Annotated in this window: 66 protein-coding genes (3 of these 66 running past the window's edge); 26 read left to right on the top strand and 40 right to left on the bottom strand. The window is 49.5% G+C overall.

From position 1 onward, the window contains the following. A protein-coding gene (locus tag ASF99_RS07065) for an alpha/beta fold hydrolase (RefSeq protein ID WP_055968118.1) crosses the window boundary here: on the top strand, positions 1-6 show its 3' portion. Its footprint begins 846 nt before the window's first position; 6 of the gene's 852 nt are visible here — the last part of the coding sequence; the start codon falls outside the window, past its left edge; the stop codon is at positions 4-6. Here the strand turns inward: ASF99_RS07065 and ASF99_RS07060 are convergent. Continuing rightward, positions 1-662, bottom strand: partial view of a hypothetical protein gene (locus ASF99_RS07060; RefSeq protein ID WP_023468317.1) — the 5' portion only. It extends 7 nt beyond the left edge of the window; only the first 662 of its 669 coding nucleotides appear in the window; it begins with the start codon at positions 660-662; its stop codon lies off the left edge, out of view. The two genes, ASF99_RS07065 and ASF99_RS07060, sit on opposite strands and share 13 nt — an antisense overlap. Positions 663-807: 145 nt before the next feature. Between ASF99_RS07060 and ASF99_RS07055 the strand changes: the two genes are divergently transcribed. Continuing rightward, the gene (locus ASF99_RS07055; protein ID WP_035397365.1) at positions 808-1,344 is read left to right on the top strand and encodes a flavodoxin family protein; all 537 of its coding nucleotides are present in this window, start codon (positions 808-810) and stop codon (positions 1,342-1,344) included. A 79-nt stretch (positions 1,345-1,423) separates the two neighbouring features. Next, on the top strand, positions 1,424-1,741 hold the full coding sequence (locus tag ASF99_RS07050; protein WP_023468315.1) for a hypothetical protein: 318 nt from the start codon (positions 1,424-1,426) through the stop codon (positions 1,739-1,741). Between the two features lie 41 nt (positions 1,742-1,782). Here the strand turns inward: ASF99_RS07050 and ASF99_RS07045 are convergent, their stop codons facing one another. The 11 genes from ASF99_RS07045 to ASF99_RS06995 form a co-directional block, all read right to left on the bottom strand. Then, positions 1,783-2,082 (bottom strand): putative quinol monooxygenase, encoded by a 300-nt coding sequence (locus ASF99_RS07045; protein WP_235515880.1) that lies wholly within the window; start codon positions 2,080-2,082, stop codon positions 1,783-1,785. Next, positions 2,082-2,447 carry a YciI family protein gene (locus ASF99_RS07040; RefSeq protein ID WP_023468313.1) on the bottom strand — a complete coding sequence of 122 codons (366 nt, stop codon included), beginning with the start codon at positions 2,445-2,447 and terminating at the stop codon, positions 2,082-2,084. Before ASF99_RS07040 ends, ASF99_RS07045 begins: the two co-directional genes overlap by 1 nt. A 93-nt stretch (positions 2,448-2,540) precedes the next feature. Then, the gene (locus ASF99_RS07035; RefSeq protein WP_023468312.1) at positions 2,541-3,002 is read right to left on the bottom strand and encodes a general stress protein; all 462 of its coding nucleotides are present in this window, start codon (positions 3,000-3,002) and stop codon (positions 2,541-2,543) included. Between the two features lie 86 nt (positions 3,003-3,088). Next, positions 3,089-4,762: an FTR1 family protein gene (locus ASF99_RS07030; protein WP_055968112.1), complete on the bottom strand. Its 1,674-nt coding sequence runs from the start codon at positions 4,760-4,762 to the stop codon at positions 3,089-3,091. Next, a complete protein-coding gene (gene efeB / locus ASF99_RS07025; RefSeq protein WP_023468310.1) occupies positions 4,746-5,978 on the bottom strand; it encodes an iron uptake transporter deferrochelatase/peroxidase subunit in 1,233 nt (410 codons plus the stop codon). The genes ASF99_RS07030 and efeB overlap by 17 nt, the downstream gene beginning before the upstream one ends. 2 nt (positions 5,979-5,980) lie before the next feature. After that, entirely contained in the window at positions 5,981-6,799 is an 819-nt protein-coding gene (efeO, locus tag ASF99_RS07020; RefSeq protein ID WP_023468309.1) for an iron uptake system protein EfeO, read from the bottom strand. Positions 6,800-6,933: 134 nt separating this feature from the next. Then, a complete protein-coding gene (locus tag ASF99_RS07015; RefSeq protein ID WP_055968110.1) occupies positions 6,934-8,637 on the bottom strand; it encodes a DUF2339 domain-containing protein in 1,704 nt (567 codons plus the stop codon). Between the two features lie 139 nt (positions 8,638-8,776). After that, entirely contained in the window at positions 8,777-9,853 is a 1,077-nt protein-coding gene (locus tag ASF99_RS07010; RefSeq protein WP_035397379.1) for a C39 family peptidase, read from the bottom strand. A 183-nt stretch (positions 9,854-10,036) separates the two neighbouring features. Continuing rightward, a complete protein-coding gene (locus ASF99_RS07005) occupies positions 10,037-11,086 on the bottom strand; it encodes an oxidoreductase (protein WP_055968107.1) in 1,050 nt (349 codons plus the stop codon). Positions 11,087-11,159: 73 nt separating this feature from the next. Then, the gene (locus ASF99_RS07000; RefSeq protein ID WP_023468305.1) at positions 11,160-11,645 is read right to left on the bottom strand and encodes a GNAT family N-acetyltransferase; all 486 of its coding nucleotides are present in this window, start codon (positions 11,643-11,645) and stop codon (positions 11,160-11,162) included. A gap of 221 nt (positions 11,646-11,866) precedes the next feature. Continuing rightward, a complete protein-coding gene (locus tag ASF99_RS06995) occupies positions 11,867-12,739 on the bottom strand; it encodes an SDR family NAD(P)-dependent oxidoreductase (RefSeq protein ID WP_023468304.1) in 873 nt (290 codons plus the stop codon). 160 nt (positions 12,740-12,899) lie between these two features. On the opposite strand from ASF99_RS06995, the gene ASF99_RS06990 reads away from it, so the two are divergent. After that, a complete protein-coding gene (locus tag ASF99_RS06990; protein WP_055968104.1) occupies positions 12,900-14,363 on the top strand; it encodes a potassium/proton antiporter in 1,464 nt (487 codons plus the stop codon). A gap of 84 nt (positions 14,364-14,447) precedes the next feature. Next, positions 14,448-14,858 (top strand): hypothetical protein, encoded by a 411-nt coding sequence (locus ASF99_RS06985; protein ID WP_023468302.1) that lies wholly within the window; start codon positions 14,448-14,450, stop codon positions 14,856-14,858. A 47-nt stretch (positions 14,859-14,905) separates the two neighbouring features. On the opposite strand, the gene ASF99_RS06980 is transcribed toward ASF99_RS06985, so the two are convergent. Together ASF99_RS06980 and ASF99_RS06975 are read right to left on the bottom strand one after the other, a co-directional pair. Further along, complete coding sequence (locus tag ASF99_RS06980) at positions 14,906-16,090, bottom strand: hypothetical protein (RefSeq protein WP_023468301.1); 1,185 nt, start codon at positions 16,088-16,090, stop codon at positions 14,906-14,908. 21 nt (positions 16,091-16,111) lie between these two features. Continuing rightward, complete coding sequence (locus ASF99_RS06975) at positions 16,112-16,708, bottom strand: hypothetical protein (protein WP_023468300.1); 597 nt, start codon at positions 16,706-16,708, stop codon at positions 16,112-16,114. A gap of 148 nt (positions 16,709-16,856) precedes the next feature. Here ASF99_RS06975 and ASF99_RS17225 point away from each other — a divergent pair, with 148 nt between their 5' ends. Next, complete coding sequence (locus ASF99_RS17225) at positions 16,857-17,003, top strand: hypothetical protein (RefSeq protein ID WP_156357194.1); 147 nt, start codon at positions 16,857-16,859, stop codon at positions 17,001-17,003. Positions 17,004-17,038: 35 nt separating this feature from the next. Here the strand turns inward: ASF99_RS17225 and ASF99_RS06970 are convergent, their stop codons facing one another. The 4 genes from ASF99_RS06970 to ASF99_RS06955 are packed head-to-tail and all read right to left on the bottom strand — an operon-like array spanning position 17,039 to position 20,740. Then, entirely contained in the window at positions 17,039-17,830 is a 792-nt protein-coding gene (locus ASF99_RS06970; RefSeq protein WP_055968101.1) for a protein phosphatase 2C domain-containing protein, read from the bottom strand. 18 nt (positions 17,831-17,848) lie between these two features. After that, a complete protein-coding gene (locus ASF99_RS06965) occupies positions 17,849-18,769 on the bottom strand; it encodes an alpha/beta hydrolase (RefSeq protein ID WP_055968098.1) in 921 nt (306 codons plus the stop codon). Between the two features lie 34 nt (positions 18,770-18,803). Next, the gene (locus ASF99_RS06960) at positions 18,804-20,252 is read right to left on the bottom strand and encodes a PH domain-containing protein (RefSeq protein ID WP_055968096.1); all 1,449 of its coding nucleotides are present in this window, start codon (positions 20,250-20,252) and stop codon (positions 18,804-18,806) included. Continuing rightward, positions 20,249-20,740 carry a PH domain-containing protein gene (locus ASF99_RS06955; RefSeq protein ID WP_023468295.1) on the bottom strand — a complete coding sequence of 164 codons (492 nt, stop codon included), beginning with the start codon at positions 20,738-20,740 and terminating at the stop codon, positions 20,249-20,251. The genes ASF99_RS06960 and ASF99_RS06955 overlap by 4 nt, the downstream gene beginning before the upstream one ends. 127 nt (positions 20,741-20,867) lie before the next feature. On the opposite strand from ASF99_RS06955, the gene ASF99_RS06950 reads away from it, so the two are divergent. Then, positions 20,868-21,323: a hypothetical protein gene (locus ASF99_RS06950; protein ID WP_023468294.1), complete on the top strand. Its 456-nt coding sequence runs from the start codon at positions 20,868-20,870 to the stop codon at positions 21,321-21,323. A 17-nt stretch (positions 21,324-21,340) separates the two neighbouring features. Here the strand turns inward: ASF99_RS06950 and ASF99_RS06945 are convergent, their stop codons facing one another. After that, the gene (locus ASF99_RS06945; protein WP_023468293.1) at positions 21,341-21,772 is read right to left on the bottom strand and encodes a MarR family winged helix-turn-helix transcriptional regulator; all 432 of its coding nucleotides are present in this window, start codon (positions 21,770-21,772) and stop codon (positions 21,341-21,343) included. 108 nt (positions 21,773-21,880) lie between these two features. Between ASF99_RS06945 and ASF99_RS06940 the strand changes: the two genes are divergently transcribed. Then, positions 21,881-22,303, top strand: coding sequence for an organic hydroperoxide resistance protein (locus ASF99_RS06940; protein WP_023468292.1), 423 nt, complete (start codon positions 21,881-21,883; stop codon positions 22,301-22,303). 132 nt (positions 22,304-22,435) lie between these two features. On the opposite strand, the gene ASF99_RS06935 is transcribed toward ASF99_RS06940, so the two are convergent. Beyond that, positions 22,436-23,572, bottom strand: coding sequence for a hypothetical protein (locus ASF99_RS06935; protein WP_055968087.1), 1,137 nt, complete (start codon positions 23,570-23,572; stop codon positions 22,436-22,438). 140 nt (positions 23,573-23,712) lie between these two features. Between ASF99_RS06935 and ASF99_RS06930 the strand changes: the two genes are divergently transcribed. From ASF99_RS06930 to ASF99_RS06915, 4 genes are all read left to right on the top strand, one after another. Next, on the top strand, positions 23,713-24,789 hold the full coding sequence (locus tag ASF99_RS06930) for a GTP pyrophosphokinase (protein ID WP_231681756.1): 1,077 nt from the start codon (positions 23,713-23,715) through the stop codon (positions 24,787-24,789). A 71-nt stretch (positions 24,790-24,860) separates the two neighbouring features. After that, positions 24,861-25,304, top strand: a complete 444-nt coding sequence (locus ASF99_RS06925) for a MarR family winged helix-turn-helix transcriptional regulator (RefSeq protein ID WP_023468290.1) — start codon at positions 24,861-24,863, stop codon at positions 25,302-25,304. Between the two features lie 72 nt (positions 25,305-25,376). Next, positions 25,377-25,862: a tetratricopeptide repeat protein gene (locus ASF99_RS06920; protein ID WP_055968084.1), complete on the top strand. Its 486-nt coding sequence runs from the start codon at positions 25,377-25,379 to the stop codon at positions 25,860-25,862. An 85-nt stretch (positions 25,863-25,947) separates the two neighbouring features. After that, positions 25,948-26,193, top strand: a complete 246-nt coding sequence (locus ASF99_RS06915) for a hypothetical protein (RefSeq protein ID WP_023468288.1) — start codon at positions 25,948-25,950, stop codon at positions 26,191-26,193. Positions 26,194-26,287: 94 nt separating this feature from the next. On the opposite strand, the gene ASF99_RS06910 is transcribed toward ASF99_RS06915, so the two are convergent. The 5 genes from ASF99_RS06910 to ASF99_RS06890 are packed head-to-tail and all read right to left on the bottom strand — an operon-like array spanning position 26,288 to position 30,445. Next, the gene (locus ASF99_RS06910; RefSeq protein WP_055968080.1) at positions 26,288-27,163 is read right to left on the bottom strand and encodes a phosphotransferase family protein; all 876 of its coding nucleotides are present in this window, start codon (positions 27,161-27,163) and stop codon (positions 26,288-26,290) included. A gap of 50 nt (positions 27,164-27,213) precedes the next feature. Continuing rightward, a complete protein-coding gene (locus tag ASF99_RS06905) occupies positions 27,214-27,771 on the bottom strand; it encodes a guanylate kinase (protein ID WP_023468286.1) in 558 nt (185 codons plus the stop codon). Further along, entirely contained in the window at positions 27,761-28,231 is a 471-nt protein-coding gene (locus tag ASF99_RS06900; RefSeq protein WP_023468285.1) for a hypothetical protein, read from the bottom strand. Before ASF99_RS06900 ends, ASF99_RS06905 begins: the two co-directional genes overlap by 11 nt. Positions 28,232-28,244: 13 nt before the next feature. Further along, positions 28,245-28,967, bottom strand: a complete 723-nt coding sequence (locus ASF99_RS06895) for a glycerophosphodiester phosphodiesterase (protein WP_235515879.1) — start codon at positions 28,965-28,967, stop codon at positions 28,245-28,247. After that, positions 28,967-30,445, bottom strand: a complete 1,479-nt coding sequence (locus tag ASF99_RS06890; protein WP_055968073.1) for a carboxypeptidase M32 — start codon at positions 30,443-30,445, stop codon at positions 28,967-28,969. Before ASF99_RS06890 ends, ASF99_RS06895 begins: the two co-directional genes overlap by 1 nt. Positions 30,446-30,590: 145 nt before the next feature. On the opposite strand from ASF99_RS06890, the gene ASF99_RS06885 reads away from it, so the two are divergent. After that, a complete protein-coding gene (locus ASF99_RS06885) occupies positions 30,591-31,220 on the top strand; it encodes a Lipopolysaccharide core heptose (II) kinase (RefSeq protein ID WP_023468282.1) in 630 nt (209 codons plus the stop codon). A gap of 141 nt (positions 31,221-31,361) precedes the next feature. Here ASF99_RS06885 and ASF99_RS06880 read toward each other — a convergent pair whose 3' ends face one another. Together ASF99_RS06880 and ASF99_RS06875 are read right to left on the bottom strand one after the other, a co-directional pair. After that, the gene (locus tag ASF99_RS06880; protein ID WP_055968070.1) at positions 31,362-32,057 is read right to left on the bottom strand and encodes a hypothetical protein; all 696 of its coding nucleotides are present in this window, start codon (positions 32,055-32,057) and stop codon (positions 31,362-31,364) included. A 77-nt stretch (positions 32,058-32,134) separates the two neighbouring features. After that, on the bottom strand, positions 32,135-33,427 hold the full coding sequence (locus ASF99_RS06875) for a globin-coupled sensor protein (protein WP_055968065.1): 1,293 nt from the start codon (positions 33,425-33,427) through the stop codon (positions 32,135-32,137). Positions 33,428-33,677: 250 nt separating this feature from the next. Here ASF99_RS06875 and ASF99_RS06870 point away from each other — a divergent pair, with 250 nt between their 5' ends. After that, the gene (locus ASF99_RS06870) at positions 33,678-35,936 is read left to right on the top strand and encodes a putative bifunctional diguanylate cyclase/phosphodiesterase (RefSeq protein WP_055968062.1); all 2,259 of its coding nucleotides are present in this window, start codon (positions 33,678-33,680) and stop codon (positions 35,934-35,936) included. A gap of 53 nt (positions 35,937-35,989) precedes the next feature. Here the strand turns inward: ASF99_RS06870 and ASF99_RS06865 are convergent, their stop codons facing one another. Beyond that, the gene (locus ASF99_RS06865) at positions 35,990-37,291 is read right to left on the bottom strand and encodes a hemolysin family protein (protein ID WP_055968059.1); all 1,302 of its coding nucleotides are present in this window, start codon (positions 37,289-37,291) and stop codon (positions 35,990-35,992) included. Positions 37,292-37,573: 282 nt separating this feature from the next. Between ASF99_RS06865 and ASF99_RS06860 the strand changes: the two genes are divergently transcribed. From ASF99_RS06860 to ASF99_RS06850, 3 genes are all read left to right on the top strand, one after another. Then, positions 37,574-38,626 (top strand): hypothetical protein, encoded by a 1,053-nt coding sequence (locus tag ASF99_RS06860; RefSeq protein ID WP_074668472.1) that lies wholly within the window; start codon positions 37,574-37,576, stop codon positions 38,624-38,626. A 117-nt stretch (positions 38,627-38,743) separates the two neighbouring features. Then, a complete protein-coding gene (locus ASF99_RS06855; RefSeq protein ID WP_235515878.1) occupies positions 38,744-39,337 on the top strand; it encodes a TetR/AcrR family transcriptional regulator in 594 nt (197 codons plus the stop codon). Between the two features lie 17 nt (positions 39,338-39,354). Next, the gene (locus ASF99_RS06850) at positions 39,355-40,536 is read left to right on the top strand and encodes an MFS transporter (protein WP_055968056.1); all 1,182 of its coding nucleotides are present in this window, start codon (positions 39,355-39,357) and stop codon (positions 40,534-40,536) included. A 39-nt stretch (positions 40,537-40,575) separates the two neighbouring features. Here ASF99_RS06850 and ASF99_RS06845 read toward each other — a convergent pair whose 3' ends face one another. The 4 genes from ASF99_RS06845 to ASF99_RS17425 form a co-directional block, all read right to left on the bottom strand. Then, entirely contained in the window at positions 40,576-41,181 is a 606-nt protein-coding gene (locus ASF99_RS06845) for an HAD-IA family hydrolase (protein ID WP_055968053.1), read from the bottom strand. Continuing rightward, entirely contained in the window at positions 41,153-42,064 is a 912-nt protein-coding gene (locus ASF99_RS06840; RefSeq protein WP_055968050.1) for a PhzF family phenazine biosynthesis protein, read from the bottom strand. Before ASF99_RS06840 ends, ASF99_RS06845 begins: the two co-directional genes overlap by 29 nt. Beyond that, positions 42,061-43,113, bottom strand: coding sequence for a flavin monoamine oxidase family protein (locus ASF99_RS06835; protein ID WP_055968047.1), 1,053 nt, complete (start codon positions 43,111-43,113; stop codon positions 42,061-42,063). Before ASF99_RS06835 ends, ASF99_RS06840 begins: the two co-directional genes overlap by 4 nt. Positions 43,114-43,193: 80 nt before the next feature. Continuing rightward, positions 43,194-43,370: a hypothetical protein gene (locus ASF99_RS17425; RefSeq protein WP_174316304.1), complete on the bottom strand. Its 177-nt coding sequence runs from the start codon at positions 43,368-43,370 to the stop codon at positions 43,194-43,196. Between the two features lie 214 nt (positions 43,371-43,584). On the opposite strand from ASF99_RS17425, the gene ASF99_RS06830 reads away from it, so the two are divergent. The 3 genes from ASF99_RS06830 to ASF99_RS06820 all read left to right on the top strand — a co-directional run bounded on the left by ASF99_RS06830 (position 43,585) and on the right by ASF99_RS06820 (position 45,013). Beyond that, entirely contained in the window at positions 43,585-43,866 is a 282-nt protein-coding gene (locus ASF99_RS06830) for a hypothetical protein (RefSeq protein ID WP_055968043.1), read from the top strand. A 479-nt stretch (positions 43,867-44,345) separates the two neighbouring features. After that, positions 44,346-44,552, top strand: a complete 207-nt coding sequence (locus tag ASF99_RS06825; RefSeq protein WP_023468270.1) for a helix-turn-helix transcriptional regulator — start codon at positions 44,346-44,348, stop codon at positions 44,550-44,552. Then, positions 44,552-45,013, top strand: coding sequence for a hypothetical protein (locus ASF99_RS06820; protein WP_055968040.1), 462 nt, complete (start codon positions 44,552-44,554; stop codon positions 45,011-45,013). Before ASF99_RS06825 ends, ASF99_RS06820 begins: the two co-directional genes overlap by 1 nt. Here the strand turns inward: ASF99_RS06820 and ASF99_RS06815 are convergent. Continuing rightward, positions 45,010-45,426 carry a GNAT family N-acetyltransferase gene (locus ASF99_RS06815; RefSeq protein WP_055968037.1) on the bottom strand — a complete coding sequence of 139 codons (417 nt, stop codon included), beginning with the start codon at positions 45,424-45,426 and terminating at the stop codon, positions 45,010-45,012. The genes ASF99_RS06820 and ASF99_RS06815 overlap by 4 nt on opposite strands. A gap of 79 nt (positions 45,427-45,505) precedes the next feature. Between ASF99_RS06815 and ASF99_RS06810 the strand changes: the two genes are divergently transcribed. Both ASF99_RS06810 and ASF99_RS06805 read left to right on the top strand, forming a co-directional pair. After that, positions 45,506-46,036 (top strand): GNAT family N-acetyltransferase, encoded by a 531-nt coding sequence (locus ASF99_RS06810; RefSeq protein ID WP_055968034.1) that lies wholly within the window; start codon positions 45,506-45,508, stop codon positions 46,034-46,036. Beyond that, the gene (locus ASF99_RS06805) at positions 46,033-46,818 is read left to right on the top strand and encodes an endonuclease/exonuclease/phosphatase family protein (RefSeq protein ID WP_055968031.1); all 786 of its coding nucleotides are present in this window, start codon (positions 46,033-46,035) and stop codon (positions 46,816-46,818) included. Before ASF99_RS06810 ends, ASF99_RS06805 begins: the two co-directional genes overlap by 4 nt. Before the next feature lie 40 nt (positions 46,819-46,858). Here ASF99_RS06805 and ASF99_RS06800 read toward each other — a convergent pair whose 3' ends face one another. The 3 genes from ASF99_RS06800 to ASF99_RS06790 all read right to left on the bottom strand — a co-directional run bounded on the left by ASF99_RS06800 (position 46,859) and on the right by ASF99_RS06790 (position 48,592). Next, positions 46,859-47,344, bottom strand: a complete 486-nt coding sequence (locus tag ASF99_RS06800; protein ID WP_055968028.1) for a YusW family protein — start codon at positions 47,342-47,344, stop codon at positions 46,859-46,861. Continuing rightward, positions 47,341-47,958 (bottom strand): flavodoxin family protein, encoded by a 618-nt coding sequence (locus ASF99_RS06795; protein WP_055968026.1) that lies wholly within the window; start codon positions 47,956-47,958, stop codon positions 47,341-47,343. Before ASF99_RS06795 ends, ASF99_RS06800 begins: the two co-directional genes overlap by 4 nt. A 154-nt stretch (positions 47,959-48,112) precedes the next feature. Beyond that, on the bottom strand, positions 48,113-48,592 hold the full coding sequence (locus tag ASF99_RS06790) for a GNAT family N-acetyltransferase (protein WP_055968023.1): 480 nt from the start codon (positions 48,590-48,592) through the stop codon (positions 48,113-48,115). A 120-nt stretch (positions 48,593-48,712) separates the two neighbouring features. Between ASF99_RS06790 and ASF99_RS06785 the strand changes: the two genes are divergently transcribed. After that, positions 48,713-49,159, top strand: a complete 447-nt coding sequence (locus tag ASF99_RS06785; RefSeq protein WP_055968020.1) for a MarR family winged helix-turn-helix transcriptional regulator — start codon at positions 48,713-48,715, stop codon at positions 49,157-49,159. Between the two features lie 36 nt (positions 49,160-49,195). Beyond that, positions 49,196-50,464: an NAD(P)-binding domain-containing protein gene (locus ASF99_RS06780; protein WP_082487059.1), complete on the top strand. Its 1,269-nt coding sequence runs from the start codon at positions 49,196-49,198 to the stop codon at positions 50,462-50,464. Between the two features lie 20 nt (positions 50,465-50,484). Here ASF99_RS06780 and ASF99_RS06775 read toward each other — a convergent pair whose 3' ends face one another. Next, positions 50,485-50,925, bottom strand: coding sequence for a VOC family protein (locus ASF99_RS06775; protein WP_055968014.1), 441 nt, complete (start codon positions 50,923-50,925; stop codon positions 50,485-50,487). A gap of 150 nt (positions 50,926-51,075) precedes the next feature. Here ASF99_RS06775 and ASF99_RS06770 point away from each other — a divergent pair, with 150 nt between their 5' ends. Beyond that, positions 51,076-51,822 (top strand): bacteriorhodopsin, encoded by a 747-nt coding sequence (locus ASF99_RS06770; protein ID WP_055968011.1) that lies wholly within the window; start codon positions 51,076-51,078, stop codon positions 51,820-51,822. Positions 51,823-51,854: 32 nt separating this feature from the next. Here ASF99_RS06770 and ASF99_RS06765 read toward each other — a convergent pair whose 3' ends face one another. Then, positions 51,855-52,277: a hypothetical protein gene (locus ASF99_RS06765; RefSeq protein WP_055968008.1), complete on the bottom strand. Its 423-nt coding sequence runs from the start codon at positions 52,275-52,277 to the stop codon at positions 51,855-51,857. Between the two features lie 81 nt (positions 52,278-52,358). Between ASF99_RS06765 and ASF99_RS06760 the strand changes: the two genes are divergently transcribed. Continuing rightward, the gene (locus ASF99_RS06760; RefSeq protein WP_055968005.1) at positions 52,359-52,868 is read left to right on the top strand and encodes a DNA topology modulation protein; all 510 of its coding nucleotides are present in this window, start codon (positions 52,359-52,361) and stop codon (positions 52,866-52,868) included. Here ASF99_RS06760 and ASF99_RS06755 read toward each other — a convergent pair. Both ASF99_RS06755 and ASF99_RS06750 read right to left on the bottom strand, forming a co-directional pair. Beyond that, complete coding sequence (locus ASF99_RS06755) at positions 52,834-53,403, bottom strand: GNAT family N-acetyltransferase (RefSeq protein WP_055968003.1); 570 nt, start codon at positions 53,401-53,403, stop codon at positions 52,834-52,836. The two genes, ASF99_RS06760 and ASF99_RS06755, sit on opposite strands and share 35 nt — an antisense overlap. A gap of 125 nt (positions 53,404-53,528) precedes the next feature. Continuing rightward, positions 53,529-53,871: the 3' end of a methyl-accepting chemotaxis protein gene (locus tag ASF99_RS06750; protein ID WP_055968000.1), read on the bottom strand. It continues 1,364 nt past the right edge of the window; only the last 343 of its 1,707 coding nucleotides appear in the window; its start codon lies beyond the right edge, outside the window — the gene reads right to left on this strand; the stop codon is at positions 53,529-53,531.

Here is a 53,871-nt window from a genome sequence, read left to right as displayed (position 1 = left end):
ACTTGAAGGCGGAGCCGCATTTTTAGCTTCTCATCATCTTCCTCGATCGCAATCAGACCACGACGCGTCAGTTCACCAATCGCACGACGCGTCCGGTCTTGATTAAGTCGGGCACAGCGGGCAATCTCAGCGATGCCCATCCGACATGACAGTTGGTTCGCCTTAATCTTTGATGAAGGCTTCGCGACGGAGCGTTGTAAGAGGCGCCAAAAGACATGGCGGGCATCCTCTGATAAAGCATAGGCATTTTTCTCGATCACCGGTGGCATGTAACGAACGTCTTCTCGAATCCGGCGAATCAGATAGAGACTGAGCCATTCTTCAAGCTCCGCTTGAATTCGTGAGAATTCGAACCACCAAAGCTGCTCGAGTGCCTCTTCTTCTTTCGTTGCCAGCTGCCAGCTAGCAGGAATCTCATCAAACTCTTCCTCGAGCCAGTCTTCGTAGTCGAGTGCCGTCTCATACAAGACTTGTGACGGAATCTGCTCGAGTGACGTCCGATTTTTATAGATATCAAAGCTCATCCGTCGAAAATGTTCGACGGATGCAGCCACTTGGCTCAAATGAATTAATTGTTTCGTAATGAGGCGCGCCAGTCCATCCATCTCGAGGTGGATGGCATATAAGTGTTTTTCTAGCGCAATGAGCGTGCTTCTCTCCATTCGACTGTTCCTCCCCTATTTGTTTTTCGTCTTCTTGTCTTTTTCCGCAAAACCCTTATTCAAAACCAATTGTGAGCATATCGGTGTATTGACAGTGCAGTTTGGAATAGAATAGAACAATCGAATTCAAAAGGAGATGCACGATATGTATACGATTTTTGGTAGCTCACGTAAAGGAAACAGTGAATGGCTCGGGGAACAAGCATTGAAAGGAATCCCTCATGTTGCTGTCGATTTGGCGAACGTCTCGATTCAGCCGATTGAAGACCGCCGTCATCACGGAGGCTTTTTGCCGATTGGCGATGACTATCGCCGGATCGTCGAAGAGATGCTTGAACACGATGACATCCTGTTCATCACTCCGATTTACTGGTACTCGATGTCGACGAAGATGAAATTATTCATTGACCGATTCAGCGAGTCACTGCGCGATGAAGAACTTGAATTCAAACGTCGGATGGCAGGGAAACGATTCCACTTGATTGCGGTCGGAGGAGATAATCCACGCGTCAAAGGACAAGCACTCGTCACGCAGTTCGAGCATATCGCATCGTTCCTTGGCGCAACGCTTGAGACAGCGATTCTTGCCGAAGGGAATGCACCAGGTGAGGTCGAGCACGATCAAGAGGCGATTGCCGCAATCGAGGCGTTTCGTGAAAAAATGTCAGGAGCACGTGTTTAAGCACTGTTCGTGAAGGGAAATAACTGAAGCAGAGCGCACGACTATCTAGCGTACGACTCAATTCAGGAGGTGGTCAGCCATGTTCGCATCTAAAAAACGATCGAATCGCAAGTGGAAACAACTGACTTCACGCCAGCATATCCTTCATCTTGAACATCTGTATCAATCACGCGAAGAGACGATCGTTCGTGATCGCCTCTCCTTACAACACATCATGGAACGTGCAGTCCGGACCGGACAGACGGTCCACGTCCGATTAAAACAACTCGATACGGTATCCGGTTCGATCCAAGCGATTTTTCATGACCGTGGAACGATTGAACTCGTCACATCGACAGGTATGCGCCGGATGGTGCGATCGTCGGACGTCATCGATATCCAGTGGACGACAACCTAACAGCATGTAACCCCTTCTCGACTAGAGGAGGGGTTTTTGGTTTACATGAGTCCTTTGCCACCGAGCGGGTGGTCTTCGAGCACGCGTTCAACATGCTCGAGCAATGGACGCGCTTGCGTAATCAAACGCCGCGTCACCGGTAACTCTAAAGACGCGAGGTGTGCAGCGGCATCCGTCCAGATTTCACGGACATGTAGCACATCCGGTTCGTCAGAAATACTGATGATGTAGTGCAGACAACTCGGATGAGTCTCTAAAGAAGCCGCAGCTTCAAGTAACAGGGCGATGACGTGTTCGCGTTGTCCGGTTTGAGTCGTAAATGTCGTCCATAATCCATACATCAAGAGGTACCTGATAATGGACGGACTTCTGCGCGCCAACCGTAAGATTCCCCTTCTGCGACTTGAGTCGTCGGATGAAGGGAAGCCAGTTCCATCGCATGATCCAAATCACGTGCTTCAAAGACAATCAAACTGCCAATCTGCTCTCCATGCGCTCGATCCGGCTCTACTTTCTTCTGTACGACCCCATCTTGCCAGTAAAATGCTTGTGTCGTAAGACCCGGGTGCCAGTCTGATAGGACATCGACTTGTTCATTGAAGGTGTTCATCAACGCATCACAACGCGACATCAAAGCATCGATCTCTTCCTTCGATAAAACATCCATTCGGTCTGCATCATAATAACCAACATATAAGAATTGCATTGTCTTTCCTCCTCTCAATTTTCCCATTCCCTTCCATGAGAAGGCTAAACAAAAGCCTCCTGTCTCTACGCTGAGAAACAGGAGGCTTTTGTATCATTCATCTTTTAACTTGACGTTTTGATCGGCTGGTAACGTCGTCGTCGTTTCCTCGTCTTCAAGTTTCGGAACTCCAGCACCATAATCGGTTGCTTCATCCGTCACGTAAGACGCCGCGAACGCTGGATTCAGTAAATCGGACTTCGAACCGACGATGACGATCCGCCCGTGTCGGACTTCATCTTCTAGATCCTCAGCGACATCCTTCGTCATGCCAAGCTCGGACAACTGAGCAATCCGGTCATTTCGGTTACTCCGGACGGCTGATAATAATGTCTCAAAGAACGACTTCTTCGTCACGCGGTATGGTAACGTCTGTGTGTCATTCGCGATCCGTTCCGCGAGTTCTTCGTCTTTGGCAAAGATGTAAATCTGTTTATTCGAATAGCCACTTGATTTGAGGCTCGTCACTTCTGCGTCGACAGCGGTCATGTTTCGTACGATGCGTGTTTCAAGCATAAAAATCCCTCTCCTTCATGCAGCAAGCTGCTGATAAGAAGTTATACCCGGAACATAATAGTTGAAACCTGAAATTGAAAAATGGATCAAGCAGCAGTCTGGATTGAAGACGCACGCCGCTTTTGCCAGATCGTAAACAAGGCAATCAGAATCATCAGGACGACTTGTGGGATAAGCGTCTCGAGCGTTGGGTAGAAACCAATCCACCCGGCAGTTCCGAGTCCATTGATCGGATGAATCGGTAAGACGTTCGTCAGCTGCAACGCGTGCAGACTCGTACCAAGAATCTTGAACGCCATTAGATAGATTAACCACGACGCGACTTGGAACAGACGATGGATCGGTAAACGGACACCAATCTGGATGACCGCATACGAGACGAGACCGATGATGATGATCGCGAGACCGATTCCGGATAATAAGGCAGTTTTCGTCATCGCTGGTGCCATTCCGATATAAAATAACAACGTCTCGGCGCCTTCTCGGAAGATCGTCAAGAAGCTGACGAAGAACAAGGACGTCGTCGAAAGCGTTGATAAAAAGTGTTTTCGTTTCGCAACGGCGCTTTTCGAGTGCAACCAATAGCCGACGAACAACATGACAACGACCGCGACGATTCCTGTATAGCCTTCGATTTGTTCCCGACCCGTCGCCGCGAACGAGGCCTGAAAGACCGTCTGGAGGATGAGCGCTAACAGACCGCTTGCGATCAGACCAAGCCCAGCGCCTGCCCAGACCTTCCCTTCTTGTTTTGAACGACTTTTCCGTGCGAAAGCAACGAGCGCACTGACGATCAGTAACGCTTCGAGACCTTCCCGCAGCATGACGAGCATTGCATCAACAAACGTATAATGCGTCTTCGTTTGTAATTGTGCGATAGCATTCTCAAACGACTGGAGTTCTTGTGCCGTCTTTTCCCGCGTTTCCGGCGTCAGGCGGGCAAGTAACAGTGGTACATCTGATTCAAGCTGGGAATAGAGACCTTCATTACGTGTCCGGACCTCGCCTTCCGCACGTGGCCAAGTCTTCAGAAACGATTCGAGTGCTTGTTTCGCTTTCGGTAAATCATTTGCAGCTAGTGCGGTTTGCGCCTCCTCGAGTGGCGTCAGCAGCGACTGCAGTCCCGTTTTCTTCGCCTGGACTTTCTCTCCGTCGAGGAAAGACTGAACGGCCGTATCGAACTGATCAAGTGCGGCTTGCCATTCCTTCGTATCCGCGGAATCACGCGCCGCCGCGATCCGGATCGACGCGAGCGCCATCTCGATGTTGCCATAGTGACCGACATTGTCATTGCGAACAAGACTCTCGTGCGTCGCCCATGCGGTCAACAATCGTTGCTCCGCTGCCGGACGGTCGCTCGCCTTGACCTGCCGCATCTCTTTCGTCAACAAAAGTAATTGTTTTACTTTTGACTTCGCAACTGGGTCTGTCTTCGGTTTCGTTGCTTCTTCCTGCTTCCGGACGGCAGCAGAAAGTGCTGTCAGTTGCTCGCGGACTTCCGGAAACGCTGCCGATCGTTTCGCATCGACCTGTTTGACGGCTTTCGTGATTGCCGCTTGTTGATCAGGTAAGTCTTTGGATGCTTGATTCAGTTCATCAATCGCTTGATTCAGTGCCGCGCGATCTTCACTTGCGACGGCAGACAGGGCTTGTCCGATTGCGACATAGAGATCATCCGTCGATGCAGCATGGACGGGCACCGCGTGTTGACCGGCAATAAGGAGTACAAATACAAGGACGAGATTACGCAAATAACGCATCACCGATGTAGCCTCCTTTCGAGATTCCACCGAAGCAAGCGAAGATGGCACTTCCACGGTGCGTGATGTATTCATTCAATCGGTCCTGTGCGGCAAGACGACGCTGAATCTCGATGAATTGTTTCGGTGAACGCTGATACGATAAAAACAGCAGTCCGGCATCAAGGGCACCCGTCTTTTCATCGATGCCGTCTTGATACGAGTAGGAACGGCGTAAGATCGCTGTCTTCCCGTCCCCGTGTGCGACAGCGGTATGCGAGTCAACCGGTAAGGCGGCTTCGCCACGAGCTTGTCGTTTCGCTGGTGTGACGGAAGCGAACTCGTCTGTTGAGCCAAGCGGAGCCCCGGAAGCACGTTCGCGTCCGAAGGTCCGTTCTTGCTCTTTTAGAATCGTCCGGTCCCAGACTTCAAGATGCATCTGGATGCGACGGACGACAAGGAACGAGCCGTTCGTCAACCATGGTGTCCCGTCTTGCCACTGACAAAAGAGAGAGTCTTTCCGGACCTGCTTCTTCGAGACGTCAGGATTCCCCGTGCCGTCCTTGAAGCCGAACAGATTACGCGGCGTCCCACCAGAGGCATCTGCTGCTTTACTGCGCTGGAAACCAGCTTGCGACCAACGCATCGCGACCGTCCCACGCCCGACACGGACGAGGTTACGGATCGCATGGAAGACGACTTGGGCATCATCACCACACACTTGGACGACGAGGTCGCCACCGCTCCATTTTTCGTCCAGACGATCGAGATCGAACGTCGGCAACGGTTTAAGGGCATCCGGTCGTTTATGACGGATGCCGAAGCGACCGTCAAACAGACTTGGACCGCACCCGAACGTAAACGTCAAGTGTCCGGCAGATAATCCATCCGCTTCCCCCGTATCTTCCGGTGGAACATAACGGGACTCAGAGTCGCCATATGGTAACCCGGCCGCAAGTCTGGCGCATAATCGCGTCCAACGCTTTAGTAAATCAACGAGTTCGTCGCGTCGGTCCGTCTTGATATCAAACGCTACGACTTGGACGTGATTTTGTGGTGGAGTCAGAATTCCCGCTTGATACGTACCGTAGAACGGCTCTTGATCACTGGCTTCAACAGTCAATGTCCGCGGAAGAAACTTTTCAAGACCACTGGCATACAGGGCAGCACCGAGACTCGTCAAGCCCGCGACCTTAAGAACGTCACGCCGCGTGACACCTTCTTGGATTGGTTTCATGCTTATCCCTCCAGTACGATGCCCATCTTCGAGAGCGGTTCCGCGAGTTCATTGATGGCGACACTCATCTGTTTGACATCTTGTTTCGAGAGACTCGTATAAAGGACATAGCCATCGCCCTTTTTCTTCGCGTCGAGTAACGCATGGACATCCTTGAAGCGAGCCGCAATCTCTTTTGATAACGCCGCATCTTGTTTTTTCAGCGCCGGGTTCAATAGTTCGTAAATTTTTTCAGCCCCTTCGACGTTTGCCGCGAAGTCATATAAATCAGTATGCGAATAACGGTCTTCTTCCCCTGTCACTTTTGACGTCGAGACCTCGTTTAACAGATCGGTCGCCCCCGTGACGAGTAATTCTGGTGTCACCTCGACCGTCTCGACCTTTGCCCGAAGTAAGTGGACGTCCTTCATCAATTGTTTCGCGTACGCTTCATAACCTTTTGTCGTTCCCTTTTCAAATAACCCTTGCTCGATCCGGTGGTAACCACCCCATTCCGACGCTTTCACGTCGCCTGCTCGCGCATCGATCTTCGGATCAAGGTCACCGAACACTTCCGCGATTGGTTCTGCGCGTTCGTAATACATCCGTGTTGGTGCGTACAATGCTTTCGCTTCTTCAAGCTTGCCAGCCTGTACGGCATCGGTGAATTTTTCCGTCTCGCGGACGAACGTATCGATTTCGTTAATCGCATACGTCCGGTAATCCTCAACGACCTGGTCAAAATTCTCTTTTTTCGGTGCTGGTGTCTCCGCCTGTTTCGCTTCACTGCAACCTGCTAAAACGACGGCGAGCGCCCCTGTCATCAATAATGCTTGTTTCATGTATGGTTCCCCCTGTTACTAATTAAGTCAGTTCCTTAAATAGTATAGACGACAATGATAATCGTTATCAATAAAAATTTTTTGCAATAAAAAAAAGCTTGAACCGGTTTATTTCAACCGATTCAAGCGCTCTATCAGGCTTGTTCTTTGCGTTTTTTGAAGTACGTCCGTGAAATGATGAACGTGACGATCCCGAAGCCAATGAAGACGAACGCTTTTTGGAATAAGCTCAGGAACGACAAATCGAACAGTAAGAGCTTGACGGCACTGATGGTCAGTAGCAACAATCCGGACAATCGCCACGTCGACGACGTCCGCATCCGACCAATCGCGACAAGGACGAGTGCGAGGACAATATAGGCAGCGGACAACGTCGTACTACGCGCCGTCTCTTCAAGACCGCGGTAGAATGGTAACTCCATGATGATCAACGTGTAGGTCGTAAAAACCCCGATTGCGGCTAAAACGAGGACAAGTTGCCATGACCCTTTCCAGAGCGGATCACGATGTGTCTGAACGAGGAGCAAGACGAATGCCGTTGAAGCGACGACCATCGCGAGAACAGTCAAAGCGTAGGACAAACCTATGTTTTGATAGGATTCATAATCAATGACGGCTGAAAAGATAAAGACGACATACAAGCCGACGTTAAACAACCGTTGATGTGGCATGCGCGCCCGCGGAACGAACCAAAATGCGGCGATCAATCCGGCAATCAAGAAGTAGCGTAGTTGATACGTCCAGCTGAGGGCATCTGCCGGAATCAAGAGGACGGCGACGAGTAAGGCAACGTGACCGACGCCGTTTTGAGCGTGATCCTTCAATCGTTCCGCAAGCACGTAGGCAATTCCGGCGAACAGAATCGCTACTAGCATTCCGAACGACCAATCAAGGATCAGTAACGTCAGTAAGACGACAATTCCGGCAAGCCAGCTTGGGACGTTTGGCTGAAACTGGATGCGTCGACCGACGAACGACGTCGCACCGTAACCAAAGAGTGCTGCAAGTAAGACCGCCCACTCATCAAGTCGTGGTACCTGTTCATCAAGCCAGTAGAGCTCTAACGAGAGTAGACCGAACGCGAGTGCAATCGTAAAGATCACCCAAGCGAAGACGAACGCTTTTTTTGCCTTCAGTCGGTCAACGGCAAAGAAGATCGCTGCGAACAAGACGACTTCGTACAATAAGAAGAGCGGTAAGTTCGGCTCGTCCGATAATTGTAGATACGGTAATAAGAAACCGGTGATGGATACGAGGACGAGCAAGGCTTGCGACCGCATCCAGAGCATCAAACCGTACGCGATGAAGACGACGACGAGCTCAAGTAAGAAAGCTAAAGACGGTGGATAGAATTGATATAAGGCCATCCCGGCGAACAGTGCCGCCAACGCGACGATCGTACCGGTCGCGACAAGTCCGACCCCGAGCTCACGTCGTTTCTTCTCATACTGGTATTCTCCGAGAGCGATGACGAGTAAACCAATTAAGACCCCACTTCCGATGCGGACAGGTGGACTGATCAGACCGGCAACCGAGGCGTAGGAGAAAAGGAATAAAGCCCCGAGCGCAGCGAATATCGCTCCAATCCGGGGTAACCAGACGGTCGCGATGACCTGTTCCCATTCTTCGCGGGAGCGTTTTTCCTTAAATGTTGGTGGAGGAACAACCGGTTTTCGTTTCGTATAAGCAGGGCGCGGAGCTGGGCGAGCGACTGTACTTACTTCTGGTTCGCTCGGTTCAGGTGCGACAGGCGAATTGTGCTGTCCTTCAAGGGCAGCTACTCGTTGTCGTAACGCCGCGACCTCCTGCTCGAGACGCGTGATCCGTGGATCTTCCATCTCTTCACTTCCTTTCATGAATACATTGTCATTCTTTTACACACCTAGCAGGTGAACTCCTTCATTTTACAGTAGATTTCGTATCGATATGCCTGAAAATGACAAAAATCCGGTCGCGTCGGAGCGACCGGATGAGGGTTTAACGAACAGATAACGCATATTGTCCCGTTTGATTGAAAACGGATGTGAACTGCGAGCGACTGACACTGTACTTGCCGCGGTATGGGTCCGAGACGTAGAACGAACCACTTGAGACACCTGTCACGAGCATGACGTGATAGTTCCGGTAGCCTGTGAATGTTTTACCGTCCGGTTTGATCCAAGAAAAGTAGCCATATGGATTCTTGAAATCGACCGTTGCCCAGACGATGACTGGGTTACCGCTACGGATTTCACTCTCAATTTTCGAGACGCCTTGTTTCGAGATATCAACGGCACCACTGCGGTATTTTTTCGCAAGTGGTAGGATCCCTTTCGGGTAGATGCCCCAGTTCTTGTAGTAGTCGAGCGTACCGGCTGGATTCCCCGTGAACATTTTTTCTGGATCTGCCCAGTAATACTTTCCGTTCTTATACGTCGCGTTCTTCATACTTTTTGGCATTTGCTTATAGAGTGACGCAGCAGAGACGGCTTTTTTCTTGTATTCGAGTGCCATCTTCAACGAGACGAACTCACAGCCAGATGGATACCCGAGTGAATATTGGTTGTAGTACGGGACGTTTAGCTTCTTCGTCGTCGTCGATGGTTTCGACTTCGAGACGTATTGCGTCGAGATATAGCGGTAGCTTCCCTTGTAGAGAATCCGTGTCCAGCTCCCTGACGTGCCGTATGTCGCGACGGCAACCCCTTTATTCAGCTGCCCTACGACCTTATACTTCGTTCCAGCACCCGTCCGGACGTTAAGTGTGCCGACCGTCGTATACTTCGTCCCGGTCGATGTGTACTTCGACGAAGACGATTTGACGAAATCCTTGTGTATGTAGCCGGTGCGGGATTTAAAGCTGATTTTGTACCAGCTGCCAGACGTGCCTTTTGAACTGTAGACGTTTCCTTTGTAAATCTTTCCGAGAATCTTACTCGATGTCGACGGTTTTTCGCGAACGCGCAAAACATCCGTCGTCACGGTTAATTTCGTTGCTGCTTCAGCAATGAGCGAAGGACTGAGTACGCCAACGAAGATGACTGCAATCAGCAGTACGGAGAAAAAACGTTTCATGATAGACCCCCTATGGTGTAATTTGGTGACTCGTTCCCCTTTTCCCAACTTTTTGAAAAAATAATCAACATTTCTTTAGAAAAATCTGAAAAATGAGGAACGTCCTTGTTCGTTATATCAAAAAAACTCGATCATGCCTACGGGCACAGTCGAGTTGTCATCTTTCTGAAATCAAAATAAAATTTAATTTTTAATCGTTAAAATATATGGTGATGATTGCGCAAATGCTTGTTCGAGCAGATGAGCGACGAACAAGGTATCCTCTTCCTTGACTGGTAGCGGCGCGTCCTCGACGATACTACGGTAAAAGGCGCGATACATTTTACCGTAATCGCCAACAGGACTTGGAATCCGGACGTCTTGCAGATGACCGTGTTCATCATGATAAATCAAACGCCCATAATCGTCTTCTGAATCCTCACCGAACCCCTCTTCTCCCGGGAAGTAGTTCGCTTTCAGGTCGAGCTCTTGCCGGTCGACGTGTTGTTTGATGAACGTGCCGTTCGTGCCGTGTAACATCCACCGGGGTGCCGGGGCAAGTGCGACATGACTCGTCCGAACGCTGACCTTAAGCTCCGGATAATAGAGATCAATCGCAAACGCGTCGTCTGGATTATGCGGCAGTCGAACACTGCGCACGTCAAAGGCGACCTTGTCCGGTTTTCCGAACAAAGCGATGATTTGATCGAGCGTATGGACGCCGAGTCCGTAAAGCGCACCGTTTTCGTGACGCGCGTCAGCTGAAGCCGCTTCCGGGCGGAATAGATCAAATTGCGAGACGACCTCGACGAGACGACCAAGTTTCCCGGAACGGATGATTTGCGCAACGACTTGGAAGTCGCTGTCGTAACGTCGGTTTTGATAGGCGAGAATCTTGACGCCTTGCGCATGTGCTTCTGCAAATAGACGCTTCGTCTCCTCTTCCGTCACCGTAAATGGCTTTTCGACGAGCACGTGCTTTTGATGTTGCAACGCGAGCAACGCGTATTCGAAATGTGTCGCCGGTGGTGTATTGATGACGACGACATCAAGTGCCGGGTCAGCGAGCATTTCGGATAGATCCGTCGTAAAACGGGCATCCGGCAGTCGATCCTGATAGGAGGCGAACAGCTCCGGTTTTTCCTTCCGATTGTAAATCCAGGTGACATGATAGTTGTCCTCGATCATCACGTACGGTAAATGGTAACGGGTCGTACTTTTGCCAAAGCCGATGAAGCCGATATTCAATCGCATCCGATCACTCCTTGAACCGTTCTTTTTCTATTACCATACCAAACGAAACGACCGTTGTCTTGATTGAACCGCTTCAAGCCGTCGCTTCGATGCGTTCATACTCATAAATCGAGAAGCCGTCCCGTGTTCCTTGATGGACGAATCCGAAAGACGTGTAATACGCGTTGAGAAACTCGTTTGAAGCGACACAGTCGAGTCGTAGGATTTCTCCTTCATCCTCTGTCACTGCAATCGCGTGTTCCAGTAGTTTTCGACCGACACCACGTCCTTTTGCGCGGTCGCTGACGACGATTCGATGGATATACAGACCTTCTACATCATCCCACAAGGATTGATCCCATTCGAGCGAAGGAAGCAGGGCAACGGAACCAAGCAGCTCGTTCTGATCCTCAAAGACATATAAGCGACCTGCTTCTAAATCTCGCGCGACGAGTTGTTCGATGTCTTGCTCCAGATAAGCAGACCACTGGCTACTACCACTGGCTTTGAGGGAGAGCGCTTTTTGCTCAAGTAGGGTTGCGATGTTTCGAACGTCTTTTGATGTAGCTTGTCGTATCATGTTATTCCTCCTGTTACAAAAAAATTCTTCTCTATCCTAACGAATGTACAGCGAGAAGAAAACCTTTTTGCTTCAAGATTTCATCGTTCCCCATTATTTTGTGATTTTTTTCATATTCCACAATTTTATTTCAATGTAACGTATCCTTTAGGAGTGATCTGACCCCCAGTCGTCACAACGGTAAACGACCGGCTTCCCACGAGCCGGTCGTTTTTTGTCGTTCAGGCGAGTTCAACCCAGCGACGCGACAAATTCCGTGCTTGCGCCCGGTACTCGTCGTCTTCGACGATCGGATTACTGAGTCGTGGAGCGGAGTCCGCATAGTAGCCACCGTTGTCGAGCGGATCGTCGGTCGTTGCGAGATAAAGTGCCGTCTTTGCGCCGTATTCCGGCGTATAGAGTTTTCCGGTCCAGTATCCGACTTGCGCGACCGGTTTGAGTAACGTCTTCATCACTTTGCCGTACTTGCCGCGATAGAATAGATCCGTATTGACGATCCCCGGGTGGACGCTGACGAACGTGATCCGGTCGCCGTGCTTCTCTGCCAGTTCACGCATATGAATCATTTGCAGGAGCTTCGATTCGCGGTAAGAACGCATCGGGCTATAGTGTTCTTTTTTGACGTGAGCGATCGCCTCGAGTTCGACGTCGGTCCGAATCAAGCCGCCTTCACCAGCGAGCGATGAAATCGAGATGACACGCGGATCGTTTCCTTTCTCAAGTAACGGCAATAAGCGCTCGATCAAGTAGAAATGACTCAAGTAGTTGACCTGGAATTGTGATTCAAAGCCATCCTTCGTGACATGATACGGCGGTACCATGACACCGGCGTTTAAAATCAAGCGGTCGATGCGACCGACTAAATCAAACAGACGATCCGCGAAGCGACGGACGGAGTCCAGTTGATCGAGTTGAACGATCTCGATTTCCAGGTGCGTATGCGATACACCATGTTCCCGCAGTAGTTGCACGAGTGCCGTCGCTTTTTTCTGCGAACGGACGGTAGCGATGACCCGATCTCCTCGCTCCAATAATTCTTGAATCGTGACCATCCCCATGCCGGAGTTGGCACCCGTGACGATACAGATGTTCATCCCTTTTCCTCCTTGTGTTCCGTATTGAACGCAAATAGTTCTGTTTCTAGTTTTCCTTTTTCTTTTCGTTTGTACACCTTGTTTTGACGTTATTTTTCGAAATTTTCAAAAAGTAACGTATACTAAAAGGAGAACATGTTATCACGAAAGAGGTGGTCGGATGGAAGAGGGGATGATCTTATTCGTTGCAGGAACGTTACTATTGATTGCGATCATCACGACGAAGTTTGCCGTCCGGTTAAATGTACCGACGTTGATTCTATTCGTTGTCGTCGGAATCGTGGCAGGGTCAGATGTCACAGGAATCATCAACTTTGGTGATTTCGAGCAAGCCCGTCTCTTTGGGACGATGGCGCTCGTCCTGATTCTGTTTGACGGTGGCTTGCACACGAAGTGGACACACTTCCGGAAAATCCTCCCTGCCGCCCTGTCACTTGCGACCGTCGGGGTCCTTGCAACGACCGGGATCATTGCCATCGTTGCGTATCTATTACTTGATTTTTCTTGGCCGGTCGCGCTATTGATCGGCGCGCTCGTTGGCTCGACCGATGCGGCCGCTGTCTTTTCCCTGCTCAGTGGACGACCGGTCGACGCCAAAGTCAAACATACGCTCGAGGCGGAGTCGGGAACGAATGATCCGATGGCCGTCTTCCTGACGATCTTGTTCACGTCGTTTGCGTTAGCGCCGGAATCGTTCTCGATCGGTGCGGGTATTCTGTCCTTCATCTACGAGATGGGACTCGGGACGCTAGTTGGTCTTGCGATCGGGTATCTCGTCACGCAACTGCTGAACCGGATCGAGTTGCCATCGTCCGCCCTTTATCCGACGCTTCTGTTCAGTGGGGCGCTCTTCTCGTATGGTCTCGCGACGATTTTGCACGCCAGTGGGTTTCTCGCCGTCTATCTGACCGGAATCTGGATCAACAATCATGATATGATCTACCGCGAGACGCTCAAACGATTCAGTGGCAGCTTGTCGCATTTAGCAGAAATCGGCATGTTCATCATGCTCGGATTGCTCGTCTTCCCAAAACAATTGCTCGATCCCCGGACATTATTCGTCTCAGCCGTCATCGTCCTGACGTTGATCCTGCTCGCGCGTCCACTTGCGGTCGTCTTATCGCTACTTCCGTTTCGGTACACGGTCAAAGAACAGAGTGTCATCACGGCAGCCGGATTACGGGGCGCCGTTCCGATCATTCTCGCGACCTATCCGCTTTCCAGTGGTCTCGCGGAAGCGCCGCTTCTTTTCAATATCGTTTTCTTCACCGTCATGACGTCTGCTCTCTTGCAAGGAACGGCCTTGCCGTGGATCGTCCGGCGAATGGGGCTTGAGACACAGCACGACACGACGGTCGAACCGTTCCTGAAATTCATGACCGTCACCCATCCACAAGCGGAGATCATCGAGGTCAGGGTCTCGACAAACAGTGTGATTGCCGGAAAAACGCTACAGGATATCGAGATGCCCCAGGATGTGCTCGTCGTTGCAATCATTCGTGAAGATGAAATTCTGACGCCGCGTGGTCAGACACGTGTCCTCGTAGACGATCAACTGTTGATTTTGACACCTAAACAAGCGGATCAGGATGTTCGACGGCTAATCGTGTCGCTCGGGTTATAGGTCGTTCTTTACACATCCTCCAGTAGGGTGTGTTTTTTGGTGTAGATTGGTATACTCAATAAGGAAAATAAAGGAGGAAAATTCATGTTGAAGCGATTGCTTGCCGTTATTATGACAACCGGTCTCGTTTGCACTGTGCTGACGTACATATCCTATACACCGATTACAGAGAGGGAAGCGAATACGATGTATGATTCATTCGGTTCAACATTTTTGTCATACGTCTTATTCGCCTTGCCAATCATCTTGCTGTCCGGCTTTTTACTCGACTTTATCATCGGCATGATCATTAATCGTTCTTCAACGACACTAGCGTATGTGCCGACAGTCGTTGGTTATGGGATGTACGGCATCGTGATTGCGAGTCTCCTGATTCTCTTGACGACGAAGGACGAATTTGACCTGCCGCTTTCTTTTACGATCGCTACTCTGACAGCAATGATCTATTACAGTCTGTCCGTCGTCTTTAATCGATTGTCACAGCACGCGCACTAAAAAAACGAACAGGCACGTCTGCTTACTCGCGGACGTGCCTGTTCGTGTTATTCTGCTTCCGTTCGTTCAATCGTGATGACACCCGGTGGACGATGCGGGAAGGTCAACGTCAGACCGGCAAAGCGACAAATATCATCTTCGTTCGGTGCCCGGTGCACCCACTCGATCGTCTCTTGCCTTGCTAGCGCGTGGCGGATCCGGTTATCGGCTTGTGTACGCGAGATGCCGCGGCAATCGACGTTCGTGATATACGTCGCTTCGTCCGACTCGATCTGTTGCCAAATCCCGAGGATCAGTTGACCAATCGGACTGACGGATTGACCATCCGGTTCTTCACTGCTGACGGCATCATCGAGCATTTCGATGACAGCGTCACACGTCTCACCGGAAGCAAGCAATCGCGTCGATCCTTGTTGTAGAATCCGGTATCGCGTCACGCCGTTCTCGAGCCACAAGCGCTGTGCGAATGGATTGACCGGAACACCGTGGAAAAATGTCTGCGTCCCGCGCCAAGCAAAACCAAATGATGGATCGTACGCCCGAATCGTCGCCATGGCGCGATCATGGAACTTAGCGATCGTCTGTCGTTCTGTTTCCAGTAAGGTCCGGATCGCCTCTTCATCCTCTAACGGGACCGTCTTTGGTGTCACGGTGAATAATTCCGATTCCGGTAAGCGGTGTAGGGACAAGATCGTTCCGTCGAATCGATAATCGTTCGCCGGACGTCCAGTACGCCCGACGGATAAGCGCCACGTCCGATCTTCCGGCATGAAGGCATAACTTTGATGGGCAAAAGGTGGCGCGACGAACAGTCCCGGAAACGGATCGAATGTGTCGACTCGCAGGACGTCACCGTCATACCAACACTCTTCGATCAGACGGACGAGCCGTCCGACGGGTGCATTACGGTCCGTCAGGTAACGACCGGTATTCGCATGAAATCCGAGTAGGAACTCGCGCTCTTCTTCTTGGAACGTCACCATTAAGAGTTGGAATAACGAGGCGATCTGCTGCTCGACGAGTTGCGGCTCCTCCTCCGTCTTTGCCTCGAAGGCGACCATCTTCCAGCCGGAACGCTCATACAGATGGATCGTCACCGGAAAGAACAGGAAGGCACCATGTGTCGCTTCGAGCTTGACCATGTCCTGCGATGCTAATCGTTCCGTCAGTAGGGAAAAGCCCATTCGTTCGAAATGATCTTGCAGCCGTCGTTTCCAATGTGTGAACTCCACGCAATCCTCTCCTCTCGCGAATTATGCGCCGCGCTTTCGTAACGGATTCTTTGACCAGTAGATGTAGAGACCAACGAGTCCCGCGATGCCGATGAGATAAGACGGCGTTCCGCTGACTTGAATTAAGACGTCTGGTGCCGGGAAGACCGTCACGAGCAGTGCCTTGTAGGTTGAAAATAAAATGAAGCTGATGACGAATTGAATCCACACCCGCGGTTTGACTTGTTTAAGCTTCGGTGCCGTGATGACTTGTGACATCGCGTCGATCAAGAATAGAGCGATGATCGAGAAGAATAAGTAGTCAATCAAAGCGAATTGGAACAATCCATCGATCCCTTCGATGAAGATGAACATCAGGATCGACGAGACATAGTTTCGCGTCCAGCGTTTTTGTGTCTCCATCCGGTGTCGTTGTGGTAATTCAGCAATCATCTGATCGAGGCGTGCTTCGACCGATAGTCCGTGAATCTCTTCGAATGGACGCTGTTTCCGCTGGGCTTCATAGATATCTGCCCGCAGACGGTCTTCAATCTCCGTCCGGTCCGGTTCTGCGACATTCAGGTTCAAGCGTGGTAAAACGGTTTCTAATAGACGTGTGTTGGCTTTCGTTAATTTCAATCGATTTCCCCCTTTTTCATGTTTAAGTATACTGGGTTTTTGGGAAAAATACGTAGTGGAAGTAAAAGATTGCTTGACGAAACGATGAAGAATGTTCAGAATTATTAAAATATAGTGTCGGAATCAGACAGAAAGGACGTGTCGGATCATGCGTCAAACATTGACGAGCGCCGCCTTGATCACCTTGCTGACAAGTGCGGGCATCGCCTTCCCGTTGGCTGAAGCGAAGCCACCCGTAGACCAAGAACCGGTCGAACTCGATCAGCAACAGGAACAAACGCTTGAAACAGAATAACAATAACCCGCGCTCAAGCAGGAGCGCGGGTTATTTCATGTATCACTAGGTTGGGTGACGCGTTCGTCAATCGTGACGGTCCATGTAACGACCGTCGTACTGTCACGAACACCCTGTGCCTCGATTGTCGAGAGAAGTTCTTTGACACCACCTGATCGTAAAGTTTCCTCGATCTGCATCGCGTCAGCATATGGGGTTCCCGGGCACTCAAGCAAACCATCCGTCGTCACGAACAACTGATTCTCGCCTTGGCGCAATTCGCGGATCCCTCGCGCGTAACTCGGGACCGGTAACGCAAACGTGTTCGCGCGTCCAATCCATTCATAGAATTGACGCTGGTTCAAGGCGGCTTGTCCCATCTTCATCAGCTCCGGGTGAAACAGATACAAGACGACGTCACCGACCGAGAACCACCAGATGAAGCGCCCTTTCCGGACGGCAATCAAACAAGCGGTTTCTCCTTGCAACGTCGCACACGCCGCTAAAAAGTCCGGATCTTGAAATAGATCCAGCACGGTCGTCTCGATTCGTTGGAATGCGTCCGTAAGTGGGGCATCAAGATCAGTCCGAATGCGCGACTCGTGTTGTGCTAACTGCTGTAAGACAAGTGTTGCACTATCCGCTGTCTTATGAGCGTCTAAGACGACGGTCATCTCCCAATCGTCGCCGATCAAGATGGCAGCCCCGTCTTCGTTTTTATATTGACCGCTTCTTGAGCAGCCTCCGAATCGACCGAGCGTCACCCGACCAATCTGGTCAATCTGCTTCGTGTCGACGAATGGTTCGTCGGATCCGACCCAGAAGTAGGATGGATGTGTCGTCTGCATGCATCAGTCTTCCCTTCTTTACATCTCCCGCAAGTACGGTTGCAAGAATAAGCGTAATCGTTTTTCGTAGTTATCCAGGTCCATCGTGTAGGTCTCGTCATGATCGGCATCGCGAACCGGATACAATTGTTTTAATCCCGTTTTTGCTTGATACAGTTCATACATCATCCGGACCGGGACGAGTTCGTCCTTCATTCCATGAATGAACATCGTCGGAACCCGACTCTTCGTTGCTTGACGGGTCACCGAGACGTCACCATAAAAGAAATCTTGCTCGCCCTTGTTCCACATGCTCGCGATCGTCAGAGACGGAAGTGCCGGGTAACGGATCTGTTCGTCCGCAAGTAGACTGAGCCAGTCGTCGAGTCGGGCGTAAGCTCCTTCAGCGACGATCGCCCGGACTTGGGTTGGTACGGTCTCGCCAGAAGCGAGTAAGACGGTCGCTGCGCCGACACCGAGTCCATGATAGACGATCCGTGTATCGTCTCCGTTTTCAGCAAGCAAGCGCTTCGTCCATTCCAAGACATCCAGTCGATCGAGCCAACCGTAATTCCGGACGCCACCGCTTCGATCCTGCCCACGCCGTTCGATGAGTAAGACATTGAAATTAGCCTCATGGTAATAGCGGGCAAGTGCATAAACACCGGTCTGTGAAAACATCATCTCATCCGGGACGAGGAGGACTGTCTGTTTGCTACCGTCAACCGGTAGATAACGACCGAAGCGGACGAGCCCGTCCTTCGACCATTGCTGTGTCTCGCTCGTTTGTTTGAACCATGTCTCGTCTTTCGTCACCTGTCCGTCCGTTCTCGTCGTCTTCAGAATCGGAGAAGCGTCCGACTGACCGATCAATGTTTCTTGCATCCGGTATCCATCATAGACGATGAACAGTAGCAGACACGTGACGAGCAACACGATGCCGATTCCCCATTTGCGCATGTGCTTCGCTTCCTTTCCGACAGTGAGTCTTTCCTTATTCGTCGTCGGTTTTCACTTCCCCTGCTAACGGGGTCGAAAGGAACGATTGTTTATACCAGCGCTGTAAGGTATCGATATCCGTTCGTTCAAAATAAAGCGCGTTAAAAGCAGTATTGCCCCGTAGTTGAATCTCAATCCGGGCAATCTCCTTTGCTTCGAGCCAGCGAGAAACGGACCAGGTCAATTCCTCAATTTTCAGTCGTGGCGTATAGACGGTCTCTTTTTGGACCCATTGTTTGCGTAACATCAAGAGATCGTGACCGGTTCCGAAACGGGTCTTTCGGTAACCGCTGCGCACAGCGAAGTAATAGAACGGTAACCAGATGAACAGAAGCAAGATCAGGAAGCGCCATGAGGAATCAAGGACGATGATGACGACACTGCTTAGTGCAGTAAACAACAGCGCATAACCGAGTAACGGCCAACGAACCCGGTAGCGAAAGCCAATCGGTGCGACTTCATGCTGCGGACTGAACTGACGAAAGCGCGGCAGATATGTCGCTAGGAACGGATCGATTTCGTTCGTCCGGATGAATGGATGGAGCAACAGTCGCTCCTTTTCTCCAGTCGCCGAGATGATGTGTAAGGACAGACTCGCTCGACCGATCAACCGCTGAATCCAGCTTTCCTGAATGACGAGGGCTTGAATCTTATCAGCATGAAACGCGACCTCGGTCCGGTTCAACATTCCGTACCCGATCAACAATCGGTTGTGTTGCAAGACGGCACGGTACGAACCGTATTTCAAGATATAGACGATGATCGAGCCGATATAGATGACGAGTAAGACGAGTACGCCAAGTCCCGTCAAGACGAACAACGATAAATGCGCGAGTTCCGAGAACAGTCGATCGACATAACGTTCAATGAACTGATCGATGAATTGATAAGCGGTTCCGATTCCGACGAGCGCTAGTCCGACGCGTCCTGACAAGGCACCGGCTAATGCCAAATCGCGGACAGGGATCGTATAGGCGACTTCTTCCTGTTGTTCTTCGACGACGAGTTGCCCCTCGTTTTTGATCGACGACTTTAGTTCTTTCGCAAAATCAAGACGGATTCCCTTTAGTTCGACTTCTGGTGTTCCGCTCTCGGACGACGTCTCGACGGTCAACGTCGCAAGACGCAGCAGTCGTTCGATGACGTTTTGCTGAATGCCGATCGACTCGATCCGTTTACGTTGCGTCGTCCGTTCACTTTTTTGGAGAATTCCTTTGCGGACCCGAATCGTCTCGGCATCAATCGTGAACGTATAGAAATACCAGGAGGCGATCCCATATAAGAGGACGAACACAATCCCAACACTGATCCCGATCCACGTATAGGTGTTGATCTCGCCTTTGCGGATCGCATTTAAAATCAAGGCGGCGAACGGAATCAGGAGCGAGCGGATGATCGAGATACTCGACATCACGATGAACAGCGGGTGGACGCGCCGGGTCATAACGATTCCTCCTCCCGTTCCTCGAGTTTCGCAAAGCGTTCGACTTGTGTGCGTAGCGCGTCTCCTTGCGCACGATCGAGTCGTGACAACGTGACGAAGCCGGATGCCGTTCGAATATCAAGTGTGATCAAATCATAGCGACGCAGGATCGGTCCCGTTTGGCTATCGATCAATTGCACCTTGACGAGCGGCACGGTGACTTCGCGGCGGAAGAAGATGCCGTTGCGGACGACGAGAAATTCCTCATCGATGCGATAACGCATATACTTCAAGCGAAGAACGGGTATGTAGACGATACGGGGAATGAAATAGATCAGCCAAAGCAGACCGGCGATGCCCATCCACCAAGGTGTCAGGTCGAGCCACATGACTTGGGTAATCGTCGTTCCGATCAAAATGACGGCGATCAAGCCGTGTAACGGCAACAATCCGAGCCGTTCTGCTCGAATCGATCGTTCTGGCAGCGTATGCCATTGTACAGTAGACATCAAAAAAACACTTCCTTTCGTTTCCATTTACGGTTAAAAACGTCGCTTGGTTTCAGACAGCGGTTGACATTTTGTTTGATTTCATCGCATATATAGAAGTGAAGAACTGTAACACCAAGGAGGAACCATGTTAACTTTTGAAGAAAAACTACGAATTATCGAGACTTTCCCACAGCTCGTCCGCAAAGATGTCTCGCTAAAACGCGTCAATTTCCAATTCCCGGACAGTCAGTATGAGAAGAAGAATCTCGTCTATCATTTGCATCCGAACGGAAACGGCTTCGTCTATGCCGCTGGTCTACCAGGTTATGAAACGGACGAAAAAGGATTCGTCAATATCCGTGAATTTTCAGAGCCTGCTCTAATTCTCTTATTAGAAGATGCAATCAAAGCACTCTCGACGGTCCAATCGGTCGAAACACTCGAAGAAACATGGGTCAACGATAACCAGTTCGAATTAACGTTGCTCAATGAAGACATCGACACGTGGCTCGTCTACGCTGGTGATCTTTTAGACGGTGCATTCAACTCGTATAAGGAAGCAGCGAACTATCTTGAAGAAGAAGGTTTCCGCCGTAAATAAGACAATGAGCGATCCGGTTAATCCGGGTCGCTCATTTTCATGACGAGACGATTCAGTGCCGCTTTGACGACGCGTAAGTCTTCTTCGTCGACGTCGAGTGTCTGGACGAGATCAAGCGGAACAGTCTCTGCTTGTTTCCGTAACGCACGACCAGCATCCGTTAAAAAGATCTGGATGTGCCGTTCGTCTTCCGGCTTACGGACGCGTCGCAACAGATCTGCCGCTTCGAGTTTCTTCAGTAACGGCGTCAACGTTCCCGAATCAAGATGGAGCCGTTCACCGATGGCTTTGAGTGATTGTCCCTCCTCTTCCCAGACGACGAGCATGACGAGATATTGCGGATACGTCAGACCAAGTGGTTCAAGTAACGGACGATAACGACGCGTGATCTCACGCGAAATCGCATAAAACGGAAAACAGAGTTGTTCATCTAAAGCTAACGGGTTCATAAAAAATTCCTCCTATCGTGAGCAAACGAGTTGCATTTCGATTTAAATTGTATACAATCTAATTGTAAGCTACTTATTTGAATCTAACAACGAAAGGGAGTTACACACATGAAACCAATGTTCACATCATCTGCAACAGCTGTCGGAGGTCGCGACGGACGCGTCGTATCGGAGGACGGTATTCTTGACGTCGCCCTCGCAATGCCGGTACCAGGATCGAAAAAACAAGCAACGAACCCAGAACAACTCTTTGCTGCAGGATATTCTGCTTGCTTCGACTCTGCCTTGAACATGGTCGCTCGCAAACAAGGGATCAAACACGATGGCAGTGAAGTCACAGCACACGTGACATTAAACGAAGCAGCTGACGGATTCATGCTTTCCGTCGAACTCGATGTTCTCGTCCGTGGGATCTCGGAAGAAGCGGCGGCTGAACTTGCGAAAGTCGCGCATACGGTCTGCCCTTACTCACGTGCAACTGCTGGAAACATCCAAGTCGACGTCTACACACGTACGACTGACGCAGAATAAGTGTAGCATTTCTAGCCAGCCCGAGGTTCACTCTCGGCTGGTTTTTTGTTTTTATAATGAATTCGGTAGTTGAAATAATTGCATTCTTGATGATGAACGGTTGCTCTCACGAAAAGAACAACCGCTCTTTTTTCATAGTTGATGGACCGATAAGATGACGAGTTCCCCGGATACGGTGACATAATAGGCATCCTCGAACCGATAGCGTTCATTGTGTTCTGCGTCATAGACCGTGACCATTGGTTCCGCGTCGTCTCCGATCGCTTCGTGTAGATAAAAGCGTCCACGTAAGACACGTTCGAACGGCTCCTTATCGAGGAATCGGGCACCGTTGCGTAAGTTGATCACTTCATGATAGTGCTCGGACCGGTCATTGACGATGAAGATCGTCGACTCGACGTCATCGTACGTGAAGTCGAGCGGTTCATAGTCACTCCACTGAATCCGGGCAACCTCTTCGACACTCGCTTCCGTATCAATCCGGTAAAAGATTTCTTCGTTCAAACGATCGGTATAGGCACTGAAGATCAGATGCCCTTCCTGTTCTCCGAGATACTGAACGGTATCCCCTTCCCCTTCTAACTTCAACAAGGTTGCGAACGATAAGTGCTCAACACCACGTTCGATCTCCTCGATCAAGGTCGGTAGTGGGGCAATCAACAGACTTTCCGAGTGGTCGATCGGATCTTCTGGTGAGATGACACCACTTTCAAGGGCATCATAGAACGAGAACTCATCGAGCCGGGCATTACAGACGATATACTCCTTCTCTTCGAGCGTGACGAGAAAGAAATAGAGTTCCCGGTAATTCTCCGTCATCCCGTAGAGCCGTGGATCACGAATCGTCTGCCGCGTTTCATCCTTAACGTCATACAAAAACGCAGACGTCGTATCCGTCGTTTGTAAGAATACGAGATAGTTCTCATTGAGCACCCAGTAGAGCGTCAAATCCCCTTCGACATAAAACGACGCAATCTGCTCCCGTTTACCGGACAAGAGATCGATGACGAGCACTTCCGTCTCCCCGCCCTGCTCTTGCGTATGTTCATTCAAACAATAGACTCTTCCGTGCCGCACGAACGGTCGGGTTGGTCCGTGATCCGTCAAGGCTTCTGGCGTTAGATCGACCTGTTCTTGATCTTCAAGATCATACCGGCTGATGTGGTAACGGGCGTCATCGAGACGACGTCGAAAATAGATCGACGATGGTGTGACATGCAAGACATCCATATGATCGGCGGGTAAAGCACGGGCATCCACTATTTCCATGATTAATCTCCTCCCGGACACGTACTACTTGTCTTTTTCCCACGAATCGTACTGCTTCAAACAGGGTCTTGCTGTGCGTTTAACGAAGCAGAGTGCTACAATATGGCTAGATGACTACAGGATGAGGAAGGTGCGAAACGGTGCAATCACAAGATTTAAATACGATGATGCTCGAATATGTCAACGATAAGGAAGAATACGATGCCTACGCCGACAAGTTGAAGATGCTCTTGTCCGAGTTGCTCGACGCGGCAGGCATCAAATACCACTCGATCGTCGCCCGGACGAAGGACTCCGAGAGTCTGTATCAAAAAGTCTTACGGCAACCGAACAAATACCGTTCACTTAAGGACGTCCATGACTTGACCGGGATCCGGATCGTCACTTATTTCCATGACGATGTCCGGGAAGCGGCACGCATCATCGAGAATGAGTTCGCGATCGATCGCGATCAATCGGTCGATAAGTCAACGTTGCTCGATACAACGGAATTCGGTTATCTTTCGGTCCACTTCGTCGCTTCACTGAGCGATCAGCGGCTTGCTCTGAGCGAGTATGGACGTTTTAAGGACTACACGGCTGAGATCCAAATCCGCTCGATCCTGCAACACGCGTGGGCGGAGATCGAACATGATCTCGGATATAAAAATCCGAACAGTGTCCCAGCAGAAGTCCGGCGCAGCTTCAGTCGGGTGGCAGGATTACTCGAAATCGCCGATCAGGAGTTCGTCAACATCAAGAAACAGTTGAAACAATTTGAAGACGAGACCGTTCAACAAATCTTGTCTGACCCCCATCAAGTCCGGATCACGGCAGATAACTTGAACTACTTCATCGATCACTCCCCGGTCATCAACGAGCTCGATAAACGACTCGTTACATCGCAAATGATGCTCGATTCCGATCAACAACTGATCAACGAACTGATTCGGATGTTCCATTATGTCGATATCCGGACGTACGGAGAGTTGATTGAAGCCGTGACGACGCACAGTCCGCTCGCCTTACGCTGTGCGAAGGTCATGCCGAATCCGTTCCTGCCTCGTCAAGGAATCGGCATCGCCTATATCTGCATGGCGCTGACAATTGCTGGCGAAGATACACACCGGATCGACTACTTCTTCCGCCGCTTCTATCCAGAACTGCGCAACGTCGAAGAGATCGTCGCCCAAGTCGCCCGCGTCGTCGAAACAGATGATTCAAGAGAAAAATATTGATTAAACTAAAATTTTTCACTATACTAAATCACGAGTGAAAGAAACTACGGTATAGAAAGAGTGAACGATACATGGCAACTACACTAGAAGTAGCACAACGCGATCAGTTGATCGTTGATACAGAAAAAGGATTACGGATGAACTACCGCGCGATCAAGAAGGACGTGCGTAGCATGTTCACGACGTACTTGACACGCAATGAATTCTTCATCTTGAAGTCCCTTTGTGCGAACAGTCCGCAAATCGCCTCTGCCCTCTCGCAGGAGTTCCAATTCTCAGCGAGCATGATCACGGCATTAGCAGACGAATTGACGAAAAAAGAGTTGATCTCGCGTGAACGAAGCGAACTCGATCGTCGTGTCGTCGAACTTCGCGCCACTCCAAAAGGCATCGAGCTCTATGAAAAACTCGAATCGATGAAGATGGATTACCTCGCAGACGTCTTCGAGGACTTCTCGGATCAGGAACTCGAACTGTTCCGGACGCTCTTGACGAAGCTTGAAAAAACAATCTAAGCTGTTCAATCGAACGGATCCGGTCAGGACGACCGGATCCGTTTTTTAGTAAATTCAGGAGGAGGAAACACGATGTTTGATTTCGAATCGGTGCAACAGTTGCGACAGACAGGGCAATATGAAGCAGCGAAGGCTGTCGTCCGTCAGTATGTCGAGACGGCACCTAACGACCCGATCGTCCTTTATCAGATGGCGTGGTGTCATGATAGTCTCGGTGAGGAACAGGCTGCAGTTCCCTATTATGAACAAGCACTAGCGCTCGGTCTTACAGGTGAGGACCGTCTGCAGGCATATATCGGACTCGGCAGTACATATCGTGTCATCGGTCAGTTCGAAGTTGCGTCAGACGTGTTCCATCGTGCGCTCCGTGAGTTTCCGGACGCCCATGCCCTGCAAGCCTTCCTCGCGATGACGGAATACAATCTCGGTCAAGCCGATCAGGCAGTCGGTCGGTTGCTGAAGAGTCTTGCTACGACGTCGTCGGACGCCTCGATCCAGACATTTGACCGAGCAATCCGTTATTATGCCGATCATTTGGACGAGATCGTCAAAGAATGAACGGCAACGGTTGACGAGTGCTCGTTTTGCACAGCATAATGTAACAGCCAAGCGGACTCGCTTTTGGCAGGAAAGGAAGTTAAGGATGTCATCAAAAAAAGTATGGACAGTAGAAGGTTATGAAGAACAAGGGCAAGAAAAACACGGCAAGGCAAGCAAGTCAGAGACATATACGAATGAAGCCGATGCTAAGAAAGCTGCTAAAAAGATGGCGGATCAGAATGATCATCTCGACGTCTACGTCATTTATACGAGTACGGTAAACGGTAAAACAGAAGAACGATTCTTCAATTCGAACGGCAAGTATAGTGAAGAAGGCTTCGAGTGGTAAGTATCGCTTCGAATATATGATTCAGACCAAACATGATGCGTTCGTTTCTCAGTCAAGAGAGACGAACGCATCATGTTTTTATTGTCCTTGCTGTTCAAGTCTCATACCAAAGCGGGATGTCTCGCTGAAAACCAGCATGATCCTGAATGATTCGCTGAACGCGTTTTTGCATTGCTTGCATTCCGTCTGCATCGAACCGCTTCGTCCAGACGAGTGCTGAAAAGACGACCATCGCCATGTAAAGACTATACATTCGCCAAAAGTCGGATGGTACTTCGGTCTCGAAATACCCCTCGATCAAGTGACGGGCAAATACCGGACTCGTCTCGACCTGAAACAGACCACATTTGACGAAATCATGCCACGGATCGCCATAATCATGATTCCCGTAATCAAGGAATGCGGAAAGATGCCCATCCTCGACAAGGAGATTATCGAGATGAACGTCATCATGTTGCAACTGGTTCGGACGTGTCTGAAGTAACGGAATCCGCTCGCTAATGAATCGATCAAGACGCTCGATCCACGTTGACTCAAGCAACCCGTCAATCGCTGCGCGGTAGCGGTCATGTTTCGTCTGGCAACGTTCGCTCCAAGACGTCATTTCGCTCGGTGCAGTGACGTCATGAATGCGTCTCAACGCTTGCCCTGTCTCCTGACCGAGTCGGGGTGCTAATTCCGGTGTCTCCTTGAGTACGCTTCGAACGGTTTGTCCGGGGAGGTAGGGATAGATACCGTAAGCGGTCGTTGCGGTCCGTCCGGTCGCTAGCGGTAAGGCATGAGAGATTCCCTCTTGTTTTGGGATCGCGACAGCGGCTTCTCGTTCAAATTGACGACTAGACGGATCCGTCACGACCTTGACGATGTAGTGCGCTGTTGCCGTCTTGACGGACCAGACGGCTTGGCGCGATCGACCAGATAACTGTCTTTTGCTTACAACGTGCGTGAGTAAGGGATGCAAAGGTAACATGAAGACTCCTTTCTGACATTAAAAAGAGGACGCATCTTGCGTCCTCTTCGTCATGCCTGTGGAATGTAGCCAGCAATGATCTCAAGCAGATCGGCATACGCTGTCTCAAAATCGATGTTTTCAATCATATAATCATAATGATCGCGTTCTTTCCACGCTTCCTCGTAATCGACGAGTCGCGCTTCAAACTCCGGTGTATCCCCGCGCATCAACAGTCGTTCCTTCATCAAGTCGGGTGGGACCGAGACGAAAATCGTGATCACTTGGTCGCCAAACAAACGCTTGAAGTTCGCCGCCCCTTTCGGATCAATGTCCTTGATGACGATTTGATCCTGTTCGAGGACATCGACATACGCTTGACGCGGTGTCCCGTACCACGCCCGGTGGACGTGGGCGTATTCGATGAAGCCGTCGTCTTGGATCAATTGTTGGAACGTCTTGACGTCGACGAAATGATAGCTTGCTCCATCAATCTCTGTCGGTCGTTTCGGTCGGGTCGTCACCGACGGGATGAACCGGACGTGCGCGTATTCCGTTCGCAGACGTTTGATCAGGGAGGACTTCCCGCTGCCCGATCCACCAATCAAGAGAATGATTTTACCTGACATCGTTTTCCCCCTGTTGTTGTGTCGTGAAGTAACCTGTAAAGCGAAGAGCGAACTGTTCGAGTTCACTATCGACGACCGTTCCGTAAATCGGTCGAATGACGATTAAATAGCGTTCATACGAGATGATCCGGGATGTCTCGTTTCGTGTCATCTGGACTTGTTCTTCCGGATAACTCTCGACGTAATACCAATCGACCGCAATTCGTTCATCGGATGGGGTCTCATAAATCCAGGTCACCGTCGTTCCATCCGCAGGAAGGGTGCTTTTCAAGGTGAAGCGCTGAATCTGCTTCAGTTCCCGTTTCGCTGACGCAAGTCCTGCCTGATAATCCGCAGGGCGCATCGGTGTCGTCGTCACTTGCTTCGGTTTTGGTTCCGGCAAGCGGGCAAAGCCAAGCTGAAGTCCGACGAATAAAGCGACGAGCGACAAACTGATGACGAATACGTATTCCTTGCGCATCCCTTCCTCCTCCTCATCCTTCGAATGTGTCGCGCATCCCTTTTGGATCATTGACGATGACAGCGTCGACACCGATTCGTTGCATCTGCCGGACATCCTCGACCGTCTTCGGAGTGTAAACCCGGACCGTGACGTCTTGCGCGTGAGCGAACGCAACGTCCGCTTCCGTCACCCGTCGATAATCGGGATGGATACCGGTCGCACCAATTCGGAGGGCTTGTTCTTCCGGATGATAGATCGGATACGGATAGAGAATCGCTGTCTCAACGCGTGGGTCGAGCTTTTGGATCAAGGCAACCGAATAATGGTTGAACGAACTGAATAACAGCCGGTCGGTCGCGATGCCGTGTGCGGCACAGCGTTCAAGGACATACGCTTCAAGCCCGTCATAGCGAATCGTATCCGTCTTCAGCTCGATGTTGAGCCGCAGGGTTGCTGGTGCGAGGATTGCGAGGACTTCGTCAAGCGTTGGAATCTTCGTCTTGATCGGTTCCCCTTTGAATCGTGCTCCAGCATCCAGCGCCTGCAGTTCAGCAACCGTCATGTCGATGACACGTCCTGTCCCGTTCGTCGTCCGGTTGACGGTCTCATCGTGAATAATGACACCGACACCGTCCTTTGAGAAATGGACATCGAATTCGACCCCATCGACGTCGTCTTCAATCGCAGCAGCGATGGCTTCGAGCGTGTTCTCCGGAAAACGGTCACTGACGCCGCGGTGTGCGAACCACAACATCAGAGTGCCTCGACGACACGCGTGTATTTCTTCGTCAAGTAGTTGACGAGTGGTGCGACAGAGATCGATTGCCCCGTTGCTGCTTCGATCAGTTCAGCCGGTGTCTTCGATTTCCCGTGACGGTGGATGTTCTCTTTCAGCCAGCCTTTGATTGGAGCGAGTGTTCCCGCCGCGATCAGACCATCGACGTTATCGACGTCACGACGAAGCGCTTCGTTGAGCTGTGCCGCATAGACGAGACCGAGCGCGTAACTTGGGAAGTAACCGAACGAGCCACCTGACCAATGGACGTCCTGTAAGACGCCTTTTGCGTCACTCGGCACATCCACACCGAGATACTCTTTATAGAGGCGGTTCCATTCTTTCGGAAGATCCTTGACTTCGAGCTCTTTCGTCATCAAGCGTTTTTCCAGCTCATAGCGGATGATGATATGAAGCGCATACGTCAATTCATCGGCTTCGATCCGAATCAGTGACGGTTTGACTTCATTGACCGCGGCATAGAAGCGTTCGAACGGAACGTCAGCCAGTGACGGAATCGCTTGTTGTAAGCCATGATAACGTGCGTCGAGGAAACCTTGGTTGCGTCCGATGAAGTTCTCAAAGAAAAGTGATTGTGATTCGTGAATCCCCATCGAAGCCCCGTCACCAAGACCGAGTGAATCGAGTTCCGGTTCGATCCCTTGCTCATACGTCGCGTGTCCGGCTTCATGCATCGTGCCGAAGACAGAGTTCCGGTAGTCGTTCTCATCGTATTTCGTCGTGATGCGTGCGTCCTTCCGGTTGATCGTCGTCTGGAACGGATGGACCGTCTCATCCAAGCGACCAGACGTGAAATCATAGCCGATATCGCGGAGCCACTCTTGGTTCAAGGCGATCTGTGTCTCGCGGTCCGCTGACCAATCAAGCGTCGGGAAGTCTTTTCCTTCGAGCTGACCGAGCAAACCAATGATTGCTTGACGAAGTTCTGCGAACAACGGATCGAGTGTCGCGACCGTCATCCCCGGCTCATAATCATGGAGCAATGCGTCATATGGGTGCGCGTCATAGCCCCAGTACTCGACGAACTGGCGCTCCATCGCGACGATTTTCTCGAGGTATGGTTCGAACATCGACCAATCGTTTGCGTCCTTCGCCTTTTCCCAGACGCTCTCTGCCTCAGAGATCAACGTGATGAACGTTTGGTACTCGGCTTCTGGAATCTTCGAGTCGCGATCGAATGCCTCTTTTGCTTTTGCGAACGAGATCGCTTCGATGCCCGTCAGCGTCTCTTGCTCCATTGCTGCTAGTAATTGTTGGTATGTTTCGCCTGTCCGGCGACGGAAGCTCTCTGTCGAGAGGAATCCGATCGACGCGGAACGGTTTGCTGCGCCTTGATCCGGCATGTATGTCCGCATGTCCCAGTAAAGTAATGCGACGGCTTCTTCGTATGCGCGAAGACCATCGAAATGGTCGCGCCATTGTTGTGTCGTTGACATGATTAAAAACCCCCTTGAAGTATGTAACAGTGTAACATTTTTAGCATATCACATAATGTTCAAAACTTTCACACACAAGTGATTTTTGAAACTTTTCCTGTCAGATGAGCGTATAATGGGTATAAGAAATGAAGGAGGAAAGGAAGTGACACCATTGAAAACTGACGCTGAGTTAGCGCAATTGATCCAATTGAAAGAAACAGGCTTCGTTTGTACGATCGAGCATCTTCCGAGTGAACTTGACTTAATCGGGACAGGACGAAGTGCGTTCGTCTTTCGCATCCGCGGAACAGATCGCGTCATCAAGAAATTTTACCCGTCGTTTCGAACGCTCGCTGATCTCGAAGGGAGCATCTACGCACAGTTGACTGATTTTCCGACGTATGCGCAAGTCTACGAATACGGTGCCGATTATATCGTGCTTGAATACATTGAAGGTCAAACGTTATTTGAATGTCTCGTCAGCGGGACGTTCATCCCAGAATCCGTCTTAACGACAGTCGATACGGCTTTAGCACAAGCACGATCCGTCGGTTTGAACCCATCAGACATCCATTTACGCAATATCCTTTTGACCGCTAACGGAACACGGATCATCGACGTCGCTCGGTTCCGTCAAACGGAACCGTGTACACAATGGGATGATTTGAAAAAGGCGTATCATTATGTGTATGCAAAACCGTTCTTCCCGAAAAAGTTGAGCGAGACGTTCCTCAATACGATTGCCGACGTCTATAAGGGACGATTATTCGAATCGATCCGAAAGACCGGTTAACGAAAAAGCGCGCTGGATCTCTATAAAAGAGAATCAGCGCGCTTTTTGTATGTATCCATAGAATCTAATAGGCAAATGACCTATCTTAGTGATTTTTGGTCTGTAAACATTAAAATCATTTATACGGTCAGTGAAATAAATTCACTTCGAATAAACAAGTCGAAAGACGATCATACTGGCGACGGCTAAGAGACGTTCCTTCGTGTCACAGTCAAAGACGAGTTGCGCCCCGTGCCGTGACCCTGTTGCGATGCAATCGCCGTTTTGATAAACGCCGATTTTTCTCGTGACTGTCGAGGACCGAATCTGATACTCCTGACCGGCATACGAGACGAGTAACACTTCTTTCAGCTGCAGTTGCTGACGAAGTGCCGCATCGGTGCGAATCGTTCCGACATCGCGTCCGTCTTTGCGAATCACAAAATGTGTCGTATTGCGAAGCCACTCCGTCTTCGTCTCTTTAATTTGTAATTGTTCCCCGTCTCCTTCGAATGTTACGTCGAGGAAAAATGATTCAAACTTTTCGAAGCGCGCAAGGATTGCCTGCCACCACGTGGCGTAACGACGTGAGAACGTCAGCCATCGTTCATGCGCGAGAAAGACCGTATTCGTCTTTCGGCTCGCCCGGTCCGCTAAGCGAACGGATACTCCCTCTTCTACTCCTCGATAACGTAAATCGCAACGGATTTGCCACCATTCGACTCCACCGATAACGAAAGCGACGCCCGTTAAACCGAGTAATCCGTACAACTCACGTGGAGCGAGTTCCCCTGTCATCAAATAATGTCCAATCAAAGCGAAAAAGCATAAAACAATCAGTAGTATACTCTGAACCATAAACCATTCACACCTCCACTTTCATTTTTCCATAAAGCGACAAAAAATCCTCCTTTCACGTAGAAAGGAGGGATCACTTATAGAGTTGCTGCGACTTCTTGTAAGTCATCCGCTGTCTCAGCAATCGCTTCTGCAATCTTACGCATACCCTCGATCGTTCCGGCGACATCCTTCGTATCGGTCGATAGTTCATGAATTTGCCGCGAGACCGCATCCGTCTGTTCTGAAATCCGTGAGAAGGCACGGACGACTTGTTGCATCTCCGTCGTCGTTCGGACAACCGCTGTCTCCGTCGTTCCCATCCGCTCTGAGACGACGAGCATCTTTTGCGTGATTTCTTGGGCGATCCGCGACGTCTCGGCTGCCGACTGTTTACTCTCTTCAGCGAGTTTCCGAATTTCTTGCGCCACGACGGTAAATCCGCGCCCCATCTCCCCGGCACGCGCCGCTTCGATCGAGGCGTTCAAGCTGAGTAGGTTCGTCTGATCGGAAATCGTCGTCACCATCCCGGCGATCCGCTCGATTTCCTGCGACAGACGAGACAGTTCAGCGACTTGTTCAGTCGTCCGTGATAAATCCGCGACGACATGCTCAAAGCGACGTGTCTCCTCTTCGACGAGGACGACACCTGCTTCTGCTTCACTGACCGCTTCCGTCAACTGGATCGAAATTGCGTCTGTCGTCGTCGAGACGTGTTTGGCGTGCCGTTCAATCTCCTGGAAGTTCGCTGACGACTCTTCACTCATCGCAGCAAGTTCTTCCGTTGATTTTTGAACGCCATCTCCGACGTGCCGTTTGGCTGTCGCGATTGCTTGGCGTTCCTCATCGATTTGATCCTCATACATCGTCATGACGATTTGTTGCTCGAGGTTGAAGAGTTTCCCCGCTGCCCGCATGATCCGGACACGTTCGACTTCCGGCCAATCACTGCCGTCAATCTGTTCACTGAGGACGTTCCAGACTTTTTGGAAGGCGGCGATATACCATTTATTATGCAGCCCGATTTGAACATGCCGTTCAGCGATCCGGCGCCGGGCTTCGATGTAGTCCATCGTCACCTGACCATCGAACATTTGTAGGATGTGCCGAGCGAGAGTGCCTTTCAATCGTTCGAGCGTCGAATGCTGTTCAATCAAATGCCGGAGTGACGGAACACGAACCAGCTCCTCGTAGAACGCGTCGACCATGCTCGGCATCCAACGGGATACATCTTCGCGGATGACCCGGACAATTTGTAAATCGACTGCTTCTAGACCGATTAAACGTAATTGTTCATGTAAGGATGTCGGAACGTTCAACACGACATGAGCGCGTTCGCCTTCGATGCGCACATCGAAGGACGGTGATGCTGATTTCGCGAACCATTTCATATGCTTCTCTCCCTCATTCATAGATGGACTTCATTTTCTTTATCGTCACCTATAATTGACATTTGAATGGCTATCATTCGAAAATCCAAAATTTTCATATGGAATTTCCCGTCATGATTGGTACTTTTAATGTGCGACACTCGCCCATTTCCTCAAGCATTCTAGGTAAGTACCATTCAAAAAATGGAAAATTTGACCGATATCTATATAACACTTCTCGCTTTTTAACTTAAGGAGGTCCGTTCAACTCATGTGGCGTTACTTCTCTTTCATCGTCTTTCCTGTATTCCTGTTTTTCTATGGTTGGATTCGTTTTGGACCTGCTGAAGAGTGGGCACACTTGATTGGAATCAACGTCTTTCATATGATGGCGGGTCTGATTGCCGCCTATTGGATGATTCGCGCACGCATTGAACAGCGCAATCCACACCTCCGTTTTCTAAGTTTCTTGTTCGCGGGTCTTCTATTACACGTCCTCGGGAATGGTCTATGGCTGTTCCTTCAATTGACAGACGGACGGGTCGATGCACCGATTGCCTCGACCATTCTTTGGTGTTCGTCTTATTTCAGCTATGTCTTAGCGCTAATCACGAAGATGCGTAGCATCGGATTGAACTTCACGAATAAGAACTACATCTTCAATTTAGTCGTGTTCATGACGACGGCTTTCGTCATGAGCGACTATTATTTATTGCAACCCTATTTTGAGATCCTGAATCCCTCGCTCGAGCGAACGATCTCCACCTTCGGATTTCTCATTGCTGATGTGTTACTCCTCTTTTTCAGTGCGATTTTGTATTACCATGTTCGTTATAACCAAGGAAAACCGCATCACCGTTTTCTCGTCGTTGGTTTTTTGTTTCAAGTGTGCGGTGATGTCATGCTTACCGTCTTTACGTTTAACAACAGTCCGTTTCTTGAACATCTCGTCGATGTTTTCTGGGTCATCGCGCTTCTGTCCATCGGATGGAGTGGTCATTTAGAAGGAAGACAGCATCCGCAACAAGAACGACTCTTTCGTTCTCAGCGAACGGTAACGGAACGCGATTTCATCTTGCCTTATGTCAGCATCGGTTTACTGACAGGGTTCGTCTTATCGACTTATGACTGGTACCTCAATATTCTATCGAGCGGTTGGCTGCTCTTGTTCTTTCTTGTTCTCGGTCGGCAAATCTTTACCTTACGAAACAACAATCGCTTGCTAAACGAAGTCTCATTTATCGCTTACCACGATTCGCTGACACAGCTCGCGAATCGGCAACACTTCATCGAACGGCTTACGAACGACTTACCGCGTTCTTTTGCGGCCGTCTCGCTTGATTTACATCGTTTGACGATCGTCAATGATACGATGGGGCATGCGACGGGTGACCGTGTCTTGATTGAGACGGCGAATCGACTTCGGCTGTTGCGTCACGATGACCTGGAAATCTACCGAATCGGTGGGGATGAGTTCGCGCTCATCCTTCCGTACGCGACAAATGATTCGTTGACCGCTCTTGAACAGGCTTTATTACACCAATTCGAGCGCCCGTTCCGAATTCGCGGATATTCGATTCAAGTCAACATCCATGCTGGTAGTTGTCTCATCGAAGACACTTCCGTGCACCAGGACATTCTTCCTTGTCTTGATACGGCACTTCTTCAAGCGAAACAACAAGGACCGATGCACTGCGTCCGGTATGATGAACGACTCCATCAATGGTTCATTCGGAAGATCCAGCTAGAAATGGATATGCCGGCAGCAATCGAGAACGATCAATTCCAACTGGTCTATCAGCCAAAAGTCGATTTGATGACGAACCGTCCGATCGGTATGGAAGCACTCGTTCGCTGGCATCATCCAGTCTTTGGTTTGATTTCTCCCGTCGAATTCATCTCGATCGCTGAAGAGAGCGGTCATATCATCGCTCTTGGTCGCTGGATTCTAAAGACGGCATGCCGCAGAACATTTGACTGGCATGAGCAAGGCTATCCGCTAATCGTCGCCGTCAACATCTCCGTTCCCCAGTTCAAGGATCAACATTTCCTAAACATGATTGAAGAGATCTTGTCTGAGACGAACTTATCTCCAGCTTATCTGAAACTCGAAATTACCGAGAGCGTCTTACAAGACGTCACAGATAGCAGCAAGATGTTACATTCGTTGCGCGATCAGGGAATTCACTGTGCCATCGATGACTTCGGAACCGGTTTCTCTTCTTTATCCATCCTGCATCAACTGCCAGTTCATGCGCTGAAGATTGATAAATCATTCGTCGACGATTGTCCGGAAACAACGGGTGGAGCTGCTTTACTCCCACATATCATCGCAATGGGACAAACGATTGGTCTGACGATGATCGCAGAAGGTGTCGAAAACGAGGCGCAGCACTTGTATCTTAAATCCGTCGGCTGTCACATCGGTCAGGGGTATTACTATGCGCGTCCTTTATCGGAAGAAGCTTTTTCTCTGTATTTGAAGGAACAGTTACCGTCAACCGAATCCAATCTCCCCTCCGCTCAATAAACAAGACCCGCCTGCTTAGTAGATTGAACTACTAAGCAAAACGGGTCTTTCTGTTAGCTTGACGGCAAGGTCAACTTGACATCCTGAATCTGATATTGGGCAGAACGCAAGATCTCAAGCGTAAACGCCTCATCTGCGACGATCGTTCCCTCTTCAAAAGCAGCCGTCCGTGATTGGATATACCCACCGATCGTGTCGACCGCCTCTGCTTCAGTGAACCGAAGACCAAATCGTTCTTCAATTTCAACTAATAGGACAGTACCCGCTAAGCGGTACGAGCCGTCCGGTAACTGTTCGATTTCGGCTTGCTCCGCTTCATCGAATTCATCACGGATATCACCGACGATTTCCTCCAAAATGTCCTCCATCGTGATCAAACCGGATGTCCCACCATACTCGTCGATGACGAGAGCGATGTGTGACCGTGTCTGCTTCATCTTCAAGAGTGTTTCTTGCAGTGGTGTCAATTCCGAGACGACCGGCAACGGTTTAAGGAACGATGCAAGTTCTCGTTCGTCTTGTACCGCGTGATGGGCGAGCACTTCCTTGACGTTGATATAACCACTGATCCGGTCCTTATCCGTTCCCTCACTGACCGGGTAACGTGTATACGGATTGTCAGACATCGTCTGTAATAGATTTTCCCAACTCATCTCGTCCGAAATGACCATCATGTTCATCCGTGGCACCATGATGTCGCGCGTGACACGCTCATCAAACGCAAAGACGTTTTGCATCAAGGCGAGTTCCGATTGATTGATCTCACCACTTTGAAAACTTTGAGCCATGATGATCTTCAACTCTTCTTCGGAATGGGCTTGTTCGTGACCAGCTGGTTTCACACCGAACATCCGCAAGAGGACACGGGCCGAACCGTTCATGATCCAGATGAATGGATACATGACTTTTCCGAATACATAGAGTGACGGCGCCAGTAATAACGTCATCCGTTCCGCATACTGGATCGCGAGCGTCTTCGGTGCAAGTTCTCCGATGACGACGTGGAGAAACGTGACGAAGATGAAAGCGATACTGTATGAGAGAAGCGTTGACAGCGCAACGGCGACACCGAGTTCATCAAAGACCGGTGTCAACAATTTCTCGACGGTCGGTTTTCCGAGTGCACCAAGACCAAGTGCAGTGATCGTAATACCGAGCTGACAGGCCGACAAGTAATAATCGAGATCTCCTGCGACCTTCTTCGCAAGTACTGCTCCCTTTTTTCCTTCTTGCACCATCTGGTCGAGACGTGACATCCGGACTTTGACGACAGCAAATTCCGAACCGACGAAAAACGCGGTCAAACCAATCAATACGACGAGCAACAACAAATTCAGTGTTAAGACGATGTCCAACTTGTATCCCCCTAAAAGCGGGGGATCACCTCCTTTTGATTTTAAACTGTACAGTATAACGTGACACTTGATAAGAGTGTACGATGCTTTTTCTCCAAACGCAACCAATATCACTTCGTTGAAGTTCAGACGACCATTAATCATGTACCTGTAATACTAGGTTTCTCTTATTTAGTTACCGGTTATATAAGAGCTATGCGCGTAAGAAACTTGAGATGAAGCTTTTACATTCATGAACATCTCGAACTTGAAAGACCAATTTGGGGAGAGGTAGTGCTTATTATGGAAAAGACAAACAAAGGCTTTTCGTCGCATTTCCGAGCGGAAGCGGACGGAGCAGGTCGTAACATCTCATGGAGCTCGATTTTTGCAGGTGTGGTATCATTTCTATCTTTATTGATCTTATTTAGTTTAATCGGTTCAGCGATCGGACTCGGCGTCACAGACGTCACGTCAAATAACCCATTCGATGGTGTTGGAACGGGCTTAATCATCTGGGCAATCCTTTCATTGCTCATCTCGCTGTTCGTTGCCGGATTCGTCTCCGGTGTGACGTCGGCACGTGCCGGTCTCGTCCACGGTTTCTTGACATGGTCGACGAGCGTCATCCTACTGTTCGCTCTCTTGACGTTCACGACGGTCAATACGTTACAATCCGTTGGTTCACTACTCGGTACGGTCGGTGGTGCGGCTGGTAACGGCATCGGATCCGTTGCTTCGACGGCGCAAGACGCTGCGACGAAAGGATTCGATTCGATTACGAAAAACGTGTCACAAGTTGATACGAAAGAACTTGAAGGGAACGTCGACGAAATCTTAAAAGATACGGACATCAAAGAATTGCAACCAGGTTACTTGCAGAACGAACTTGACGCTGTTCAAGAAGACGTCACGGCTGCTGGTAAGGAAGCGATCACGAAACCAGAGAACTTCGATACGATCGTCCAGGATCTTGGTGATTCGTTGACAGCACGAGCTGAAAAAATCGAGAAATCAGTCGATGAAGATAAAATCGCTGATGCTGTTGCGAAAAACACCGATTTGACAGGTGCTGAAGCGGAAGAAGCGACGCAAAACATCGTTGATGGTCTCAACACGGCAACAAAAGAAACGACGCAACAAATTGAGACTGCTAAACAAACGCTTGATGAAACATCCGCTGACCTCAAGAAAACGGTCCAAGATGTCCGCGAGCAAACAGAACAAGCGACACAAACGGCGTCAAAAGTTTCAATCTGGGCGTTCGTCGGACTGCTTCTGACTCTTATCTTTACGTCATTCGCAGGAATCGTCGGCTCACGCGTCGCAACACGCGGTCGTGTCATGAATAAATAATGATTCTTCCTTAACTGATTCCGCCTTCGCGGAGTCAGTTTTTTTGTGCGGTAAGACAATCTGATTGACTGCATTTGAAATTTACTGTTACAGTGTTACCTAACGACCGTTAGGAAGGTGATTCATCTGAAAGCCCAACAATTGTTACAGACGAGCATCCATCATTTTGCTGCGCACGGCTATGAAGGGGCATCGTTGCAAGAGATCGCGACAGAGGTTGGCATAAAAAAGCCATCGATCTATGCGCACTATAAAGGGAAGGACGACCTGTTCCTGCAAGCGACGACGTACGCCTTGCAAGAACAAAAGCGCCGCTTTGCGACGTATTTCACGAGTACGCGGCAGCAGCCGCTCGAGCAATCGCTGCACGGCTTCTTCGATTGGTTCATTTCGGAACAGCAAGACGATATCCTGATGCGATTCATCCTTCGGGCTGCCTATTTTCCACCGGAGAAGCTCGAACAAGAAATGACGGACCGCTTCAATCCGTTTTTCGATTCACTGCACGATCTATTAACGCGATTACTACGCGAACGAGACCGAACGGAACAGATTCTCTATTCGACGGATTACAAAAGTGCCGCTCTCGCCTATCTGACGGTTGCGGAAGGTACGCTGACGGAACTCGTCTACAACGGTGTCGACGCGTTTCACGCTCGACAGCAAGCTGTCTGGCCGATCGTCTGGCGCGGTATGTCAAAAATGATTTAATTCTATTGAGGTGAACTATGCAAAACAATACATTGATTTTAAGTACACTCCTGCTCAACTTATTCATCGCCTTTTTAGGTATCGGACTCGTCATTCCCGTCACACCAACAATCATGAACGAGTTGAACATCTCCGGGGCGACAGTCGGTTACATGGTTTCCGCCTTCGCCTTTGCGCAACTAATTCTTTCACCACTCGCGGGACGTGCCGTTGACAAGTACGGACGTAAACCGATGATCATCATCGGTTTATTCATCTTCAGCATGTCCGAGCTCTTATTCGGTCTCGGTCAAAGCGTCGAAGTCCTGTTCGCGTCACGGATTCTCGGTGGTGTCAGCGCTGCTTTCATCATGCCAGCCGTCACGGCATTCATCGCTGATATCACGACGAACGAAACTCGTCCGAAAGCGCTCGGATATATGTCTGCTGCCATCTCGACCGGTTTCATCATCGGACCAGGGATTGGTGGGTTCCTCGCTGACCTCGGCTCGCGGACACCGTTCTTCTTTGCTGCTGCGTTCGGTTTAACAACGATGGTGTTATCCGTCTTTACGCTTAAGGAACCGGAACGTCATTACGAGACAACGACTGTCAAACAACAGACCGGTTTCCGGAAAATCTTCAGTCCGCTCTATTTCATCGCTTTTCTTGTCCTATTGATCTCATCGTTCGGTCTCGCCTCGTTTGAGTCGTTGTTCGCCTTGTTCGTCGACCGGAAGTTCGGCTTCACGGCGAAGGACATTGCGCTTGCGATTTCTCTCGGTGCGATCGTCGGCGTCATCATCCAAGTTGGACTGTTCGATCGTTTGACGCGCTGGTTCGGTGAGATTCGCTTGATCCGATACAGCTTGATCGGTTCGACACTGCTCGTCGTCTTGATGACGTTCGTGACGAACTATCTCTCGATCATTCTCGTGACGATGGTCGTCTTCGTCGGTTTCGACTTGATGCGACCTGCTGTCACGACCTATCTTTCGAAGATTGCCGGAAATGAACAGGGATTCGTCGGCGGAATGAACTCGATGTTTACGAGCATCGGCAACATTCTCGGACCGATCGTTGGTGGACTACTCTTTGACGTCAATTTGAACTATCCGTTCTATTTCGCGACAGTCATGCTCGCAGTCGGCATTTTACTGACGTATTTCTGGCGTGCACCACGCGCTGAAGCAACCGAAGCAGATCGATTGTCTTCTTAAAAAAAAGCCCCGTTTCCATCACTGGAAGCGGGGCTGTCGTTATGTCAGTAACAATTCCTTTAATCGACCGGGCGACGTTACGGTATACGTCGCAACGGTCTCATTTGGTCGGTTGCTTATCAAACACGTCTTGATACCGGCACGATGTCCGGCTAAGACATCGAGTTCCCGGTCTCCAATCATGATCGTCTCGTCTCGTTCCATCTGATGCCGATTGACTAAATACGTGACAGCTTCCGGATCCGGTTTTCGGGCGAATCCATCCGGTGCCGTCAACACATCTTGAAAATGATGCGTCAACTCATGTTTTGCAAGCAACGCATGAATCGATGTTCCGCGATGGGTGACGATATGATGCGTCGCACCTCTCGTCGATAACGTCTCTAACAGTTCACGGATTCCGGGAAACGGTACAGACTGTTTTTGTTCGATGTTCATCTTTTGTTGTTTGTAGTTCGCAATGAACGCTTCAGACACATCAAACGTATCATACGTCGTTTTTGCTGAAATCGCCATCAGCTCTGCTACTTGCTCGCGTTCGACCGTTCGCCCCTCACGCTCGAGTAATTCCACGAACACATCGACTAACACCGGATACGTATCAAACAAGGTGCCGTCAAAATCCCAAATGAAATGTTTCAACATCTGCCTCTTCCTCTCCCACTCTCTTGACGCCGACAAAGACGGCTTGCCCGTCCATCTCGACTTTCCATTTGCTATGATCAAGACCTTCGCCAGAAATACGGATTCCGACCTGCCCGGGACGACCCATCTCGTGTCCTTGTTCGACGATGATCGCTGTTTCCGTTTCAAGTGGCTGGATGAATTTTCGATAATAGACACCCATCACACCACTCGCCGTTCCCGTAACCGGATCTTCGACGCTACCTGCCCCCGTTGCTGAGAAGTGACGTCCATGCATCGTCGCTTGTCGGTCATATGTATCGAGACAAATCGGATGAATCGAGGCTTGTGGGAAGTCGGTCAATACGGTGGCAAAACGTTGGTTATCCGGCATCATCCGATGGAAGTCCTCAAGTCGACGAATGGGGAGGAGCAGTGTCCAGTTCCCAGTACTGCCGTATACGATTGGCCATTGGTCATCGAGATGTGTCAATTCGAGACCGATCGCGGCTAGAACGTGCTTTATGTCACCGTCAAACTGATGTAATTGTGGTTGTCCCTGTTGCAAGCGAAACATTCCGTTCGCTAAACGCATCACAGGCAAGATGCCTGACTTTGTCTCGATCTGACATGTTGGAGATAAACGGATCTTTGAATCAAGTGCCGTCAATGCGGCAATCGTACCATGTCCGCATAAGTCCATTTCCCGTTCCGGTGCAAAGTAGCGCATGCGGTAGTCCGCTTGCTCGGATGACAAGACGAACGTCGTCTCGGTAAAGCCGTTCATCTGAGCGATTCGTTGCATTTCCGGCTCAGTTAATTGATCGGCGTCTAAGACGACCCCAGCTGGATTACCGCTTCCTGGCATCGTTGTGAACACATCATAATGTAGCGTCTCGATCATTTTTCTCTTCCTCTCTTTTCTAAATAACGTTCAACGGATCGTAATGCGCCTTCTAAGTGTCCACCATGACTCGGATAGGTCTCTGTCCCAATCAATGAAATCGCTGCATGCTCCACTCCGAGATTGATAGCATGATATGCCGGGAAATCCACGAGTGGGGCTGCATCGGCTCGTGTTGCTGTCCAACTATCCGTCGACCAGTCTTTATATGCCCAACCAATCGACTGACGTGCTTGTTCACCAAACAGACGAACCAGCTGCGCGAGTACCGTTTCCTTGATTTCCGCCTCGGTCAATAACTGTCGTTCACGTGCCGGCGTCCGGAAAAAACCGAACAACGCTCCCGGTCCGTCTTGTGGGGAAGCGTCATGAATCTCTTGCACCATCCCAGTCCAGCTGATTGCCTGACCGGACCAGCCCGAATCACGCCAAAACGGTTTCTCGTAAAAAATCAGACATTTCGCTTGCTGCGCCATCCAAGTCGGTAATGCTTCAAGTTCACCCAGAACTGCTTCAGGTAAAGATGGTACAAATGATAGTGTTGCCGCTAGACGCGGTGGTAGTGCGAGAACGATCTCATCGAACGGTTGACTCTTCCTTCCTGAACTGACGATAATCCGATTCATGACATCAATCTGGCTGATGGGAGACTTGAGTCGAATCGTTCCCGGTGTGAGTCGTGCAGCAAGTGCCGTAGCAACGGAGCGGATTCCGTCACGAAGGCGAAGCGCCGTCGGTTGATTCGCAACCACATGCGACTCGATTCCGTCAGCCCGTTCGAGTCGAAGCGCACCCGTCGTGTATTGTTCCAGTGTCGGTAAATCGAATCGATGGATCAAATCAACCATCAGTGGTTCACTGTCCGGCCAAAACCAAGTCGGTCCAAGATCAAACGCATATGCTTGTCCGGCTAGGTCGAAATCGACCATCTCAATTCTCCCACCGATTCGGTCGCGTGCTTCATAGATCGTCACGTCGTGTCCAAGCTCCTGCATACGCGTCGCGAGATATAAACCACTGATTCCTGCTCCAATGATGGCAACGTTCATTTCACTTCATCCTCTCGATTTGAGATGCTTGTTTTAGTATACCGGAACACGCGAAAAAACAAGGACGTGACGTCCTTGCCTTAGGATGATTGCATTTGCTGCCAGTCGTCTTCTTCACCAATTGATTGAACCCATTCGATCGGAACATACAAGGATCGGGCAATCGCTTCGTCCGTCTTCCCCAGTTTTCGCAACAGATGGACGATCCGAATCCTTCGTTCGAGCTCCCGGTTATCCGGTATCAGTTCAGGCATCATCTTCTCTTCTCCTTTCCACTGAATCGGCGATGGCGTTTTCAACAGAATACCCGATAACTATCTGAATATTCCGATTGATGTGCAGAAGCGAGAATTTTTGATAAAGTTCAGGGATAGATAACAGAAAGGAATTCATCGCTTTTTGTAGAAACATATTGAATAGGCGCAACAATAGGATTTCTTGCGTCAACCAAACAGAATAGGAGTATGCATAATGATTAAACGTCAAGCACTATTTCGTCTGTCGATCGGCTTGCTGCTGATTGGTGTCTTTGGCGGTATCCTTTTAGATGCCATCGGCTTCTTTCCACACGCGACAGCTTACATATTAAGCATCCCGATTGCTTCGAATAGCACGGAGTTTTGGCTAGGATGGATTTTATCAGATATGACGATCACTGGGCTGGTCACGCTTTTCTTATCCTTACGTCATCATCAGGGATTGACGACGTTCGTCTGTCTCATGGCTGTCATTTTGACACCTTACGTATTTTAATGTTCACGTAGGCTTCAAATGACTGATCCAAAAAAATGACGCGTCTTTTCACGCCCTTTCCTCAGGCGAGACACAAGCCCGTTTTCCCGCTCCGTTCGAGCAGGAAAACGGGTCTTGTTTGTCTCTGACAGCGCAAAATCGCGCTTTTTCCTGTAGGAGTGGCGTGTAATGCGTCATTTTTTTATATCCGGAAGAAGGATCAGAGAAGCGTTTTGTTCACTCGACATCGCTTCCTAGGGAAAAACAAGCAGGAGCGACTCTGCAGCGAAGCGAAGCGGCGCGATGCTTGTCCCAGGAAAACGATTCGAGATGAACAAAAAAGCGCAATCCTTTTCGTTAAAAGAAAAATTACGCTTTGTCTTTAGTCTGAGGAGTTGACTTTTGAGTCAGCTCCATTTTTTACATATATGACGTAAAGTCTACTTTACAAAATGTAAACCTGACTTTACAATGTAAACAACTGGAAAGGAGGTCGTCAGATGAAACTGACGAACCATGTCCGCCTCTATCGTCAACAGCACAAGTGGACACAAGAGCAGTTCGCTGAACGAATCGGTGTGACACGACAAACTGTCATCTCACTTGAAAAAGGAAGCTATACGCCGTCGCTCTTACTCGCGATGCAGATTGCCCGCGTCTTTGATTGCCCGATCGAGGAACTATTTCAATTAGAGGAGGAATCCTGATGAAACGTGTCGTCACTCAATCTTTACTTAATTGTTGTCTCTACTTTTTAGCTGCTTATCTCATTAGTGCCATTCATGCGAACCTACAACTATTTCAAGATGATCCGGTATCCGGTACGGGATTGTCGCTGGAATTGAATCTAATGAGTGTCCTTCCAGTGCTAGTGATTGCGATTGTCCTTTCGATCGTCAGCTATTTCTTACGAGAAGGCCGTACAAGTTCGTTTGCAACAGCAGAATTTTCCGACTCCGATGAACGTGAGGCACTGATCACCGGTAAAGCAACTCGTGCAGCGTATGTTGCTTTTATGATCAGCCTTCCCGTCCTAATGATTGCCTTTTTGTTCGAGCAACCGTTACTTCAACTGTATCCAGCGTTTCCGTTCTATGCGATTGCTCTTGTCTTATCGATCGGAACACTTACGTACATGTCGGCTTGGATCGTGCACGTCCGGCGTTAAAGTCGCTTGACGAAGAAGTATTGAGATTGTCCATTCGATGGATGATCGGTCAGTCGTCCATACTCTTCATAACCATGTTTGCGGTAAAAGTCTGGTGCTTGAAAATCAAACGTATCCAAAAGGATTTTCGTACACGTTGCTTCCTTCGCATATTCTTCGATTGCTTGCAGCAGGCGGGTTCCGACACCTGCCTGTCGTGCTGTATCGCTCACCCAAAGAAACTGGACATGAATGTGTTGCCAACCGTAAGAAGCGGTAATCCCTCCGATGCATTCGCCCTTCTCATTAGATGCTGTAAAACAAAGTTCTTCCGATTGTTCATATAAGGCTTCAGGAACATGTTGCCGATTGTAGGCAATCAATTGCTCGCGGATGAATGTCCTATCTTCCTTCGTTCCAGTTTGAATTTTCATTTCTTCTCTCCTTAAATTTACAAATGATACCATTCCTGCCATAATGATAGCATATTCCATCTAGAACGGAGGATTACATATGCAGACGATGCACCACTCGTTCGATACACAACGGTACCAGATTCGACCGGCTCGACTCAGTGACGCTGAAGCCCTCGCTGAACTCCGCCAAACACTCGATGCGGAAACGGAATACTTCGACCGAATGCCTGGTGAGGACGTGATGACCGCGACGGATTTCGCAGATCAGTTACACGATTCCTCGGTTCCGGACCGCATCCTCGTCGTCGAGCGCGATGGACGCCTCATCGCCTACGCCCGATGTCGTGGTTTTCATTTAAAACGTTTCGCGCACAAGGCATCATTTGGACTCGGTGTACTTCAATCCGACTGGGGGCAAGGAATCGGTACCCAACTGCTGGAACGAATGATTGCTTGGGCAAAAGCGCAATCCCTGCAAAAAATTCAGCTCGAAGTCGTCGAGACGAACCTCGGCGCCATTCGCCTCTATCAGCGACATGGATTTCAAGAAGAAGGACGACTGCGTCATGACCGGTTATTATCGGACGGTTGCTTTTACGATACAGTGTTGATGGGCTTACAGCTATGAGTCTTTCATTATCGATTGCGACATATAACATCTGGCATCACCCGCACAAACGACAAGAACGGTTCGAGGCGTTATGCGCGGAGATCAAGCAACACCAACCGGACATTCTCCTCCTGCAAGAAGTCATGTCGACGTTTCATCCGGATGAACCATTCGTCTCGATTGCTGAGCACCTCGCAGAGGCGACCGGTTATCCGTATATGATGATGGATCCTTACATGGATTCACCAGATGAAGGACTTGCTATCCTGACGAAATTGCCGTTTGAACGAACGGATTCGAGTGCCGCTGCGACAGCAAACATCAACCACCACTGTGCGATTCGGATCCCGTTTTCGATTGACGGTGTGCGTTTTGCCGTGACGAACATTCATTTCAATTGGCGTGCTTCAGACATTCGACTCGATCAACTTCGATTCGTCAACGAATGGATTGCCTCACAGACGGATGACACGACGATCGAGTTCTTAGGCGGTGACTTTAATGATGGTCCAAACTCTGCTCTGCATCAAGCTGCGCTTAAGGAATGGGTCGATCTCGCCGGTAGTTTTGCCGCTCGTACAGGACAGATTGCCGCCGCGACGCTTGATTCTGTGATGAATCCGTACGCAAGGAAGAATGACGGCATCACAAGCCCCGTTCGATATGATTGGTTACTCTGTCAGCGTTCGCTTTCACAGGTGACCTTACAGCACGTCCAGCTGATCGGAAATCATCGACTGCCGCATCACCTTGTACCGAGCGATCATTACGGTGTCCTCGCTCATGTGACGCTACACTAAGACAACAGGTCTACACCCCTTACGGGCGCAGACCTGTTGTTTATTTTTTATATTCTTTTTCGGTTCCGTCTGAGAATTCGATTTCAACCTCTAAGCGAGAAGCATCCTGGATCGCAAACACACGTTCAACCTCACTGATGACCTCATTTTCAGATGTATCCGCATCAATCTTTAAGTTCTTGAACTTCGCGTCGAGTTCCGCCATCGCGTCGTCTCCTTGCTTTTGCTCCCCTTTATAGCGATATTCCGCTTCCGTTCCGTCATTATCCCGGTCATAACTAATATCAATGGCATCGTTATCCCCTTCAACGTCCGCTTCAATCGACAGACTGTTGAAGCCATAATCCGTGTCGGCATTTTTCGTTACCGTATCCTTGTCTTGCATCGTATCGTCGGTCGTGTTCGAATTCGTTGATCCTTCTTCGACCTTGTCCGTCGACGTTTCCTCATTTCCGCAACCCGCAAGCATTAAACTCATCGCGAACAACGTGGCGACACCGTATCCTGTTAAACGTTGTTTTTTCATTCCATCACATTCCCTTCTGCTGGAATCGGGTGTTCCTTTAACATCTTCGCAAAATGGTATAGGTTGGCAGCTAAAAACTGTGCGTGTCGTTTCGTAAAGTCGTTGTTCCGTCCTGCTTCGATGTAAGACGGTCCTGGTCCCGCTTCACCGACCCAGTAAGCATCGACGTTCGGCGGAATCGTAAAGCCGATATGCGACAGACCGTACAAGATGGAAGCAGACGCATGTTTAGCTCCGTCTTCATTCCCCGTGACGATGACGCCACCGACCTTGTTGTAGTAGATTGCTTGTCCGAGATCGTTCGTCAAGCCGCTCCCTCCGTATAATCGTTCAATGACTTGCGTCGCGACACTACTTTTTTCACCAAGCCAGAGCGGTGTCCCGATGACGACGATGTCGGCTCGTTTCACCTTTTCAAAAATAACGGGCCATTCATCCCCGTTGCCTTCGTCTTCCGTGACGCCGAACGCCACTTGGTGATCGACGATGCGGACAATTTCTGAAGTGACGTCCTCCTGTTTCCAATATGCAATCACGTCACGGATCAGCGCCTCCGTATTCGATGGTTCACGTGATGCTTTTAAGGTGCAGTTCAAGAATAAGGCATGCAACATCCGTCCATCCTCCTCTGTCATTTTAGGTAGTATCATTCGTCTTTAATACTTCCCTTCTTCCATCGACGGATAAACTAAAAAACCTTCGCTTCAGCGAAGGCAGATCATTGTAGAAGAATTGAATTGAAAAATCAAGCGTGTAAAGATCACTTCATTACCTAAGGTCATTTCGTCGCTCAAATAACAACGTGTCTCGCCAGACACCATGATGCTGTGCGATGGCACGTCGTCGACCGACTAATTCGAATCCAAGTCGCTCATGCAGCCGTCTGCTTGCGATGTTTTCTGGGAACATGTGTGATTGAAGCGTCCAGATCCCGTTGGCGTCCGCATAGGTGATCAATGCCTCCATTAAGAATCGTCCACCGCCGAGTCCTCGAGCGGAACGCTCTAGATATATACTGACTTCTCGTACGCCACGGTAGACATGACGTTCAGAAACACATCCCAGTTTAGCCCAGCCAATCACTTTTCCACCTTGCTCTAGAACGAATCGTTCAGATTGCATCAGCGTTTTCCACCACTCTTGCTCATGAATCATCGTTTCGAACGTCGCGTTCCCTTCTTCTACTCCTTGACGATAGATGGCTAACACAGTGCTACGATCTTTCTCTTCCATCGAACGAACAAGCATCGAATTCCCCTTTCCTTATTAACGACTGAATATGAGAAAATCATATATTTATTATTTGCAATTTGCAAGTTTATATCGTATAACTGATTCATAAGCAAAATAACGAAGGGAGAGCTATACATGAATGAAACTCGTGAACTATTTCAAACGTTCACCCGGCGCTTCGGATTATTGAATAAGAATTGTTGCGCCGTCCTAGAAGAAGAAATTTCTCTCGTTCAAAGCCATCTGCTGTATCAGGTTGCCAAACACCCTGACTCCGCAATGCAAGAAATTGCGGACCAACTCGCTCTTGATATCACTACGTTCAGCCGACAAGTGCAAACATTGATTAAGCGGGATCTACTCGTAAAGCGTCCCGCGATCAACGATCGGCGAATTCACCTACTTCGCCTGTCCGAGAAAGGATTGCGTGTTGCTCAAGCCATTGACGAAGAGATGAACACGTATCTTGATTCCATCTTCTCATCAATGACTTCGTTCGAAAAAGCACATGTCCTCCAGGCAATCGACTTGCTGAACACGAAGATGGGCGAGAGTGACGTCTGCTGTAAACCATGTCTCTAATACTTGCAACTTACAAATAAAAAGGAGGTTTTATTCATGTCATACGCTTCTTCCCACCCCATCGTCATCATCGGTGCCGGTCCGATCGGTCTTGCAGCTGCAGCTCAACTTGTAGTGGAAGGTCAATCATTTTTACTATTTGAGAAAGGTCCTTCGATTGCCCACCATATCAAACAATGGGAACACGTTCGGATGTTTTCGACGTGGCAATACAATATTAGTGACGCAGCACGTCACTTGCTCGAGCTGACGGACTGGATTGCACCAGCAAACGATACTGTGCCGACCGGAACTGAATTGATCAAACAATACCTTGCCCCACTTGCTGCATTACCAGAAATTGCTCCCTCTCTACATTTCCAACATGAGATTCTCTCAATCTCACGGGCAGGTCTAGACAAGATGACAAATGCCTCACGTGAAGTAACGCCGTTCGAATTAGTCATAGATACGCCGAATGGTCGTAAGCATATTCTCGCTCGCGCGGTCATCGATGCGTCTGGAGTCCTCGGGCGACCAAACCCTGCAATCAGTTCTGGTCATCGAGTCGAAATCGAGCAGAACTTACCTGTCCGGTATTCGATCGTAGATGCGAAACGTGATACTGTTGTTTTCGCTAATCAATCCGTCGCTGTCATCGGTAGCGGGCACTCGGCTTTGAACTCGCTTCTTGAACTCGTTTCCATTAAAGAGCAACACCCTGAAACGGAGATTCATTGGATTCTTCGCAAATCGGACCCCGTTCTAGCCTATGGAGGAGAAGATAAAGATGCACTTGAAGGTCGCGGGGCACTCGGTTCGCGTATCCGTCAGCTCGTTGAACGAGATCAGATTAGGGTTCACTCCAGCTTCAAGACCCGATCCATTGAATCGAAAGGGAAGTCGTTTGACATCACTGCTCAAGATGGTCGATCTCTCCATCATATCGATCAGCTGATCGTCAACGCAGGAAGTCGACCCGACTTCTCGTTCCTTGAAGAAGTACGGCTTGATATCGATCCTGCGACCGAGAGTAGTCGAATACTTGCTCCTCTGATTGATCCGAACCTTCATAGCTGTGGAACTGTCCGTCCACATGGGGAAGCAGAGTTACGTCATCCAGATCACGGACTTTATCTGGTCGGTGCGAAGAGTTACGGTCGTGCTCCGACCTTCCTGCTTGCGACCGGTTATGAACAAGTTCGATCAGTCGTTGCTTTTCTTGTCGGAGACGAGGCACGTGCGAAGCAGGTCAAGTTATCATTACCGGAAACGGGTGTGTGCAACGTTTCCCTGCCACAATCATCGACTTCCTGTTGTTCTTAAAAATATACATCGGACCAGTCTTAGACGGGTCCGATTTTTTCTGCCAACTCAATGATCACGTCTTCTGGTCCTCTTACGTAACATAGGCGATATTCATTTTCGTAATTCGCGATGTCGCCAATCAACTGATATCCATTGTCCGCTAAACGTTCGACGAGCGCGGTGAGTGCCGTTACTTCAAAACAGAGATGACGCAATCCACCTGCGTGGACGGATTGGATCACGGAAGCCGTGTCGAGCGGGTGTTTAAATCGAACGAGTTCAAGCCATAACGGTTCACCTGGTAATCCGAGTGCAACACACTCCGTCTCCGCTCCCTCTAGACTCAATAAACGATCGAGTAACTCTCCTTTCATCTCCCATCGTCCGCGTACTTCGAGACCGCAAAGCGAAAAAAAGTGAATCGCTTCTTCTAAATTCACGACGTTCAGACTGATATGATCCGTTCGTTTAATCGGCATTCGTCACTCCTCCTCAAGTGTGTCGAAATGTTGTCAATTCGTTGATATACAGCACATTTAGAGCGTTTCGACTTAGTATCTGAAGACTGTATCGTTAGTAAAATAAAAGTATGAAAGGTCGTGTCCACTTACGAAAAGGAGTCGAATCACATGGAAGATGTCAACCTTCTCGTTCTTGCGACCCAGTACATGTTTTGGGTCGGATTCGTCGGAATGGCAGCCGGTACGCTCTATTTTCTCGTCGAACGAAATTCCCTTGCCCCGGAATACCGCTCGACCGCAACAGTCGCTGCTCTCGTCACGTTCGTCGCTGCGATTCATTACTATTTCATGAAGCAAGTTGTTGGGGAATCAGGTTTGTTGTCGGAGATTGATGGTTTTCCGACTGAAATCCGCTACATCGACTGGCTCGTGACGACGCCTCTCTTATTGATCAAGTTTCCGCTGTTACTCGGTTTAAAAGGTGGGAAAGGACGTTCGCTTCTGACGAAACTCGTTATCGCCGACATCATCATGATCATCGGTGGGTATATCGGCGAGTCGTCGATCAATCTAGCGGGTGGCTTCACACAACTCGGTCTTTGGGCATACGTCGTTGGTTGTGTCGCATGGTTTTATATCATTTATCTGCTGTTCACGAACGTCACGAAAGCCGCTGAAGATAAGCCTGCCCCGATTCGTAAAGCCTTGCTGCAGATGCGCTTGTTCATCTTGATTGGATGGGCGATCTATCCGGTCGGTTACGCGGTCACCTTGTTTGCACCCGGTATCGAGGTGCAACTCGTCCGCGAATTGATCTATAACTTCGCTGACTTGATCAACAAGGTTGGATTCGGTCTGATTGCCTTCTTCGCTGTCAAAACGATGTCTGCTACGAAAAATTTAAAATCGACTTAATCAAAAGACCGGATGTTTTGAGCATCCGGTCTTTATTTGAATTCATGCTGTAAATCCTGTGGAAATCCTCCGTTTTTAAAGATAAAACTTGACAGCTTAATCCTTTTCCCATCCATATCTAGAAAATAAGTTACGTTAGGTTCATTTGCAAATTCAACTTCAATTGAAGCCGGATTCGCCGAAGACTCATACGAAAATTTTTGTGTTTTTGTAGTGTAGACTTCATCAGGGAATTGACGTGCTAGTTCCATCTTAAGCAATTTCTCATTCTCAGCAATCTGTTGATTGACGAGCGTCGGTCGGATGTACCAAAAGGAACTGCACCCGATTGCCACCAAACCAAGTAAAATCAAGCCATAGCGCTTCCATCGCTGCGGCAGGAATAACACGCCGCAACCGATTACAAGTAGTGTAAAAACGATCGCCATCCCTTCGATTATGAAATTTGGTACCATCTCATCCACTCCTTTCGTTCTATCCTCGACTAGAAAACCGTGGTATGATCAATTCCTATGACAAAAAATAGGAGGTCTATGATGCGAAAAATCATCTTGATTGGTTCTGGTGGATCCGGTAAATCGACGCTTGCTCGTGCGATGGGCAAAAAACTCGGTTATCCCGTCGATCATCTCGACACCTTATTATGGCGTCCGAACTGGGAGGCGGTTTCGCGTGAGGAGCAACGCCAGATTCAACACATGCTCACGTCGCGCGACACGTGGATCATCGACGGCAACTACGGTGGAACGCTTGATTTACGAATCAAAGCCGCCGATACAATCATCTTCCTTGATCTACCGCGGACGATCTGTCTGTACCGAGCACTGAAACGGACGTGGCGCTACCGCAAGACCGGTCGACCGGATATGGCAGCAGACTTTCCGGAGAAACTATCGTTTGATTTTTTGAAATGGATTTGGCGGTTCCCGATCGATAAACGACCGAGTATCCTCTCAACGCTTAAAACGACGTCCGATAAACAAATCATTCATTTGACGTCCCGTCGTGCTGTCAAACAGTTTCTTCAATCTTTACCTGAGGCGTGATAACGTCCGTTCGTAACCGACCGTACATCCGTGCATCATGCGACCTTTCGCCTTGATAGAGATAGCCGCGTAAGACGCCTTCAAACGTAAATCCGAGTTTTTCGAGTAAGCGATAGGATGCTTCGTTCTCAAGAAATGTCACCGCACCTAACCGATGAAGCGCCAATTCTTTGAACGAAAACCGGATGACTTCTTGAACAGCTTCCGATACATAGCCTCGTCGCCAAAAATCTGGATGTAATTCGAATCCAAGTTCGGCTTTTTTCGCATATGGACTCCAGTTATTGAGTCCGACCGTTCCAATGAACCGCCCTGTCGAACGGTCGATCATGCCCCATCGGATTCCCCGTTTCATAGAAAACGTTTGATCAAATGAATGGATGATCTGACTTGCTTCCTCAAGAGACGTGAGCGGATCAATGCCATAATATTGAGTCACGCGTGAATCAGATAAGATCGTATAGAAATCATTGACGTAACTTTCCGTAACGCGAATCAAATCCAGCCTATTTGTCGATAACGATTGAAAGTTCATATGTATGCCTCCTAAAATATAGTATTCAGATACATACGACGCGTCTCCATGAATCACCTTCTTTTCCCATTTATCCCTACATAAAAACGACCTCGATCATGTCTCCATCGAGGTCGTTTTTAATCTTATACGGTAAATCGTCCGGTAACGTGTTTCAAATCATCCGCCATCGTTGCGAGTGATTGGGACGCGGATGCAATCTCTTCCATCGACGCCATCTGTTCCTCGGTTGAAGCGGAGATGTTTTGCGTTCCGGCAGCAGTTCCTTCTGTCACTGCTTGAATCGTCCGCATGACAGATGCGATTTGTTCACTCGCCGCCGCCATTTCCTGAACGGCACCGGATACCTCCTCGACGTGCCCTGTCACGTCGGTGATGGCTGTCTCAATTTCTGAGAATGAGGCACCTGCCCGATCGACGACAGAGATTCCACTCGTCATCTCGGTTGAGACTTTTTCCATCGAGACA

Source organism: Exiguobacterium sp. Leaf187, assembly GCF_001423925.1.
Classification (GTDB): Bacteria; Bacillota; Bacilli; order Exiguobacteriales; family Exiguobacteriaceae; genus Exiguobacterium_A; species Exiguobacterium_A indicum.
This window is presented reverse-complemented; position numbering and strand designations above follow the sequence as displayed.

What these genes read in the sequence shown, in the direction of transcription:
- ASF99_RS07055 (WP_035397365.1), top strand. Translation starts at nt 808, where the DNA reads ATGTATACGATTTTTGGTAGCTCACGTAAAGGAAACAGTGAATGGCTC.
- ASF99_RS07050 (WP_023468315.1), top strand. Translation starts at nt 1,424, where the DNA reads ATGTTCGCATCTAAAAAACGATCGAATCGCAAGTGGAAACAACTGACT.
- ASF99_RS07045 (WP_235515880.1), bottom strand. Translation starts at nt 2,082, where the DNA reads ATGTATGGATTATGGACGACATTTACGACTCAAACCGGACAACGCGAA.
- ASF99_RS07040 (WP_023468313.1), bottom strand. Translation starts at nt 2,447, where the DNA reads ATGCAATTCTTATATGTTGGTTATTATGATGCAGACCGAATGGATGTT.
- ASF99_RS07035 (WP_023468312.1), bottom strand. Translation starts at nt 3,002, where the DNA reads ATGCTTGAAACACGCATCGTACGAAACATGACCGCTGTCGACGCAGAA.
- ASF99_RS07030 (WP_055968112.1), bottom strand. Translation starts at nt 4,762, where the DNA reads ATGCGTTATTTGCGTAATCTCGTCCTTGTATTTGTACTCCTTATTGCC.
- efeB (WP_023468310.1), bottom strand. Translation starts at nt 5,978, where the DNA reads ATGAAACCAATCCAAGAAGGTGTCACGCGGCGTGACGTTCTTAAGGTC.
- efeO (WP_023468309.1), bottom strand. Translation starts at nt 6,799, where the DNA reads ATGAAACAAGCATTATTGATGACAGGGGCGCTCGCCGTCGTTTTAGCA.
- ASF99_RS07015 (WP_055968110.1), bottom strand. Translation starts at nt 8,637, where the DNA reads ATGGAAGATCCACGGATCACGCGTCTCGAGCAGGAGGTCGCGGCGTTA.
- ASF99_RS07010 (WP_035397379.1), bottom strand. Translation starts at nt 9,853, where the DNA reads ATGAAACGTTTTTTCTCCGTACTGCTGATTGCAGTCATCTTCGTTGGC.
- ASF99_RS07005 (WP_055968107.1), bottom strand. Translation starts at nt 11,086, where the DNA reads ATGCGATTGAATATCGGCTTCATCGGCTTTGGCAAAAGTACGACCCGT.
- ASF99_RS07000 (WP_023468305.1), bottom strand. Translation starts at nt 11,645, where the DNA reads ATGATACGACAAGCTACATCAAAAGACGTTCGAAACATCGCAACCCTA.
- ASF99_RS06995 (WP_023468304.1), bottom strand. Translation starts at nt 12,739, where the DNA reads ATGAACATCTGTATCGTCACGGGTGCCAACTCCGGCATGGGGATGGTC.
- ASF99_RS06990 (WP_055968104.1), top strand. Translation starts at nt 12,900, where the DNA reads ATGGAAGAGGGGATGATCTTATTCGTTGCAGGAACGTTACTATTGATT.
- ASF99_RS06985 (WP_023468302.1), top strand. Translation starts at nt 14,448, where the DNA reads ATGTTGAAGCGATTGCTTGCCGTTATTATGACAACCGGTCTCGTTTGC.
- ASF99_RS17225 (WP_156357194.1), top strand. Translation starts at nt 16,857, where the DNA reads ATGCGTCAAACATTGACGAGCGCCGCCTTGATCACCTTGCTGACAAGT.
- ASF99_RS06970 (WP_055968101.1), bottom strand. Translation starts at nt 17,830, where the DNA reads ATGCAGACGACACATCCATCCTACTTCTGGGTCGGATCCGACGAACCA.
- ASF99_RS06965 (WP_055968098.1), bottom strand. Translation starts at nt 18,769, where the DNA reads ATGCGCAAATGGGGAATCGGCATCGTGTTGCTCGTCACGTGTCTGCTA.
- ASF99_RS06960 (WP_055968096.1), bottom strand. Translation starts at nt 20,252, where the DNA reads ATGACCCGGCGCGTCCACCCGCTGTTCATCGTGATGTCGAGTATCTCG.
- ASF99_RS06955 (WP_023468295.1), bottom strand. Translation starts at nt 20,740, where the DNA reads ATGTCTACTGTACAATGGCATACGCTGCCAGAACGATCGATTCGAGCA.
- ASF99_RS06950 (WP_023468294.1), top strand. Translation starts at nt 20,868, where the DNA reads ATGTTAACTTTTGAAGAAAAACTACGAATTATCGAGACTTTCCCACAG.
- ASF99_RS06945 (WP_023468293.1), bottom strand. Translation starts at nt 21,772, where the DNA reads ATGAACCCGTTAGCTTTAGATGAACAACTCTGTTTTCCGTTTTATGCG.
- ASF99_RS06940 (WP_023468292.1), top strand. Translation starts at nt 21,881, where the DNA reads ATGAAACCAATGTTCACATCATCTGCAACAGCTGTCGGAGGTCGCGAC.
- ASF99_RS06935 (WP_055968087.1), bottom strand. Translation starts at nt 23,572, where the DNA reads ATGGAAATAGTGGATGCCCGTGCTTTACCCGCCGATCATATGGATGTC.
- ASF99_RS06925 (WP_023468290.1), top strand. Translation starts at nt 24,861, where the DNA reads ATGGCAACTACACTAGAAGTAGCACAACGCGATCAGTTGATCGTTGAT.
- ASF99_RS06920 (WP_055968084.1), top strand. Translation starts at nt 25,377, where the DNA reads ATGTTTGATTTCGAATCGGTGCAACAGTTGCGACAGACAGGGCAATAT.
- ASF99_RS06915 (WP_023468288.1), top strand. Translation starts at nt 25,948, where the DNA reads ATGTCATCAAAAAAAGTATGGACAGTAGAAGGTTATGAAGAACAAGGG.
- ASF99_RS06910 (WP_055968080.1), bottom strand. Translation starts at nt 27,163, where the DNA reads ATGTTACCTTTGCATCCCTTACTCACGCACGTTGTAAGCAAAAGACAG.
- ASF99_RS06905 (WP_023468286.1), bottom strand. Translation starts at nt 27,771, where the DNA reads ATGTCAGGTAAAATCATTCTCTTGATTGGTGGATCGGGCAGCGGGAAG.
- ASF99_RS06900 (WP_023468285.1), bottom strand. Translation starts at nt 28,231, where the DNA reads ATGCGCAAGGAATACGTATTCGTCATCAGTTTGTCGCTCGTCGCTTTA.
- ASF99_RS06895 (WP_235515879.1), bottom strand. Translation starts at nt 28,967, where the DNA reads ATGTTGTGGTTCGCACACCGCGGCGTCAGTGACCGTTTTCCGGAGAAC.
- ASF99_RS06890 (WP_055968073.1), bottom strand. Translation starts at nt 30,445, where the DNA reads ATGTCAACGACACAACAATGGCGCGACCATTTCGATGGTCTTCGCGCA.
- ASF99_RS06880 (WP_055968070.1), bottom strand. Translation starts at nt 32,057, where the DNA reads ATGGTTCAGAGTATACTACTGATTGTTTTATGCTTTTTCGCTTTGATT.
- ASF99_RS06875 (WP_055968065.1), bottom strand. Translation starts at nt 33,427, where the DNA reads ATGAAATGGTTCGCGAAATCAGCATCACCGTCCTTCGATGTGCGCATC.
- ASF99_RS06870 (WP_055968062.1), top strand. Translation starts at nt 33,678, where the DNA reads ATGTGGCGTTACTTCTCTTTCATCGTCTTTCCTGTATTCCTGTTTTTC.
- ASF99_RS06860 (WP_074668472.1), top strand. Translation starts at nt 37,574, where the DNA reads ATGGAAAAGACAAACAAAGGCTTTTCGTCGCATTTCCGAGCGGAAGCG.
- ASF99_RS06850 (WP_055968056.1), top strand. Translation starts at nt 39,355, where the DNA reads ATGCAAAACAATACATTGATTTTAAGTACACTCCTGCTCAACTTATTC.
- ASF99_RS06845 (WP_055968053.1), bottom strand. Translation starts at nt 41,181, where the DNA reads ATGTTGAAACATTTCATTTGGGATTTTGACGGCACCTTGTTTGATACG.
- ASF99_RS06840 (WP_055968050.1), bottom strand. Translation starts at nt 42,064, where the DNA reads ATGATCGAGACGCTACATTATGATGTGTTCACAACGATGCCAGGAAGC.
- ASF99_RS06835 (WP_055968047.1), bottom strand. Translation starts at nt 43,113, where the DNA reads ATGAACGTTGCCATCATTGGAGCAGGAATCAGTGGTTTATATCTCGCG.
- ASF99_RS17425 (WP_174316304.1), bottom strand. Translation starts at nt 43,370, where the DNA reads ATGATGCCTGAACTGATACCGGATAACCGGGAGCTCGAACGAAGGATT.
- ASF99_RS06830 (WP_055968043.1), top strand. Translation starts at nt 43,585, where the DNA reads ATGATTAAACGTCAAGCACTATTTCGTCTGTCGATCGGCTTGCTGCTG.
- ASF99_RS06825 (WP_023468270.1), top strand. Translation starts at nt 44,346, where the DNA reads ATGAAACTGACGAACCATGTCCGCCTCTATCGTCAACAGCACAAGTGG.
- ASF99_RS06820 (WP_055968040.1), top strand. Translation starts at nt 44,552, where the DNA reads ATGAAACGTGTCGTCACTCAATCTTTACTTAATTGTTGTCTCTACTTT.
- ASF99_RS06815 (WP_055968037.1), bottom strand. Translation starts at nt 45,426, where the DNA reads ATGAAAATTCAAACTGGAACGAAGGAAGATAGGACATTCATCCGCGAG.
- ASF99_RS06810 (WP_055968034.1), top strand. Translation starts at nt 45,506, where the DNA reads ATGCAGACGATGCACCACTCGTTCGATACACAACGGTACCAGATTCGA.
- ASF99_RS06805 (WP_055968031.1), top strand. Translation starts at nt 46,033, where the DNA reads ATGAGTCTTTCATTATCGATTGCGACATATAACATCTGGCATCACCCG.
- ASF99_RS06800 (WP_055968028.1), bottom strand. Translation starts at nt 47,344, where the DNA reads ATGAAAAAACAACGTTTAACAGGATACGGTGTCGCCACGTTGTTCGCG.
- ASF99_RS06795 (WP_055968026.1), bottom strand. Translation starts at nt 47,958, where the DNA reads ATGTTGCATGCCTTATTCTTGAACTGCACCTTAAAAGCATCACGTGAA.
- ASF99_RS06790 (WP_055968023.1), bottom strand. Translation starts at nt 48,592, where the DNA reads ATGCTTGTTCGTTCGATGGAAGAGAAAGATCGTAGCACTGTGTTAGCC.
- ASF99_RS06785 (WP_055968020.1), top strand. Translation starts at nt 48,713, where the DNA reads ATGAATGAAACTCGTGAACTATTTCAAACGTTCACCCGGCGCTTCGGA.
- ASF99_RS06780 (WP_082487059.1), top strand. Translation starts at nt 49,196, where the DNA reads ATGTCATACGCTTCTTCCCACCCCATCGTCATCATCGGTGCCGGTCCG.
- ASF99_RS06775 (WP_055968014.1), bottom strand. Translation starts at nt 50,925, where the DNA reads ATGCCGATTAAACGAACGGATCATATCAGTCTGAACGTCGTGAATTTA.
- ASF99_RS06770 (WP_055968011.1), top strand. Translation starts at nt 51,076, where the DNA reads ATGGAAGATGTCAACCTTCTCGTTCTTGCGACCCAGTACATGTTTTGG.
- ASF99_RS06765 (WP_055968008.1), bottom strand. Translation starts at nt 52,277, where the DNA reads ATGGTACCAAATTTCATAATCGAAGGGATGGCGATCGTTTTTACACTA.
- ASF99_RS06760 (WP_055968005.1), top strand. Translation starts at nt 52,359, where the DNA reads ATGCGAAAAATCATCTTGATTGGTTCTGGTGGATCCGGTAAATCGACG.
- ASF99_RS06755 (WP_055968003.1), bottom strand. Translation starts at nt 53,403, where the DNA reads ATGAACTTTCAATCGTTATCGACAAATAGGCTGGATTTGATTCGCGTT.